This window comes from Pseudonocardia alaniniphila, from assembly GCF_022524485.1.
Lineage (GTDB): Bacteria > Actinomycetota > Actinomycetes > Mycobacteriales > Pseudonocardiaceae > Pseudonocardia > Pseudonocardia alaniniphila.
In genome coordinates this window covers 1-57,671 of sequence record NZ_JAKXMK010000038.1, presented here as the reverse complement: position 1 = coordinate 57,671, position 57,671 = coordinate 1, and the positions used below count along the sequence as shown (strand labels likewise).

The 57,671-nt window shown below is 68.7% G+C and carries 51 protein-coding genes (1 of these 51 running past the window's edge); 36 read left to right on the top strand and 15 right to left on the bottom strand.

Annotated elements, in window-relative coordinates; genetic code table 11:
* Window positions 1-84 carry the final stretch of a hypothetical protein gene (locus MMF94_RS35190; protein ID WP_241041785.1) on the top strand. The gene continues 1,275 nt to the left of window position 1, outside the view, so the window shows 84 of its 1,359 coding nt (coding positions 1,276-1,359); the start codon falls outside the window, past its left edge; it ends in the stop codon at window positions 82-84.
* A gap of 51 nt (window positions 85-135) precedes the next feature.
* Here MMF94_RS35190 and MMF94_RS35185 read toward each other — a convergent pair whose 3' ends face one another.
* The 3 genes from MMF94_RS35185 to sigJ form a co-directional block, all read right to left on the bottom strand.
* On the bottom strand, window positions 136-2,460 hold the full coding sequence (locus tag MMF94_RS35185) for a molybdopterin-dependent oxidoreductase (RefSeq protein WP_241041784.1): 2,325 nt from the start codon (window positions 2,458-2,460) through the stop codon (window positions 136-138).
* Window positions 2,461-2,890: 430 nt separating this feature from the next.
* The gene (locus tag MMF94_RS35180) at window positions 2,891-3,979 is read right to left on the bottom strand and encodes a lipocalin-like domain-containing protein (RefSeq protein ID WP_241041783.1); all 1,089 of its coding nucleotides are present in this window, start codon (window positions 3,977-3,979) and stop codon (window positions 2,891-2,893) included.
* Window positions 3,980-4,043: 64 nt separating this feature from the next.
* Window positions 4,044-4,931 (bottom strand): RNA polymerase sigma factor SigJ, encoded by an 888-nt coding sequence (gene sigJ / locus MMF94_RS35175; RefSeq protein WP_241041782.1) that lies wholly within the window; start codon window positions 4,929-4,931, stop codon window positions 4,044-4,046.
* A gap of 85 nt (window positions 4,932-5,016) precedes the next feature.
* On the opposite strand from sigJ, the gene MMF94_RS35170 reads away from it, so the two are divergent.
* The 11 genes from MMF94_RS35170 (at window position 5,017) to MMF94_RS35120 (ending at window position 14,272) form a co-directional block, all read left to right on the top strand.
* Window positions 5,017-5,847 (top strand): NAD-dependent epimerase/dehydratase family protein, encoded by an 831-nt coding sequence (locus MMF94_RS35170; RefSeq protein ID WP_241041781.1) that lies wholly within the window; start codon window positions 5,017-5,019, stop codon window positions 5,845-5,847.
* Window positions 5,848-5,974: 127 nt separating this feature from the next.
* Window positions 5,975-6,418 (top strand): cupin domain-containing protein, encoded by a 444-nt coding sequence (locus MMF94_RS35165; RefSeq protein WP_241041780.1) that lies wholly within the window; start codon window positions 5,975-5,977, stop codon window positions 6,416-6,418.
* A gap of 223 nt (window positions 6,419-6,641) precedes the next feature.
* On the top strand, window positions 6,642-7,073 hold the full coding sequence (locus MMF94_RS35160; protein WP_241041779.1) for a cupin domain-containing protein: 432 nt from the start codon (window positions 6,642-6,644) through the stop codon (window positions 7,071-7,073).
* A gap of 77 nt (window positions 7,074-7,150) precedes the next feature.
* On the top strand, window positions 7,151-7,693 hold the full coding sequence (locus MMF94_RS35155; protein WP_241041778.1) for a flavin reductase family protein: 543 nt from the start codon (window positions 7,151-7,153) through the stop codon (window positions 7,691-7,693).
* 84 nt (window positions 7,694-7,777) lie between these two features.
* Complete coding sequence (locus MMF94_RS35150) at window positions 7,778-9,361, top strand: 4-hydroxyphenylacetate 3-hydroxylase family protein (RefSeq protein WP_241041777.1); 1,584 nt, start codon at window positions 7,778-7,780, stop codon at window positions 9,359-9,361.
* Window positions 9,362-9,489: 128 nt separating this feature from the next.
* Window positions 9,490-10,347 carry a dioxygenase family protein gene (locus tag MMF94_RS35145; protein WP_241041776.1) on the top strand — a complete coding sequence of 286 codons (858 nt, stop codon included), beginning with the start codon at window positions 9,490-9,492 and terminating at the stop codon, window positions 10,345-10,347.
* Between the two features lie 69 nt (window positions 10,348-10,416).
* On the top strand, window positions 10,417-11,541 hold the full coding sequence (locus MMF94_RS35140; protein WP_241041775.1) for a muconate/chloromuconate family cycloisomerase: 1,125 nt from the start codon (window positions 10,417-10,419) through the stop codon (window positions 11,539-11,541).
* A gap of 4 nt (window positions 11,542-11,545) precedes the next feature.
* Complete coding sequence (catC, locus tag MMF94_RS35135; protein ID WP_241041774.1) at window positions 11,546-11,830, top strand: muconolactone Delta-isomerase; 285 nt, start codon at window positions 11,546-11,548, stop codon at window positions 11,828-11,830.
* Window positions 11,831-11,841: 11 nt separating this feature from the next.
* Window positions 11,842-12,645, top strand: a complete 804-nt coding sequence (locus MMF94_RS35130; protein WP_241041773.1) for an adenylyltransferase/cytidyltransferase family protein — start codon at window positions 11,842-11,844, stop codon at window positions 12,643-12,645.
* A gap of 191 nt (window positions 12,646-12,836) precedes the next feature.
* The gene (locus tag MMF94_RS35125; RefSeq protein WP_241041772.1) at window positions 12,837-13,292 is read left to right on the top strand and encodes a pyridoxamine 5'-phosphate oxidase family protein; all 456 of its coding nucleotides are present in this window, start codon (window positions 12,837-12,839) and stop codon (window positions 13,290-13,292) included.
* Window positions 13,293-13,345: 53 nt separating this feature from the next.
* Entirely contained in the window at window positions 13,346-14,272 is a 927-nt protein-coding gene (locus MMF94_RS35120; protein WP_241041771.1) for an NADP-dependent oxidoreductase, read from the top strand.
* 132 nt (window positions 14,273-14,404) lie between these two features.
* Here MMF94_RS35120 and MMF94_RS35115 read toward each other — a convergent pair whose 3' ends face one another.
* A complete protein-coding gene (locus tag MMF94_RS35115; RefSeq protein WP_241041770.1) occupies window positions 14,405-15,022 on the bottom strand; it encodes a hypothetical protein in 618 nt (205 codons plus the stop codon).
* On the bottom strand, window positions 15,022-16,905 hold the full coding sequence (locus MMF94_RS35110) for an ABC transporter ATP-binding protein (protein ID WP_241041769.1): 1,884 nt from the start codon (window positions 16,903-16,905) through the stop codon (window positions 15,022-15,024). The genes MMF94_RS35115 and MMF94_RS35110 overlap by 1 nt, the downstream gene beginning before the upstream one ends.
* A gap of 1,038 nt (window positions 16,906-17,943) precedes the next feature.
* Here MMF94_RS35110 and MMF94_RS35105 point away from each other — a divergent pair.
* Window positions 17,944-18,420 carry a GreA/GreB family elongation factor gene (locus MMF94_RS35105; RefSeq protein ID WP_241041768.1) on the top strand — a complete coding sequence of 159 codons (477 nt, stop codon included), beginning with the start codon at window positions 17,944-17,946 and terminating at the stop codon, window positions 18,418-18,420.
* Between the two features lie 84 nt (window positions 18,421-18,504).
* On the opposite strand, the gene MMF94_RS35100 is transcribed toward MMF94_RS35105, so the two are convergent.
* A complete protein-coding gene (locus MMF94_RS35100; RefSeq protein WP_241041767.1) occupies window positions 18,505-19,455 on the bottom strand; it encodes a metal ABC transporter solute-binding protein, Zn/Mn family in 951 nt (316 codons plus the stop codon).
* 541 nt (window positions 19,456-19,996) lie between these two features.
* On the opposite strand from MMF94_RS35100, the gene MMF94_RS35095 reads away from it, so the two are divergent.
* Window positions 19,997-20,821: an alpha/beta fold hydrolase gene (locus MMF94_RS35095; protein WP_241041766.1), complete on the top strand. Its 825-nt coding sequence runs from the start codon at window positions 19,997-19,999 to the stop codon at window positions 20,819-20,821.
* 2 nt (window positions 20,822-20,823) lie between these two features.
* Window positions 20,824-22,719 (top strand): transketolase, encoded by a 1,896-nt coding sequence (locus tag MMF94_RS35090; protein ID WP_241041765.1) that lies wholly within the window; start codon window positions 20,824-20,826, stop codon window positions 22,717-22,719.
* Here MMF94_RS35090 and MMF94_RS35085 read toward each other — a convergent pair.
* The 3 genes from MMF94_RS35085 to qcrB all read right to left on the bottom strand — a co-directional run bounded on the left by MMF94_RS35085 (window position 22,716) and on the right by qcrB (window position 27,578).
* Window positions 22,716-23,627 carry an LLM class flavin-dependent oxidoreductase gene (locus MMF94_RS35085; protein ID WP_241041764.1) on the bottom strand — a complete coding sequence of 304 codons (912 nt, stop codon included), beginning with the start codon at window positions 23,625-23,627 and terminating at the stop codon, window positions 22,716-22,718. The two genes, MMF94_RS35090 and MMF94_RS35085, sit on opposite strands and share 4 nt — an antisense overlap.
* 405 nt (window positions 23,628-24,032) lie before the next feature.
* A complete protein-coding gene (locus MMF94_RS35080) occupies window positions 24,033-25,409 on the bottom strand; it encodes an NAD-dependent succinate-semialdehyde dehydrogenase (RefSeq protein WP_241041763.1) in 1,377 nt (458 codons plus the stop codon).
* Between the two features lie 519 nt (window positions 25,410-25,928).
* Window positions 25,929-27,578 (bottom strand): cytochrome bc1 complex cytochrome b subunit, encoded by a 1,650-nt coding sequence (gene qcrB / locus MMF94_RS35075; RefSeq protein WP_277398886.1) that lies wholly within the window; start codon window positions 27,576-27,578, stop codon window positions 25,929-25,931.
* A 245-nt stretch (window positions 27,579-27,823) separates the two neighbouring features.
* Between qcrB and MMF94_RS35070 the strand changes: the two genes are divergently transcribed.
* From MMF94_RS35070 to MMF94_RS35025, 10 genes are all read left to right on the top strand, one after another.
* A complete protein-coding gene (locus tag MMF94_RS35070; protein WP_241041762.1) occupies window positions 27,824-28,087 on the top strand; it encodes a hypothetical protein in 264 nt (87 codons plus the stop codon).
* A gap of 42 nt (window positions 28,088-28,129) precedes the next feature.
* A complete protein-coding gene (locus MMF94_RS35065) occupies window positions 28,130-29,035 on the top strand; it encodes a LysR family transcriptional regulator (protein ID WP_241041761.1) in 906 nt (301 codons plus the stop codon).
* Window positions 29,036-29,198: 163 nt separating this feature from the next.
* Complete coding sequence (locus MMF94_RS35060; RefSeq protein ID WP_241041760.1) at window positions 29,199-30,452, top strand: cytochrome P450; 1,254 nt, start codon at window positions 29,199-29,201, stop codon at window positions 30,450-30,452.
* 304 nt (window positions 30,453-30,756) lie between these two features.
* Entirely contained in the window at window positions 30,757-31,530 is a 774-nt protein-coding gene (locus MMF94_RS35055; protein WP_241041759.1) for an SDR family NAD(P)-dependent oxidoreductase, read from the top strand.
* Between the two features lie 208 nt (window positions 31,531-31,738).
* Window positions 31,739-32,608, top strand: a complete 870-nt coding sequence (locus MMF94_RS35050; RefSeq protein WP_241041758.1) for an FAD binding domain-containing protein — start codon at window positions 31,739-31,741, stop codon at window positions 32,606-32,608.
* The gene (locus MMF94_RS35045) at window positions 32,605-33,171 is read left to right on the top strand and encodes a (2Fe-2S)-binding protein (protein ID WP_241041757.1); all 567 of its coding nucleotides are present in this window, start codon (window positions 32,605-32,607) and stop codon (window positions 33,169-33,171) included. The genes MMF94_RS35050 and MMF94_RS35045 overlap by 4 nt, the downstream gene beginning before the upstream one ends.
* Entirely contained in the window at window positions 33,168-35,618 is a 2,451-nt protein-coding gene (locus tag MMF94_RS35040) for a xanthine dehydrogenase family protein molybdopterin-binding subunit (protein WP_241041756.1), read from the top strand. The genes MMF94_RS35045 and MMF94_RS35040 overlap by 4 nt, the downstream gene beginning before the upstream one ends.
* Window positions 35,615-36,040, top strand: a complete 426-nt coding sequence (locus MMF94_RS35035; RefSeq protein WP_241041755.1) for an SRPBCC domain-containing protein — start codon at window positions 35,615-35,617, stop codon at window positions 36,038-36,040. The genes MMF94_RS35040 and MMF94_RS35035 overlap by 4 nt, the downstream gene beginning before the upstream one ends.
* A gap of 77 nt (window positions 36,041-36,117) precedes the next feature.
* On the top strand, window positions 36,118-36,363 hold the full coding sequence (locus tag MMF94_RS35030; RefSeq protein WP_241041754.1) for a hypothetical protein: 246 nt from the start codon (window positions 36,118-36,120) through the stop codon (window positions 36,361-36,363).
* A gap of 827 nt (window positions 36,364-37,190) precedes the next feature.
* On the top strand, window positions 37,191-42,164 hold the full coding sequence (locus tag MMF94_RS35025; RefSeq protein WP_241041753.1) for an AAA family ATPase: 4,974 nt from the start codon (window positions 37,191-37,193) through the stop codon (window positions 42,162-42,164).
* 33 nt (window positions 42,165-42,197) lie between these two features.
* On the opposite strand, the gene MMF94_RS35020 is transcribed toward MMF94_RS35025, so the two are convergent.
* On the bottom strand, window positions 42,198-43,193 hold the full coding sequence (locus MMF94_RS35020) for a helix-turn-helix transcriptional regulator (protein WP_241041752.1): 996 nt from the start codon (window positions 43,191-43,193) through the stop codon (window positions 42,198-42,200).
* 81 nt (window positions 43,194-43,274) lie between these two features.
* Between MMF94_RS35020 and MMF94_RS35015 the strand changes: the two genes are divergently transcribed.
* Window positions 43,275-43,736 (top strand): VOC family protein, encoded by a 462-nt coding sequence (locus MMF94_RS35015; protein ID WP_241041751.1) that lies wholly within the window; start codon window positions 43,275-43,277, stop codon window positions 43,734-43,736.
* A gap of 31 nt (window positions 43,737-43,767) precedes the next feature.
* Here the strand turns inward: MMF94_RS35015 and MMF94_RS35010 are convergent, their stop codons facing one another.
* On the bottom strand, window positions 43,768-44,190 hold the full coding sequence (locus MMF94_RS35010) for a hypothetical protein (RefSeq protein WP_241041750.1): 423 nt from the start codon (window positions 44,188-44,190) through the stop codon (window positions 43,768-43,770).
* Window positions 44,191-44,451: 261 nt separating this feature from the next.
* Between MMF94_RS35010 and MMF94_RS35005 the strand changes: the two genes are divergently transcribed.
* From MMF94_RS35005 to MMF94_RS34995, 3 genes are all read left to right on the top strand, one after another.
* Window positions 44,452-45,447, top strand: coding sequence for an acyl-CoA dehydrogenase family protein (locus MMF94_RS35005; protein ID WP_241041834.1), 996 nt, complete (start codon window positions 44,452-44,454; stop codon window positions 45,445-45,447).
* A gap of 92 nt (window positions 45,448-45,539) precedes the next feature.
* A complete protein-coding gene (locus tag MMF94_RS35000) occupies window positions 45,540-46,793 on the top strand; it encodes a bifunctional PIG-L family deacetylase/class I SAM-dependent methyltransferase (RefSeq protein WP_241041749.1) in 1,254 nt (417 codons plus the stop codon).
* Window positions 46,790-47,701, top strand: coding sequence for a glycosyltransferase family 2 protein (locus tag MMF94_RS34995; protein WP_241041748.1), 912 nt, complete (start codon window positions 46,790-46,792; stop codon window positions 47,699-47,701). The genes MMF94_RS35000 and MMF94_RS34995 overlap by 4 nt, the downstream gene beginning before the upstream one ends.
* A gap of 105 nt (window positions 47,702-47,806) precedes the next feature.
* Here MMF94_RS34995 and MMF94_RS34990 read toward each other — a convergent pair whose 3' ends face one another.
* Entirely contained in the window at window positions 47,807-48,463 is a 657-nt protein-coding gene (locus MMF94_RS34990) for a hypothetical protein (protein WP_241041747.1), read from the bottom strand.
* Complete coding sequence (locus MMF94_RS34985) at window positions 48,460-49,134, bottom strand: hypothetical protein (RefSeq protein WP_241041746.1); 675 nt, start codon at window positions 49,132-49,134, stop codon at window positions 48,460-48,462. The genes MMF94_RS34990 and MMF94_RS34985 overlap by 4 nt, the downstream gene beginning before the upstream one ends.
* A 445-nt stretch (window positions 49,135-49,579) precedes the next feature.
* Here MMF94_RS34985 and MMF94_RS34980 point away from each other — a divergent pair, with 445 nt between their 5' ends.
* From MMF94_RS34980 to MMF94_RS34960, 5 genes are all read left to right on the top strand, one after another.
* On the top strand, window positions 49,580-49,975 hold the full coding sequence (locus MMF94_RS34980) for a hypothetical protein (RefSeq protein ID WP_241041745.1): 396 nt from the start codon (window positions 49,580-49,582) through the stop codon (window positions 49,973-49,975).
* Window positions 49,976-50,060: 85 nt separating this feature from the next.
* On the top strand, window positions 50,061-50,774 hold the full coding sequence (locus tag MMF94_RS34975; RefSeq protein ID WP_241041744.1) for a DUF6766 family protein: 714 nt from the start codon (window positions 50,061-50,063) through the stop codon (window positions 50,772-50,774).
* 100 nt (window positions 50,775-50,874) lie between these two features.
* Entirely contained in the window at window positions 50,875-51,957 is a 1,083-nt protein-coding gene (locus tag MMF94_RS34970) for a carboxylate-amine ligase (protein WP_241041743.1), read from the top strand.
* 182 nt (window positions 51,958-52,139) lie between these two features.
* On the top strand, window positions 52,140-52,487 hold the full coding sequence (locus MMF94_RS34965; RefSeq protein ID WP_241041742.1) for a hypothetical protein: 348 nt from the start codon (window positions 52,140-52,142) through the stop codon (window positions 52,485-52,487).
* Window positions 52,488-52,605: 118 nt separating this feature from the next.
* A complete protein-coding gene (locus tag MMF94_RS34960) occupies window positions 52,606-54,399 on the top strand; it encodes a thiamine pyrophosphate-requiring protein (RefSeq protein ID WP_241041741.1) in 1,794 nt (597 codons plus the stop codon).
* A gap of 31 nt (window positions 54,400-54,430) precedes the next feature.
* Here MMF94_RS34960 and MMF94_RS34955 read toward each other — a convergent pair whose 3' ends face one another.
* On the bottom strand, window positions 54,431-56,074 hold the full coding sequence (locus tag MMF94_RS34955; protein WP_241041740.1) for a DHA2 family efflux MFS transporter permease subunit: 1,644 nt from the start codon (window positions 56,072-56,074) through the stop codon (window positions 54,431-54,433).
* A gap of 197 nt (window positions 56,075-56,271) precedes the next feature.
* On the bottom strand, window positions 56,272-57,165 hold the full coding sequence (locus MMF94_RS34950; RefSeq protein WP_241041739.1) for a helix-turn-helix transcriptional regulator: 894 nt from the start codon (window positions 57,163-57,165) through the stop codon (window positions 56,272-56,274).
* Between the two features lie 86 nt (window positions 57,166-57,251).
* Here MMF94_RS34950 and MMF94_RS43460 point away from each other — a divergent pair, with 86 nt between their 5' ends.
* Together MMF94_RS43460 and MMF94_RS34945 are read left to right on the top strand one after the other, a co-directional pair.
* A complete protein-coding gene (locus MMF94_RS43460; RefSeq protein WP_277398889.1) occupies window positions 57,252-57,452 on the top strand; it encodes a non-oxidative hydroxyarylic acid decarboxylases subunit D in 201 nt (66 codons plus the stop codon).
* A 34-nt stretch (window positions 57,453-57,486) separates the two neighbouring features.
* The coding region (locus tag MMF94_RS34945; protein WP_241041738.1) for a hypothetical protein at window positions 57,487-57,671 on the top strand (185 nt) is incomplete at its 3' end.

Below are 57,671 nucleotides of genomic sequence, written 5' to 3'. Positions count from 1 at the left end.
CTGGCTCCTGACGCCCCCAACCGGGACGTGGTGATCGACACACGCCTCGGCGCCCACCCCAACACGGTTCTGCTCGCTCCATAGCCGCCTGGGACGTCGATTCGACACATACGACGGCCAACTCAGCCTCGTCGGTCACGGCCGTTCGTCCACCATCTCGGGAAGGTCGAAGGCCGTGACCGGTGGCGGGCTGTCGCATCGTTCGATCTCGACCAGGCAGGTCTGCGCGGCCGGGCACTGAGTCAGCCTCGAGGTGCCCCGGTCGGACGTAACGACGTTCGGGTTGCCGTGCTTCTCCAGCGTGCCGACCACGCCGGGCTCCAACGGGTCGTACCAGGCGCCGGTGGGTATCTGTGCCACACCGGGCAGCAGCGTGTCGGACCCGACGATCCGCACGCCGGCGATGAACGCGCCGCGGTCGTTGAACACCCGCACGACGTCGCCGCCCCGCAGATCGCGGCGGGCGGCGTCCTCGGCGTTGATCAGGATCGCCTCGCGACCCGACACCTTGGCCGCGCGGGACAGCGTCGAGTTGTCCAACTGGCTGTGCAGCCGGTGCGTGGGCTGGTTGGTGAGCAGGTGCAGCGGGTAGCGGGCGGCCCGCGGACCGCCCAGCCACTCCGCCGGTTCCAGCCATGTCGGGTGCGGTGGGCAGTCGTCGTAGCCGAACGCCCGGATCACCTCACTGACCAGCTCGATCTTGCCGGACGGCGTGTTCAGCGCCCGTCCGGCGCGGAAGTCGGCGAGCAGCGTGGCCTGCTCGGCCGGCATCGGGAACTCATAGGAGCCGCTCGCCCAGAACTCGTCGAACTCCGGTGGGTCGAACCCCCGGTGATGGGCGGTGGCTCGCGCCTCGTCGTACATGTGCCGCAGCCACTGCATCTCGGTCCGGCCGCAGTGGTATTCCGCCCCGAACCCGAGACGGTCGGCGAGCTCGCCGAAGATGTCGATGTCGTTGCGCGCCTGCGCATACGGCGCCACCACCTGCTGCATGGCGATCCAATGGCGGCTGTGTTCGGCCGCCGCGATGTCGTTGCGTTCCATCGTGGTGGTGGACGGCAGCACGATGTCGGCGAACTTCGCCGGCGGGCTCCACCACGGCTCGTGCACGATCACCGTGCCGGGCTGCTGCCAGGCGGTGACGAACCGGTTGAGGTTCAGGTTGTGATGGAAGGGATTCCCACCTGCCGAGTAGATCAGCTCAGTGGGCGGCAGCCGAATCTCCGTGCCGTCGTGCTCCATGGTCTCGCCGGGCCGCAACAGCAGTTCGTGAACCCGCCCGACCGGGATCTTCGCCGTCACCGGGTTGGGCCCCAGCGGCAACGTCGGCCGGGGAATCCCTGGCGGACAGGGCAGTGCGATGCCGCTCATGGCGCCGTGCCCGAGGCTGAACCCGCCGCCGGGCAGGCCGATCTGGCCGAGCATCGCGGCCACAGCGACGGTCGCCCACACAGCCTGCTCGCCGTGGTGGGCGCGCTGCACGGCCCACGCCGTGTTCACCAGGGTCCTGGTGCCCGCCATCCGCCGGGCGAGCGTCTCGATCGTCGACGCCGGCAAGCCCGTCACGCCGGCCGCCCACCCGGCGTCCTTGGCGACGCCGTCCTCACCGCCGGTGAGATAACGCTCGAACTCGGCGTAGCCCGTGCAGTGTGTGTGCGTGAACTCCCGGTCCACCACGCCTTCGACGACCAGCGTGTGGGCCAGGCCGAGCATGAGCGCCACGTCGGTGTTGGGCCGGATCGGCAGCCACTCCGGCGCGACCTCGTCCGGGACGTCGTGCCGATACGGGCTGATGCACACCACATCGACCCCGGCCGCGTGCGCCTTTCGGAACCACTCGGCGTTGTCGTGGTTGACCGCGCCACCCGAATCGATCTGCGCATTCTTCAGCGATGCGCCACCGAACATCACGAACAGCCGCGTGTTGGCCACCACTTCCGGCCACGGCACGACCAGCCGGCTGACGTCGGAACGCCCGAGAATGTAGGGCATGACGCCCAGTGCCGCGCCGAAGCTGTGGTTTCCGATCTTGTCGGTGTAGCCGCCGAACAGCCCGAGGAACCGCTTCAGCACGCTGGGGGAATGGTGCAGCCGCCCTGCGCTGGCCCAACCGTACGAGCCGCCGTACAGCGACTCGTTTCCACCCGCCGCCCTGGCCGCCAACAGTGCGTCGATCACCAGGTCGAGCGCGGTGTCCCAGCTCACCGGAACGAACGGCTCAGCCCCCCGCCGCTCCCGGCCTGCGCCGCCCGAGCGCAGGTAGCCCTCTCGCACGTAGGGCCGGTCGATCCGCAACCGGTCCCTCACCACCTCGGGCAATGCGGCCTGGATGGGCGACGGGTCGGGGTCGAACGGCACTCCGCTGGTGGACATCACCTCGCCGGTGTCGCGGTCGGTCTCCACCCGGTACACGCCCCAGTGCGATGCGGTCTGAGCGCTGCGAGTGCGTCGTGCGGCCATCGTGCGAATCTCCTGTCCGGCGGGGAATGGGTCAGCGGTAATGCATTTCTGACGACAGTCCTGATTCCTCGCTGTGCTTCGGCGACCGGGAGTCCCGACGCCCTCGTGAAGACGGGACGGCGCTCCCCATCTGTGACAGCGTGCCGCGATCCGGTGCCCGGACATCAGTCACCTGCGTCACACGACGAGCGGGGCGAACGACCGGATGAACGCCCGGGCCGGCCCGGGATGCGACCGGAACTTCCACAGGGCCAACCACCACTTCGCCGGACGACGATGGTCGGCACCGCAGGCCGTCGGCTCGGGGGTGGCCGCCGCTGGTGACGGCGCGCGCGGGCTCGAGCTCGGCTGACCTCGGCCCGGACCTCGACGAACCACCGTGGAGCCGAGGGTGCCGAGCGGACGTAGTCCGTCAGCTCGCAGGACTCGATTACTTGAGCGTCCCGGTACGGGCGTGGCCGAAGTACATCAGCTCCCAGATCGCCTCCTCGGTGAACGTCTCGACGGTCTCGCCGTTCTTGTGGTGCTCGATCGTCAGGGAGCCGGTGAAGCGCAGGTAGGCGCCGTCGACGCCGCGGAGGCGCGCGGCGATCTTGCGCCAGCCCGTGATCTGCTCGACGAAGGTGTTGGCGACCAGGTCGCGCTGCTTCGTGAAGGTGACGACATAGCCCTCGTCGCCGTCGTCGTAGTGGTACCGGGTGGTGCGGGCCACGGGCTTGCCGGTCTTCTCGTCGAGGTAGGTGTCGAGCGCCTCGAAGCGGACCCGCGACGCGTCGTCGGCGACGACCCGACCGTCGCGGGCGAGCATGAAGATCGGGATCGGCTCGTAGCCGTACTTCTCGTGGGCGGTGACGTACGAGGCGATCACCGAGTAGGGACCGGCCTGGCCGCGGGCCCAGTACCAGTCGTTGATGATCGACATCATCCCGACGTTGCCCCAGTTGTGGTCGTGGTAACCGACGCCGGTGATCTCGGTGCGCACGCCCGCCACCTCGTAGGAGCCGCGAACCGTCCCCTGCGGGACGGCAGGGAGCCAGGAGAACTCGAGATCCTGCTCCTCCCCGAAGACCACGTAGCCGGTGTGCGGGCGCCACGGGCGGATCTCGGCGTCGAGGGTGACGTCGACTCGCACGCCGCCGACGTCGGCCCGGATCTCGTAGTGGGCGAGGTCGCCGGAGAAGACGTTGCCGGCGATCCGGACGTCGGCGCGGTCGGTCCCGGCCGAGAACGACGTCGCGGGGAAGTCCTGGATGACGTTGTACTGGGGCCCGCCGGGCACGTCGAGGTTCAGCCGGATCATCGGGCTCAGCGGCTTGCCCGGTGTGGACAGGTCCTTCGTCATGAAGATGACGACGAGCGTGGCGCCGTCGTCGAGGTGGGCGTCGAAATACCACCACTCGTAGGTGCCCCGGCGCCCGTCGGTGCGGGCGCCGTCCTCCCACTCCGCGACGACGTCCGGGCTGATGCCGATGCGTCGGTAGTCGGCGTCGGTGCGGGCGATGCCTGCCTGCTGGGTCATGCTGTCCGTCTCCTTCGGGTTCTGTTGCCGGAGAGGACGACGCAGCTGCCCGGATCGTGAGGAGTCAGTTCCAGAGAGTCAGCTTCTCGGGATTGACGACCATCCGGACGTCGGTGATCCGGTCCGTCGTGACCTCGAGCGTCACGACACCGACCACCCGGCTCTCGGCCCACAACGCGAAGCCGAGGCCGTCGGGGGTCTCCAGTTCGAGCACCTCTGCCGCAGGGCTCTTCCCCAGGGCGCCGAGCAGGAATCGGGCCACCTTGTCCGAGCCGCGGACCGGGTGCAGTGCCGCCCTCACGAGGCCGCCGCCGTCGGAGCGGAGAACGACGTCCGGGTCCAGCGTCGTGACGAGCGCGATGAGGTCGCCTGCCCGCGCCGCCGCGGCGAACGCGCGAACGGTCGCGTCGTGCGCTGCCCGGGAGACCCGGCCGCTCCGGGTGCCGTCCACGCGCCGCCGCGCCGAGGTGGCGAGCTGGCGGCAGGCGGCGGGCGTGCGCCCCACGACCTCGGCGATCTCACCGAACGGCATCGCGAAGACGTCGTGCAGCACGAACGCGACCCGCTCGGCCGGAGTCATCGACTCCAGCACCACGAGCAGGGCCGTGCTGATCGACTCGTCCAGGGTGGCCCGGTCGGCCGGGTCATCGAGCGCCGGGTCGGTGAAGGCCAGGGAGGGCACCGGTTCGGGCAGCCACGGGCCGACGTAGCGCTCCCGCCGCACACGGGCCGAGCCCAGCACGTCGAGGCACACCCGGCTCGCGACGCGGGTCAGCCAGGCGCGGGGGACCTCGACGGCATCGCGCTGGGCCTGGCTCAGCCGGTACCACCGGATGTAGGTCTCCTGGACGGCGTCCTCCGCCTCGGCCACGGTGCCGAGCATGCGGAACGCCAGCGACAGCAGACGCCGCCGCTCACCGATCACCTCGGCGTCGATCTCCTGCGCGGTCATGGTGATCTCCCCTCCGTCACTGTGACGAAGCACGGTCCGGACGTCGGGCGCCTCACGTCCGGGTCGGCTGCTCCGTCCTGTGGGCATGCGAATCTTGCTTGCTGGTGGAACCGGCGTCATCGGATCCCGGATCCTCCCCGAGCTCGTCGCCGCGGGGCACGAGGTGGTCGCGACGACCCGGCGTGAGGACCGGCTCGCGCTCCTGGAGAGCCTCGGTGCCTGCGGGGTACTCCTCGACGTCCATGACGCGGAACGGGTGGCCGCCACGCTCACCGAGGCGGCGCCTGATCTCCTCCTGCACCAGCTCACGGATCTGAGCGGCAACGACTGGGAAGCCAATGCCCGGGTCCGCCGCGAAGGCACGGCGAACCTCGTGGCAGGTGCCACAGCCGCGGGCGTCGACCGGATGATCGTGCAGAGCATCACCTGGGTCTTCCCGGACGGCGACACGCCGGCCACCGAGGACGACCCGATCGTGCCAGGCACGGCTGTCGGCGTCATGGAGGGTCTGGCTCGCCGCCTCCCGCGCAGCACCGTGCTGCGCTACGGAATGCTGTACGGGCCCGGGACCTGGTACGCGCCCGGCGGGCGGATCGCGGTCGCGGTGTCCGCCGGCCAGATGCAGGCGAACCCCGCGATCACGTCGTTCGTGCACGTCGACGATGTGGTCGCGGCGACCGTGCAGTCCCTCGACTGGCCCGACGGGATCTACCACGTCGTCGACGACGAGCCCGCGCCGGCGACCGAGTGGCTGCCGGTCTACGCGGCCGGCATCGGTGCGCCCGCCCCGCAGCCGGTGCCGCTCCCCGAGGGTGCCCCCGTCGGCCGCGCCGTCTCCAACGCGAAGGCCCGGGCAGCGGGCTGGACGCCTGCCCACCCGAGCTGGCGGACGGGTTTCCCCCGGCCGCGCGGGTGAGGGGCCCGTTCCCGGTCGATCACCACATCACTCGGCCGATTGCGGCCGTCTCCGAACACCGCGCCACCGGCGCGGTCTGCAGTTGCAGAGCAACAACACGAGAATGCGTCGAAAGTAGGTACCTGACATGAGTTCTGCTGAGCTCGAGACCCAGATCAAAGTGCTCGATGAGCACGACATGTCGGAGCTCCCGTCGGCCGGACACATGATGACCGCGGTCGTCGAGATTCCGCCGAACAACCCGGGATCGCGGCCGCACCGGCATTCCGGCCCGGTCTACGGCTACATGCTGGAAGGCGAGATGATCTTCGAGCTGGAAGGGGATGCACCGGTCCTCATCCGGCAGGGCGACACGATCTGGGAGCCCGGCGGCGACCGGATCCACTACCAGGCAGCGAACCCCGGTGACGTCTGGGCTCGGTTCGTGGTCGTCATGGCCTGCAAGCCCGATGAGCCGATGCTGACCTACGTCGAGCCCGAGGAACTCGAGGCGCGCAAGCACCTCCGCCACCCCGGACCGGTGGTCGACCAGCAGGCGAAGCCGCAGCAGTCCGGCGCCGGTGACCGGTAACCCCCGACGGGTTCGCGCATGATCCGGTGGGTCGGAGGAGCACCCGGTCGCTCCTCCGACCCACCGGCCGCCGAACACGTGCTCGGCGGCTGTCGTGTGGCGGAAGCCACTGCGGTCTGCGACCGCTGAACCGGGGCCGGATGTCACAGACGGGGGACGCCGTCTCGTCATAACCGGAAGCCCGGTGACGCCAGGTCGCCTCCAGGACCAGTGAGGAGTAGCCATGCCCGTTGACCACTCGCACCACATCGACGACCCGAACCGCACGACGCCCGCGCCGCGGTTCGAGGTCATCAGCTCCGTGCCGGCTCCGCCGGTGCCCGATGCGTCAGAGGTGATGACCCTCCTGGTCAAACTGCCGCCGGGCAGCGCAGGTAACCCGCCCCATCGCCACACCGGCCCTGCCTTCGGCTACGTGGTTCAGGGCGCGATGATCTTCGAGCTGGAGGGCGAGCCCGAGCGTGTCGTACGCGCCGGGGAGAGCTTCTGGGAACCGGGCGGCGACGTGATCCACTACCAAGACGGCAACAATCTCGCCGACGTCGAGACCCATTTCCTGGTCACCATGTTCTGCGTTGCCGGCCGGCCGATGCTGATCCCGGTGAGCGCGGACGAGCTCGACGAACGCCGGTCCCGCCGCGCTCCTCGACCGTGACGCGCCCGCGCACGTCAGGAGAACCGGTACGAACCGGGATCCCGTAACGGCGGCGTTCCTTTCAGGAGGGGCAAGCGATGGCGATTCATCCGCGAGAGCTCCGGAAATGTCTGGGGCATTTCACCACAGGCGTCACGGTGATCACCTGCCGCGGCGACGACGAGGCACCCCACGGGGCGACGGTGAACGCGTTCACCGCGGTGTCCCTCGAACCCCCGCTGGTACTGGTGTCGCTGGACCGGCGGTCGAAGGTCTGTGGCCTGGTCGATTCGCGACCGTTCACGGTCAACGTGCTCGAGGCGGCGCAGAAGGACCTCGCACTGCACTTCGCAGGCCGGCCCAACCAGGACGTGGCGTGGGCGGCGGACGACGACTGCGGCTCTCCACGACTGGACGGGACGCTGGCGCATATCTCGTGCGTACCGTGGCAGCACTACGACGGCGGCGACCACGTGCTGTACCTGGGCGAGGTGCAGGAGTTCCGGATCTACGACGGACGGCCCTTGCTGTTCCACACCGGAAAATTCCACCATCTCGGCGGCAATCACGACCCGCTGCTCTGGGACGACTCTGCCGACGGACCCGGCGGCATTTCCTGGTTCTCCTCCGTCGGCTTCTGACGCCCGATTCGTCAGCGTCGGCACCACATTTCGGTCGCCGGCTGCTGTCGACTGATGTCTGAATCACCATGGAATGAGGAACGCATGACCTTGCAGCAGGATTCGGTCCCAACCCCCACGAGTGGCGAGGGCCGGGCAACCCGACCGATGACCGGCGACGAGTACGTCGAGAGCCTGCGTGACGGGCGCGAGGTGTATCTCTACGGAGAGAAGGTCGCCGACGTCACCACTCACCCGGCGTTTCGCAATGCGGTGCGGATGACGGCCCGGCTCTACGACTCGATGCACGACCCGGCCAAGGCCGACGTGCTCACCACGGCGACCGACACCGGCAGCACCGGGGTCACGCACCCGTTCTTCCGGACCCCGCACTCGGTGGAGGACCTCAAGGCCGACCGGGACGCGATTGCCGAGTGGGCACGGATGACCTACGGGTACATGGGCCGTTCCCCTGACTACAAGGCTGCGTTCCTGGGCACGCTGGGCGCGAACTCCGAGTACTACGACCCGTACTCCCGAAATGCGCGGCGCTGGTACGAGGAGTCCCAGGAGAGGCTCCTGTACTGGAACCACGCGATCATCAATCCGCCGGTGGACCGGCACCGCAACCCGGACGAGGTCTCCGACGTGTTCATGCACGTGGAGGAGGAGAACGACAAGGGTGTTGTCGTCTCGGGGGCGAAGGTCGTCGCGACCGGGTCGGCGATCACCCACTACAACTTCCTCGGCCACTACGGTCTGCCGATCAAGAAGCGGGAGTACTCACTGGTCTGCACCGTGCCGATGGGCACGCCCGGCATGAAACTGATCTGCCGGCCCTCGTACGCCCAGCAGGCCAACACCATGGGCAGCCCGTTCGACTACCCGCTGTCCTCGCGGATGGATGAGAACGACACGATCTTCGTGCTCGACAAAGTGCTGATCCCGTGGGAGAACGTGTTCAGTTACGGAGACCCGGAGAAGGTCTCGTCGTTCTTCCCGGGTTCGGGGTTCCTGCAACGCTTCACGTTCCACGGCGTGACCCGTCTGGCGGTCAAGCTCGACTTCATCGGCGGGCTGTTGATGAAGGGCTTGGAGGTCACCGGCAGCAAGGACTTCCGCGGCGTGCAGACCCGCGTCGGTGAGGTCATCGCCTGGCGGAACATGTTCTGGGGGCTGTCGGACGCGATGTGCGCCAACCCGACCGAGTGGGTCAACGGCTCGAAGCTGCCCAACGCCGACTACGGGCTGGCCTACCGCTGGTTCATGACGCTCGGCTACCCGCGCGTTCGCGAGATCATCATGCAGGATCTCGGCGCCTCGCTGATCTACCTGCCGTCGCACAGTGCCGATTTCCTGTCGCCGGAGGTACGCCCCTATCTGGACAAATACGTGCGCGGCTCGAACGGCTACGACGCCGTGGACCGGGTCAAGCTGATGAAGCTGATCTGGGACTCGATCGGCTCCGAATTCGGCGGTCGCCACGAGCTCTACGAGCGCAACTACTCGGGCAATCACGAGGGTGTGCGTGCGGAACTGCTGTTCGCCGCCGAGCAGTCCGGCACCGCGAACGCGATGAAGGGCTTCGCCGAACGGTGCATGTCCGAGTACGACCTCGACGGCTGGACCGTCCCCGACCTCATCAACCCGGGTGACAGTCAGGTCGTCGGCCTGCTCGGGAGGAAGTGAAAGAGAGCGACCTGACCCGACCGGCGGCTCACGGGCCTGGCCGGACGAGACCACCGAACCCGACCTGATCGGCAACAACGACGTTGTGTCCCAGCTCTGCCGCTGACGCGTATCCACAAGGAGGACACATGACCACGACCAAGCCAGACGTCAGCCCAACGGCTGCCGGCTCCGGCGCGAACGCCTCGGAGGCGGCGCGTGCCAGTGCCGCCCGCCACGGCCAGGCCGCGTCGTCGCAGGAGCGGTTGAGCACGGTCGCCCACGACGTGATCGACGCGGTGAACGCCGTCATCCGCGAACACAAGATCACCTACCCGGAGTTCCAGACCGCCAAGCGCTGGCTCATGGAGGTCGGTGAGAACGGCGAGTGGCCCCTGTTCCTCGACGTCTTCGTCGAGCACGTGGTCGAGGAGGTCGCCGCCGAGTCGCAGCAGGGAACCGTGGGCTCGATCGAGGGGCCATACTACCTTCCTGACCAGCAGCACTTCCCGCCTGTCACCACCCTCCCGATGCGCGACGACGAGCCGGGCACCCTGCTGGTGCTCGCCGGGCAGGTCCGCGACCTCGCGGGGGCGCCGCTGCCGAATGCCGAGGTCGACATCTGGCAGAACGCGGCGGACGGGTTCTACTCCGGCTTCGCCCCACATCTTCCGGAGGGATTGCTCAGGGGCGTCGTCACCGTGGACGAGGACGGGCGTTTCGAGATCACCACGATCCTGCCCGCCCCGTACCAGATCCCGACGGACGGACCGACCGGGAAGCTGATCAAGACCGCCGGATGGCACGCGTGGCGCCCGGCGCACCTGCACCTCATGGTCCGGGCCGAGGGCTTCCGTCAGATCACCACACAGCTCTACTTCGCCGGTGGCGAGTACCTCGACGGCGATGTCGCCTCGGCCGTGAAGGACGACCTGGTTCTCGACCCGAAGCCGGGCCCCGACGGCCGCCTTCGCGTCGATTACGACTTCGTGCTCGAGCGCGCCTGACCTTCTTTCCCAGGGTCGGCCCCGCACCCAGGCCGGGGCCGGCCCGCCCCCTGAGAGGCATTCGACAACGTGAGCGACGATCTGCGGATCGACCGCGTCGAGACCGTCCTGGTGGACATCCCGCTGCGCAGGCCCCACCGGTTCGCACGGGTGAGCATGGACGCCCAGCCGGTGCTGTACGTGTTCGTCCGCACCGCGGGTGGCGTCACGGGAACGGGGGAAGGCGTCGTTCCCGCCGGTCCCTGGTGGGGCGGCGAGTCCGTCGAGACCATGCAGGTGATCATCGAGCGGTACGTCGCCCCGGTATTGCTGGGACGGCGGGTCGACGGCATCGCCCGGCTGTTGCGGGACGTCGCCGACGTCGTCGCGGCGAACCTGTTCGCTAAGGCGGCGGTGGAGGTCGCGCTGCACGACGCCTGGGCGCGATGCCTCGGTGTTCCCGTCCACACCCTGCTCGGCGGCCCGGCCCGCACCTCCGTTCCCGTCACATGGGCGCTCGGCGCCGAGGCCGCCCCGATCGTCGTCGAGGAGGCGCTCGGCAAGCTCGACGCCGGCCTGCACCACTCGTTCAAGCTCAAGATGGGCGCCCAGGAACCGGCCGCCGATGTCGCCCGGGTCGAGGCCGTCGCCGAGAAGCTGGTGGGCGTCGCGGGCGTCCGGGTGGATCTCAACGCGCGTTGGGACCGGCTCACCTCACTCACCCACCTGCCGCGGCTGGCGGAGGCAGGGGTCGAGATGGTCGAGCAGCCTGTTCCGGGACATGACGTCGAGACGCTCGCTGAGATCAACGCGGTGCTGCCCGTTCCGGTCATGGCCGACGAGTCGTTGCGGACGCCGTCCGACGCGCTGCGCATCGCCCGACTGCGTGCCGCGGACATCCTCGCGGTCAAGATCACCAAATGCGGGGGCCTGCGCGCGAGCGTGGAGATCGCCGCGATCGGAGCCGCGGGGGGGATTCCGTCGCACGGGGCGACGTCGATCGAGTCGCCCATCGGCACCGCCGCCGCACTGCACTTCGCCTGCGCCGCCCCGGGCGTGAGCTGGGGGAGCGAGCTCTTCGGACCCTTGCTGATGGCCGAGGAGATCGTCGTCGAGCCGCTGCGCTACGCGGACGGCCGGCTCCATCTGCCCGACGGCCCGGGCCTCGGCGTCGACCTCGATCCCGACAAGGTCCGCGCCTTCCGGAGGGCCTGAGTCCGTGCTCTTCCACGTCACGATGGACGTCGTCATCCCCCACGATCTCGCCGCCGGGGAGCGAGTCGATGTCCTGGCCAGGGAGAAGGCCTACTCCCGAGACCTCCAGGCGCAGGGTAAGTGGATACATCTCTGGCGGGTCGTCGGGCGGTACTCCAACGTCAGCGTTTTCGACGTGGAGTCCTCCGACGAGATGCACGACATCCTGTGGAACCTGCCGCTGTTCGAGTACATGACAATCCGGGTCACCCCGCTCTGCAGGCACCCCTCTGCTCTTAGTGTCCGGTGACACCTGATCCGATGGCTGAGAGACGACCGATGGCGGCCACGATGGTCCATCCCGCCCCGGCCACCACCACGTGTTGGTACGGAACCGACCAGATCCCGTCGCAGTGGGGCCGCTCCGTGGTGGTGCTCGGGGTGTTCGACGGGCTCCATCGTGGCCACGCCCGCCTCCTCGACCACGCGGCCGAGGTGGGTCGGCGCCGACGCCGGCCCGTCGTCCTCACCACGTTCGACCCGCATCCGGCAACGGTCGCCGGACCACCGCGCGACACCACCCCACTCGTGAGTCTGGACCGCCGGGTCGAGCTCGCCCACGAGCACGGAGCCGATGCCGTGCTCGTCCTACCCTTCGGCGCGGCGATGGCCCGTACCCCCGCCGTGGACTTCGTGCACGACGTGCTGGTCGGGTCGCTGCGCGCCATCGACGTCGTCGTCGGTGCGAACTTCCGCTTCGGACACCGGGGGGCGGGCGACGTTCGGCTCCTGACGCACCTCGGGCTGCGTCACGACTTCACCGCCCACGGCGTCGACCTCGTCCCGGGCTGCTCGTCCACCCGTGTCCGCGAGCTGCTCAGGGCCGGTGACCCGGCTCGGGCCGCGGAGGTGCTCGGCCGCCCGCACCGGGTGCGAGGCCGCTGTGTCGACGGGCTGCTGCGGACATCGACCATGCTGCCCGCCCCTGGCCGCTATCGGGTGCTGGTGCGTGGCCACGAGACCGCCGCCGAGGTCAGGGCGGACGGCGCCGTACTCCTGCACGTCCCGCTGCCGACGGGGGAGATCGACGTGACGTTCCTGGACAGGGTCGAACCTTCTTCGTGAGTTCCTGCGGCCGGTACCGAAAGCCGATCCCGCCATTTGCCGCCGCCGGTTGATTGGTCCGTGAAATCGCTGAGCAAGTGGACCCCGGCCGACCCGCTTCCGTCTCGTACCGTCGTAGTTGCGACAGCTGAGTCGCTCCCGCCGTCTGAGCTCGCTCGACCTCGGCGGAAATTGGATGATCGGGAGAAGTGATGGCATATGTCGACGAGGACGTCCGGAGCGTCGTGGAACAGGCACGGCTGTCGTTCGTGGCAACCATTGATCCGGACGGCTCGCCCAGTCTCTCACCGAAGGCCTCCGTGCGGGTGTACGACGATACGCACGTCGCCTTCATGGACATCAACTCGCCGGGCACGATCGCGAACCTCCAGCACGACAATCGTCTCGAGATCAATTCCGTCGACTTCCTTCGCCGGCGCGGCTACCGGATCAAGGGCCATGCCGAGTTCCGGGATCCGGGCGATGAAGTCTTCGATTGGCTGCACGATTGGCTGCTCGGCGTCAACGGGCCCGGATATCCCGCGAACCGTGCCGTGCTGGTGCACGTGGATCGGGTGCTGCCCGTGCTGTCACCGGCATATACCTTCGGGGGAAAGGTTGAACAGGAGGTGACGGAATCATCGGCCCGTGCCTATGGTCTCAGCTGAAGAGGAAAGGACTGCAGATTGTTCTACGCTCGCGATGAAATTGAGGATGCGTGATGCGTGCCGCTGGAGTGCGCGAGTTCGGTGGTCAGGTCGAGGTGTTCGACCTCCCCGAACCCCGTGATCCCGGTCCGGGCGAGGCCGTCATCGAGGTCGTCGCGGCCGGGGTCGGCAACTGGGACGAGTTGGTCCGCACCGGGGAGTGGAAAGTCGGCCGGGAGGCACCGATGGCGCTCGGCGTCGAGGCGGCCGGCAGGGTGGTCACTGTGGGTTCCGAGGTGCTGGGTCTGACACCCGGCGACGAGGTCCTCGGTCACCCCGTGCAGCTGCGTGAGCAGGGCTGCTGGGCCGAGCGCGTCCTCGTGGACGCCGGTCTGGTCGTGCGGAAGCCTCCGAGCGTGTCGTGGGAGGTCGCCGGCGCGTTCCCGGTGCCTGCGCTGACCGCGGAGCAGGTGCTGTCCGAGTCGCTCGAGCTCGCCGAGGGGGACACCGTCCTCGTCCACGGCGCGGGTGGGACGACCGGTGGGCTGATCGTGCAGCTCGCCGCCCTCCGCGGGGCGCGGGTCATCGCAACCGCCGGACCGTCCAGCGCCGCCCGGGTGGCGGAGGCGGGAGCGGCCGAGGTGCTCGATTATCACGACAGCCGGTGGCCCGAGCTCGTCCGGGAGCTGACCGGCGGCGTGGGCGTCGACGGCGCGGTCAACGCCGCCCGTGGTGGTAGCTCGCACGCCGTCCTGGCAGTGCGCGACTGCGGCCGGCTGGCGACCATCACCGGCGATCCTCCGGAGAGCGTCCGCGGCATCAGCGTCTCCGACGTCTACGTGCGCCCGGACGCCGCGCAGCTCGAGGAGCTGTGCACGCTGCTGGGCGACGGCAGGCTGCGCCTGTCGGTCGGCGCCGCGTTGGCGCTGGCCGACGCGGCGACCGCGCTGGAGCGGGCCATGGCGGGCGCCAACGGCGGTCCCGTGGTGCTGCTGGTGTAGTCCGGAATCCCTGGGGCCGAAACGTACCGGCACCGGCGCTGATGCGCGTGAGCGCTCAGAGCCGGTGCCGGTCCCGTCTGCCACGTTCGTGCCGACCCCGAGCTGAGGGGTGACCCGGGGCCGAACGACGTGTCAGGCGGCCGCTGCCACAAGGGCTGGATCGGTGATCGGGTAGGGCAGGTCGCCCGGTAGCAGCATCTGCGGGATCTGCGCGAACCGCCAGCCGCTCCCGTTGCGCGTGAAGGTCCACACCATGTCGAAGCGGGCGCCCGGCCAGCGCACGGGTGGGGTGGGCGTGACGTCGCCGAGGTGATCGGCGATCTTGATGATGGCGCTGTGTTTCCAGGCCACCAGGGTGGCGCCAGGGCGTGTTATGAGCTCGTCGACAAGATATGCCTCTTCGCCCGCGGCATAGCGCGTGACGACGTCGAGTCCGAGCCGGGCGGCCACGGGTGTCACGGTCTGGACCGATCGAACGCTGCGGCCTGGCTCGTAGGCCGGGCCGTAGACGGCGTCCGGCCGGTACAACCCGGCAGGCGGTTCCGCGCCGTGTGGGGCGAACAGCGCGGCCAACGCGCCCGCGCGCATCCACCCGGCGACGGTGAGGGAGTGCTTGGAGTGCTCCCCCTCAGGCGTGATGGCCTGCGCCGCTCTAGATCGTCTCGGCTTCTCGGCGTGCCGGATGATCATGATCACCTGGTTGTCCGCGGCCGGCCCGATCATGCGCGGCCACTCGCTGATTCCGCCCATCACGCGGCCGCCCCTACGGTTGCCGGCGCCTCGTCGAGGACACGGCCCCGCTGCAGGTGCACGGTGCGGGTGGCGAGCCGGGTCAGCGCCGGTTGGTGGGTGGTCATGATGACGGTGCGGCCTTCGACCAGCCGGGTCAGTGCGAGCACGACGAGTTCCTCGGCGGTGTTGTCGAGTCCGGCGGTGGGCTCGTCCAGCAGCACGACGGGAGCGTCGACGAGCAGGGCTCGTGCGATGCCGACCCGTTGGCGTTGTCCGCCGGACAGTCCGACTCCGCCGGCGGCGATGGTGGTGTTCAGCCCGTCGGGCAGCCGGTCGGCGAACTCGGTGACGAGCGCGTCCTCGGCCACCTGGGCGATCTGCTCGTCGGTGGCGTCGGGCCGGCCGTAGCGCAGGTTGTCGGCCAGGGTGCCGGAGAACAGGAACGTGTCCTGCAGGACCATGGCCACCTGCTGGTGCAGCCAGTGCTCGGCCACGTCGGGCACCGACAGCCCGTCGAGCAGCACACCCCCGGAGGTGGGTCGGTACAGCCCGCCGATCAGTGCGAGTGTGGTGGACTTGCCGGCGCCGTTGCCACCCAGCAACGCGATCCGCTCTCCCGCCTCGACGGTGAGGTCCAGTCTGTTGAGCACCGGGCCTCGCCCGTAGTCCAGGCAGACGTTGCGCAGCTCGATCTCTCCGGCGACTCGGGCGGGCAGGCCCGCGGGAGAGGCGACGTGTGCGCGGGGCTCGTCCAGGATGGCCGCGACGCGTTCGGCCGAGGCCGCGCCCTGGGTGAAGCTGGGCAGGAGCTTGGCCAGTTGCTTCATCGGCTTGAGGATGTTCTGCAGGTAGTTGGTGACCACGACCAGGAGTCCGACGGTCCACCAGCTGTGCAGCACGCCGAAACCGCCGACGAACAGCAACACGGCGGTGCCGATCGCGGCGACCGACTCCAGCGCCGGGGTGAACCGAGCGCTCAGATCCACTCCGCGCAGCCCGATGCTCAGCACCCGGTTGTTGGTCGAGCCGAAGCGCCGGTCCTCCAGGTCCTGGCTGCCGAATGCGTGCACGGTGCGGATGCCCTGCAGCGACTCGGTGACGAACCCGGTCAGCTCGCCCACCGCAGCACGTCGCTGGCGGGAGTTCACCCGGGTCAACCGCGCATAGCGGACGGCCGTGAAGAACACCAGCGGCGCCGCGCACAGCGTGATCAGCCCGAGTTGCCAATCCACCGCGATCAGTACGGCGGCGGTGCCGAGCAGGGCGAGCACGCCCGGAAGCAGGACGGAGAACAGGTCGGTGAGGCTGCCTTCGATGCGCTCGGTGTCGGTGACCACCCGGCTGGTCAACTCCCCGATGGCCTGCCGGTCGTGGTACTCCTGCGGTAACCGCTCCACATGGCCGAACACGTCCGACCGGATGCGCGAGCTGATTCGTTCACCCGCACCGTTCATGAACCTGTCGCCCAGGTAATCGAACACCCCGGACGCGACAGTGATCAGCAGGACCGCGACCGAGGCGACCGCGAGCATGGCCACCGCCGATCCGCCGAACCACGTGGCCACGTGGTTGAGCGGGCCGCTCTTGTGCTGACCCCGAAGCAGGTCGTCGATGACAAGGGCGAGCGGCCACGGGGTAGCCAGATCGGCGGCAAGTTCACACGCCCGCATCCCCACACCGAGCACCAGCCACCGCATCTCGGTCTGGCCGTAGCTGCGGAAGCGCCACAGCTGACGCAGCGTCCCGATATCTCCCGGCGCCCGACCGCTCGCTGTTTTCTCAGCCGCGGCCTTGACGGGCCCGTGATCCGGCAGTGTGGAGACCGTGGGGGTCTGCGCGTTCTTTCGCCATCTCCCCACATTCGGGCGCCGCTGTCGCACCTCTTCGCATTGGACAGACACGATATTCTCCCTCAGATATTGCGCTTGCTCGTTAGTCACGCTGTTGCTCGTCGCCCGCACTTTCCGGTGCGGGGCCGGGCGCGTCCGACACAGGCCGGCCGATCGACGAATGCACTCCACGGGGGACAGGCCGGGAGCTAGCCTGCCTACCGTTGCGGCATGAAGTGCTTCGACTACGGCGCGGTGGTGGACGTGTGGAACCGGTGGGTCACGCTGCGATGCGGGCCCGGGTCGTGCTTCCTGCGTGGCTGAGGCTTGCTCGGCAGGCCGTCAACAGCCTGGTGGTGGCAGTGCTGCTGCCCTGCTTGCAGCGCGGGCATCGCATGGTCACCGTTCGCGCGAGTTCGTCCACGGCAACGGTCAGTTCCGTCTCACAGTCACGACACCAACGGTGTCGCGTGACCGGGTTGACGTGGATTCGGGAAGACACGCACTGGTGGATCCACCGGCCGTGCACGTGGCATGTGAGCCGGTCGTCGGCGTCGAGCCTGCCGGCGTCCTCGGCCTGGTCCTCCGCGGCCAGCCAGTGCGCCAGGGCATGGCCGGCCAAGGTGCGCACCTGCCCTCGGGGTACCTGCTGCTTCATGCCACTGCCCTCCCGACCCTCACCGGCCGACTCCGCCCCGAAGGGTGAGTGGACGGTCTTTTCACAACAACAGGATCGCCGTGCCGCCACACTCAGCGCATCACTGCCAGCGGTCGTCATCTTCAGGTGCTGACGGGAGCCCTCGGAGTAATGCTGGCAGGTATCCGGTCGTCCTGTTCGATCCCGTATTTCCCAATCGCCGCGTTGTCCAGGTCGTGACCGGGAAATCTCCGACCCGGACAACGTGGCGTGGACCACAGCATTCGCCCCGCCGCAGGCCAAAACCCGCCACGCTCGCCCAGCTCCGTTCGAAGCAACGCCGCCAGCGCCGTTCAGGCGAATCCGGGAGTCACGATCGCGTGGTCGGGCAGAGGATGAATCCGGTCCCGAGGGCTACGTTCGTGAGGGCGAGCGGAGACCCGGGCGCAAGCAGTGCCGAGGAGGCGAGCACCATGAACGACCAGCCATCCGGCAGAGGGCCGCGGCTGACTGCCGAGATCCAGCGACGCCTTGAGCAGGAGCTCGCCGAGCTGAGCTCGCGACGCCACGAGCTCGTCGAGGCCATCGGCGAGAACGATGCCGTGGAGGACTACGGCGACCAGGCGCAGCGCCTCGAACGCGTCGACGACCTCGGCAGGGTGACCGACCGCATCCGGGAGATCACCGAGGTGCTCGCGGGCAGGACCGAGCGGCCGGCCGCGAACGCCCTACCCGACGGCACGGAGGTGACCGTGCGGTTCGGCGATGGCACCACCACCACGATGCTGGTCGTGGCAATCCCCGAGGAGGCTCCGGATCCGACGCAGGCCGTGACCCGCGACAGCCCGCTCGGTCGGGCACTCGTCGGCGCCCGCGCAGGCAACCGGATCACCTATCGCGGCCCGGACGGTGAGATCGCCGCAGAGGTCGTTGCGATCCGGTTGCCCTGACGAGGATGGCGGGTAGCAGGTCGGTCGCGGGAGAACCGAACTGCGATGATCGCCGACTGCTTCGACCGGCCGTCAGGTCGTGATCTAGTTACCGAGGTCCTTGGCGAGCGTGTCGATCTGCTGCGACTGCCAGGCCACATAGTCGTCGACACCCGCCGGCAGCGTCTCGGTGACGCCCTCGACCGGAATCCCCGCCGCGGTGGCGGCCTGTTCGACTTGCTGGGTGGCCGGGCTCTCGGTCTGCGAGTTCTCCAACAGCACCTTCACGGTCTTGTCGGTGAAGAGCCCGAGCGTCTCGTTCAGGACTGCGGCAGGCGGGTCGGTGCCTTCCTCGATGGCCTCGGAGAACTTCTCCGGCGTGGCGTTCTGCAGGCCTGCCGCCTCGGTCATGTACAGCGGCACCGGCTCGGTGATGGCGATCTTGTCCCCCGTGTGCTGGGTCTTGATCGCGTCCAGCTTCGCGGTCAGCGCGTCGATCTTGGCGTTGAACGCCGCCGCGTTGGCGGTGAAGGTCGACGCATCGGCCGAGTCGACGGCTCCGAGGTCCTTCGCCAGCTGGTCGGCCACCTTCTTGATCGTCGGGAGGTGGTACCAGACGTGCTCGTTGAACTCCTCACCCGCCGGTACCTGCGTCTCGAGGCCCGAGACATCGACCGCGTTGATCACGGCAGGCTTGGTGCTCGCCGTGTCGACGAGCCTCGCCGCAAAGTCGTCGTACCCCCCGCCGTTCATGATCACGACCTTGGCCTCACCCACCTTGACGGCGTCCGCAGGCGTCGTCTCGTACTCGTGCGGATCGGCATCCGGGCTGTCGATGATGGACGTCACTGCGACCCGATCACCTCCGACCGCCTTGGCGACGCTGCCGTAGACGTTGGTCGAGGCCACCACCGGGATCGCTCCGACGGGCGCCGCACCGCTCGTCGGCGGCGCCGATGACGACGTGTCCGCGGACGATCCGCAACCGGCCACGACAAGACCGACTACGGCGACACCAGCGATCGCGGCACCGCACCGCAGCCCGAGCAATGGCATGACTTGCACTCCCTCACATCAGCATGCGCGCATATCTGCATTGACAATCATTGTCGATTGACAGTACGCCTTGGCCTGCACCGGTCACGCGCCGCCATGCCAACCAAGATCGCGGACAGGTCTCGTGGCCGGGGCCGGGGGAGGATCCGGTGGCGGGCCAGACCCGCTGCGCGGGGTTGCATAGAGATGCTGGAGACGGCTGGTACCTCAGCCGAACGCGCACTCGGCCCAGGTCGTCGCGGACGAGCTGCTGTAGCGGACGGTCTGCGGGCAGCGGCAAAGCTGCACCCCAGCGCGGACGTCCGCCTCGCCGCCCTGGCACCCCGGTCGCCCGGAGAACGAGCGCCGGCTCGCCGGTTCCTTCACCACGAATCCTCCAACGGTTCTTGTGAATGAACCCCCAGGGCTGCACAGAATGCATACCACCGATGCCCACGACCCGCTGGCAGGCGGGCACCTCGGGAGACGTCGAGGCCTATGACAATCAAGGCCACGGCGGCTATGGTCGGCCACTATTCGGGCCTCAGGAAAGGATCAAGGAATGAGTACGATCATTGCTGACGACGGCACCGAGATCTACTACAAAGACTGGGGCGAAGGGCCTGTCGTGACCTTTTCGCACGGGTGGCCGCTCAGTTCCGCCGCCTGGGATGTGCAGATGCTCTTCCTCGCCCAGCACGGCTTCCGCGTCGTCGCGCACGACCGGCGCGGCCACGGACACTCCAGCCAGGCCTCGGCCCGCAACGACATGGACGGCTACGCCGACGATCTCGCGGCAGTGCTCAACACCCTTGACCTGAACGATGCCACGCTGGTCGGCCACTCGACCGGCGGTGGGGAAGTTGCGCGCTACATCGGCCGTCACGGGACGGGTCGAGTGGCCAAGGCGGTGCTCATCGCCGCCGTGCCGCCGTTGATGTTGCGGACCGCGGAAAACCCTGAAGGTCTGCCACTGGAGTTCTTCGACGACCTCCGGGCAGGTCTCGTGAAAGATCCATCGCAGTTCTATCAGGACCTGGCACCCCAGTTCTACGGAGCCAACAGGGCGGGTTCCACGGTCTCCCAAGGCATGCTGGACCAGTTCTGGCTGTGGAGCATGCAAGCCGGCCTCAAGAACTCCTACGAGAGCATCAAAGCATTTTCCGAGACGGACTTCACGGACGATCTCAAGAAGTTCGATATTCCGACGCTGGTCATGCACGGCGAGGACGACCAGATCGTGCCGGTCAAGGATTCGGCACCGAAATCGGCACGGCTGATCGCAGGCGCGCGGGAGATCTACTACCCAGGCGCCCCGCACGGCCTGACGGCCACGCATCAGGATCGGATCAATGCCGACCTCCTCGCCTTCATCCAAGGAGCCTGACGGTGACCGGACCACGTCAGCCGCTGACCACGATCGACCTCTCCACGGTGCGCGAACTCGCCCAGCAACTTCGTGTGGACTCCATCCGGTCGAGCACCAGCGCCGGTTCCGGGCATCCCACCTCGAGCATGTCTGCCGCTGACATCCTCGCCGTGCTGGTGGCTCGGCACCTCCGCTACGACTGGGACGAGCCGGGCGCTCGCGGCAACGACCACCTGATCTTCTCCAAGGGACATGCCTCGCCGCTGCTCTACTCGATATTCAAGGCGGTCGGTGTGGTGTCCGACGAGGAACTGGTGGGGGAGTACCGGCGCTTCGGCAGCCGTCTGCAAGGGCACCCCACCCCTGTGCTGCCGTGGGTGGATGTCGCCACGGGGTCGCTCGGCCAGGGGTTGCCCGACGGCGTCGGTGTCGCCCTGGCCGGCAAGTACCTGGATCGCCTGCCGTACCGGGTGTGGGTGCTGTGCGGCGACAGCGAGATGGCGGAAGGGTCCATCTGGGAGGCCCTGGACAAGGCCGCCTACTACGAGTTGAGGAACCTGACCGCCATCGTCGATGTCAACCGGCTCGGCCAGCGCGGGCCCACCGAGCTCGAATGGGACATCGACACCTACGTTCGGCGAGCCGAGGCCTTCGGCGCCCGCGTGCTGACCGTTGACGGCCACGACGTCGACGCGATCGACTCCGTGCTCACCCAAGCGGCGGACGGTGCGGCACGCCGGCCCACCGTGATCTTCGCGCGCACCATCAAGGGCCGTGGATTCTCCGAGGTCGAGGACCGGGAAGGCTGGCACGGCAGGACGTTCCCGAAGGACATGGCCGAGCGCGCCATCGCCGAACTGGGCGGCGAGCGCAACCTGTTGGTGCGCGGGCCGGTGCCGGACATCGACGCTGACACCGCCACCGCGGTCGACGGACCGGGTACCTCGGCGACTCTTCCGAGCTACTCGGTGGGTGACAGGGTCGCCACCAGGCAGGCGTACGGCGACGCTCTTGCCGCACTCGGCGGTCAGTACCCGAATCTCGTCGCCCTCGACGGTGAGGTGAGCAACTCGACCCACGCCGACCAGTTCGCGAAGGCCTACCCGGACCGCTACTTCGAGATGTTCATCGCCGAACAGCAACTCGTCGCCGCGGCGGTGGGTCTGAGCGTGCGGCACTACATCCCGTTCGCCTCCACGTTCGCCGCGTTCTTCACCCGCGCCTACGACTTCATCCGGATGGCGGCGATCTCCCGGGCCGACTTGCGTCTGGTCGGCTCGCATTGCGGTGTCGAGATCGGTGCCGACGGCCCATCGCAGATGGCCCTGGAGGACCTCGCGATGATGCGCGCCGTGCAGGGCTCGACGGTCCTGTATCCCAGCGATGCCACCAGCGCGGCGGCCCTGGTGGACGCCATGGTCGGCACACCCGGCATCAGCTTCATGCGTACGACGCGCGGCGCCTACCCCGTTCTCTACGAGACGGGTGCACGTTTCCCGGTCGGCGGCTCGAAGGTCCTGCGGTCCGACCCGTCCGACGCGGTGACCCTCGTCGGCGCGGGCGTCACGGTCCACGAATGCCTCGCCGCGGCCGACCGGCTCGCCGAGCGCGGGGTCCGAGCGCGGGTGATCGACCTGTACTCGGTCAAACCCGTCGACACCGCGACCCTCATCGCCGCGGCGGACGCGACGGGCGGCCGGTTCGTGGTGGCTGAAGACCACCATCCCGAGGGCGGCGTCGGGTCGGCAGTGACGGACGCACTGCTCGCACACGGGCCCAGGTCGTTGACCATCGTCCACCTCAGCGTCCACGAGATGCCTGGATCGGGCACGCCCGAGGAGTTGCTGAACGCGGCAGGCATCGATGCCGAACACATCGAGGCGGCCGTGCACAACCTGCTCGCCGAGAGCCGCTAGCTCAGTTGCGGGATCACCTCAGCCTTCAGCTGCTCCAGCTGCTCGTACTCGTCGAACATCGGGTTGAGCACGATGGTTTCCGCGCCCGCGTCGGCGACCTCGCGTAGTCCGCGGACCACATCGTGCGCGGGACCATAGACCGCGACTGAGGTGATGTCGCCACGGTTGTAGAAGGAGTCCAGTACCTCGCCGGTGCGGGTGCGGGCGCGATCGACGTTGTCGTCGAGGGCCACGTAGACCCGCTTGGCGATCGTGAAGTCGGGGCGGTCGAGTTCGTCTTTGGCCTCGCGAACTATCTTGACCAGATCCACGAACCGGGCTGTGGTCGAGGATCCGGCACCGATGAAACCGTCGCCCAGCTCGACCGCGCGTCGGACTGCCTTCGGGTGGTTGGCGCCGAACCAGATCGGCGGGTGCGGCCGCTGCACCGGCTTCGGCTCCATCGGCGCGTTGACGAGCTGCCAGAACTGGCTGTCGAAGGTGACCGCCGGCTCGGTCCACAACCGCTTCATCAGGTCCAGGCCCTCGGTGAAGCGGGTGACCAGATGCTCCGGACTCGAGTCGAAAGCCGCGAACGGCTGGTTCTGGCCGCCGATACCTACGCCGACGTCGATCCGGCCGCCGCTGAGCTGGTCCAGCGAGGTGATGCTCTTGGCCAGGTGCACCGGGTTGCGTAGCGGTGTCACGAACACGGCGCACCCCAGCCGGATCCGCTCCGTGCAGGCCGCGGCATAGGCGAGCAGCTCGAGCGGGCTGATCACAGGTTTGCTACCGATCGCCGACTTGCTGCCGATGATCTGCTCCTGCGTCCACGCGCCGTCGAAACCCAGCTCCTCGACACGACCCAGAAAGCGACGCACCTCTCGCGGGTCGGTGGCGAACTGCGGAATGGCGATGGCGAAGCGCATACCCTGCCTCTCTCTACGTTGTCTGCCGAGCCTCACGACCCGGCCATTACTCGCACAGAGACGTGGTTCCATCGGATGAGCGGGAGACGCTCGCGGCCCACCTTCCTGGCGTAGCCCGACACCCGGCCTCCCTGCAGGGCCGCGTGCCGTATCGGCACCTCAGAACGCCCGGCGAGGCGGTACGAGGGCCCTCACGACTATTGCACCCGGTCACGGTTCACAGCCTGTCCCTGCTGGTCGTAGCATCCTGACTCAAGTCGTTCGCCACGGTTTGATCGTGGACACCTCTTACCGGCTCGGGCCGCCGGAGCAAAGCGTCGTCCTGGCGACCCGAGCCCAGTCAGGGGTCAGTAGCTACGTGTCGACCTTCGCTGTCGGCGACCACTTTCACTGACGGATGGCTTCTCAGACCGGGTCGGAGACCCGCAGCAGCTTGCGGTTCACGAATTCGCCGATGCCCAATTTCGACAGCTCGCGCCCGAATCCGGAGTTCTTGACACCACCAAAAGGAAGGCGTGGCGAGTCGACGAAGCACGAATTGATGTAAACCATGCCGGACTCGATGTGAGAGGCGGCCTGCTTGGCGCGTTCGACATCTTCGTCGAAGACGTACGCGCCCAGGCCGTAACGCGTAGCATTGGCCAATTCGATCGCCTCTCGCTCGCTGTCCACGACGTAGAAGGACAGCACCGGGCCGAAGGCCTCTTGCTGGTAAAGCGGGTTGTCCTCGGCGATCTCCGTGATAATCGTTGGCTCGACGTAGAACCCGGGGCGGTCGACGCGCTTGCCGCCATACGCGATCTTCGCGCCTGCGGCCTTGGCGTCCTCGACCTGCCTGAGCAGTCCATCCAAGCCGCGTTCGCTGGCCATGGGGCCGAGCAGCGTGGTCTCGTCCGTGGGGTCGCCCACCTGGATCGCCGCGAATCGCTCCGTCAAGGCGGCTAGCATCTCCTTGCCCCGTTCCTTGCCCACCACGATCACACGCTTGATGTTGACGCAGCCCTGTCCCGAGTTGAAAGTGCGACCCATCACGGTTTGCTCGACCGCGTGCTCGAGAGACGCGCCTTCCAGGATGAGGGCGGGATCACTTCCCCCCAATTCGAGGACCACTTTCTTGAGATTGCGCCCGGCGCGTTCGCCGACAGAAGCCCCCGCCCTCTCGCTGCCGGTCAGCGCGACGCCGCGCACGCGGAAATCGTCGATCAGGTTGGCGATTTGCTCAATGCTGCAGAAGAGATTGGTGTAGACACCCTCCGGAGCCTCCGCTTCCACGAACAGTCGTGCGAAGGCGAGTGCGCACTGTGGCACGTTCTGGGCGTGCTTCAGCATGACCACGTTGCCCGCTACGAGCTGGGGTGCGACGACGCGGGCCAGCTGGTAATAGGGGAAGTTCCAGGGCTCGATGGCCAGAATGACGCCGATGGGTTCGGACACCACCGTCGCGCCAGGCTCTTCCGGCAGCGACTCCGCCGCAAGGAACCGTTCCCCGTGTTCGGCGTAATAATCGAGGATGTCTGCGACAAGATCGACCTCGATATAGGCGAAGCGGGTGACCTTACCCATTTCCAGGGTGAGGTATCCTGCATATTCATCCCGCTTCTCGCGCAGGATCTGGGCGGCACGGCCGACGATCCGGGCCCGATCCGCCACCGGCCTGAATTTCCAGTCCTCGCGATAACGCTCGTCCGCGGCGCCCAGCGCCGCAAAGATTTCCTCGTTCGACTGCAGCGGGAAGTCCTTCACGAATTTGCCGGTCGCGGGGTTGATCGTAGCAAAACTCACGGTCCAGTCCTTTTTCCGACCTTTTGAACACAGAGGGACGGCGGCCCGAAGGGTGGCGCGGGTCGTTGAGCCGCGAGCGGACGCACGGGCCGCCGTCCTGGTGCAGTCCGACGCCCATCCTTCGCTCAGCGCCCAGCGCCGGATGTGGATCCGCCATTGCCAGCAAGTCGGTGAGCGTGGCGTGGGCTATGTCTTCGAATATAGGGACGGGGCCCGATTCCAGCCTGTCCCTGCTGGTCGTAGGCACACGTCAGGTAGTCGATGGCAGCGGGGGAACGTCACACGGCTCGCTGGAACTGCTCACCCGCGCAGCAGATACTCGGGTACGCCCGTCCGCCGGGTCGGTGGTGGCGCCGGTGCGCGCCAGAAGCCTGCGCCCGAGGCGCTCGTTCACGGCATGGACTCACCCGGCACGGCCGTGAGGCGATCTTGCTCGATCGCCCCAGGAGCCAAGCCCGTTGAACGTGAGTTCTCTGTCGTTGACGTCCAGGCTCTCGGCGTCAGGGCGCGGTGATGACGTCAGGCATGAGGACGATCCCCATCGCTCGCGCGCGCAGCCGTCACCACCTCGCCGTTCGCGATAGCGATCCTCTTCGCCCGAGACTGTTCCAGGGCCGCGGTCTGCTCGGGCGGGTCGGGTGTGAGCAGTGACCCGGGCACGGGCGCGCCTCCCAGACCGAGTTGATTCACCCGCTTGGGCACCGGGGCGCCCTGGTAGGCCAGCGGGATCGGGTGGCCGTGCGCGTCGACCCCGTTGAGCGGCTGGTGGACCTCGATGAACTCGCCGTGTGGCAGGCGGCGGATGATGCCGGTCTCGATGCCGTGTTCGAGCACCGCGCGGTCGGAGCGTTGCAGCCCGATGCAGATCCGGTAGGTCACGTAGTAGGCGATCGGTGGGACGACCAGCACCCCGATCCGGCCTGCCCAGGTGGTGGCGTTGAGCGAGATGTCGAAGAAATAGGCGATCAGGTCGTTGCTGGCGCTGAGCACGAGAACGGCGTAGAACGAGATGCCCATGACGCCAAGCGACGTGCGCACGGGGACGTCCCTCGGGCGCTGCAGCAGGTTGTGCAGCGCGTCGTCCTTCGTGAATCGCCGCTCTACCCAGGGATAGATGGCGGCGATGATGAACAGCAGCGGCAGGAAGGCCGCCGTACCCCAGAACGCCGACGGGATCGTGTAGTTCCCGAGCGAGAGCTCCCACGGGGGGAAGATGCGGGCCATCCCTTCGGTGAAGAGGACGTACCAGTCGGGCTGCGAGCCGGCCGAGACGTGCGCCGGGTTGTAGGGGCCGAAGTTCCAGATCGGATTGATCTGGAAGACCCCGCCCATGATGGCGATCACGCCGACGGTGACCGCGAAGAACGCGCCCCCCTTCGCGGCGAACCCTGGCAGGATCCGCACGCCCACCACGTTGCGCTCGGTGCGGCCGGGGCCCGGGAAGTGGGTGTGCTTCTGGAACCACACCAGCCCGACGTGCAGCGCGATCAGGGCCAGCAGGATGCCCGGGATGAGCAGCACGTGCAGGATGTAGAACCGCGGGATCACTTCGTGGCCGGGGAACTCGCCACCGAACAGCAACCAGTGGGCCCATGTCCCGATCACCGGAACCGTCATCGTGATTCCCGAGACGATTCGCAGGCCGGTGCCGGACAGCAGGTCGTCGGGCAACGTGTAGCCGGTCAGCCCCTCGAAGAAGCCCAGCAGCATCAACAGCACGCCGATCACCCAGGTCGCCTCGCGCGGCTTGCGAAAGGCGCCGGTGAAGAAAATGCGGCACATGTGGGCGACCATCGCCGCCATGAACAGCAGGGCCGCCCAGTGGTGGACCTGCCGGATGAACAGCCCGCCGCGGACCTCGAACGAGATGTGCAAGGCGCTCTCGTATGCCCGCGACATGTGGACGCCGCGCAGGTTGTCCAGCGGACCGTCGTAGACGACCTCGGTCATCGACGGGTCGAAGAACAGCGCAAGGTAGGTGCCGGACAGCAGCAGCACGATGAAGCTGTACAAGGCGATCTCGCCGAGCATGAACGACCAGTGCGTCGGGAAGACCTTGTTGAATTGCCTCCGCAGCCCCGCGGCCGGGTGGTATCGCTGGTCGAGCCCGTCGAGAGTGCCCGCCGCCCGGCTACCGCCGCGGGACGCCGACGTTGACGTCGTACTCATTCCCCATGCCCCCTTCCCGAGCCGGCGCACCGTCGCTGCGCAACCCGCCCGTGCCGTCCTTCGGCAGCGCCGGCTTCGGCGCTGCCGATCGGGATCGATGCCCACCCCTAGGACTCCGCAGGCGGCCCGAATGTGACAGGCGGGACGTCACGGTCGGGGACCGACGCGAACTGATTGCAGCGATCTTGCGTTGACCTGCGGATATGGCCCCGTGGCGCCGCGGGCGATCGGCCGCGGGGCGGGGCATGGATGCTTCGAAGGAGGTGGCCGGCATCAGCCTGTGCGAGCCGATGCCGCGCTGGTCGGCCGTCACCACGGCGGCGGCCACAGCCTGCGCCGCATCGGCGGGAAGGCCACGCGATCCGGAACACCGCGCCGGTGGTGTCAATCGGCCAGGGAGCTGCCTCGCGGTCGTATTCGATATTCGAGTCGAGCCCATTCATCCGGCGAAATCGATCTCGCCGGACGTACCGGCGCTGGGTGATATCGTCGTGACTGATTTGTTCTAATGGCGGTCATCGATGACAATGATGTTTGGAGGTTTTGTCGGCATGGGTCTGTCGAGCGTTGATCTCAATCTCCTCATCGCGCTCGACGCGCTGCTTTCCGAACGCAACGTCACGCGCGCGGCCGAACGGACATCGGTCGGCCAGCCTGCGATGAGTGCGTCCTTGGCGCGGTTGCGCAAGCACTTCGACGACCAACTCCTGGTCCGGCAGGGACGGCAACTGATGCCTACCCCGCTCGCCGAGTCGTTGGTCGGGCCGGTGCGGGAGGCGCTGGCTGCTGCGGAGGCGGTGCTGGTTCGCTCACGTGCCTTCGACCCGAGAACGGACCGGGCCGCGTTCACGATCGTCGCTGCCGACTACGTCACGATGGTGCTGCTCCGGCCGCTGTTCGGCGCGATCACCGACGAGGCTCCGCACGTGCGCATCAGCGTCAAGCCGGTGGAGGCAGGCTTCGCCGACCAGCTCCGTCGAGGCGAGGTCGACATGATCATCGTCCCCACCGAGCTCACGGAGAACCGGTTGGCCTTCCCGCACACACCGCTGTTCACCGATCGGCACGTCCTGGTCGTCGACCGTGACAACCCTGAGGTCGGTGACGCGGTGACGGCGGACGAGCTCGCTGAGCTGCGCTACGTCGCCTTCAGTGGGGGGAGCGTCTTGCCGATCGCCGACACCGATCTCGAAAGGATGGGCGTGCACCTCTCGGTCGAGGTCACCACACAGGGCTTCGTCGTTGCGCCGTTCCTCGTCGCCGGCACCCGCCTCGCCAGCCTCACGTACGCAAGGCTCGCCGAGCCGCTCGCTGCGGCGGCCCGGCTGCGCATCGTCGAGTGCCCGTTACCACTGCGGACAATCCATGAGGCCTTGTACTGGAACCCACGCCATACGGGGGATCTTGCCCACAAATGGCTTCGCGACCGGATTACGTCGCTCGCCCATGAGCTGTGATCCCCGGTGCCATCGACGACCATGATGACGTCCATTGACGCCAATCATTTCCGGTGCTGATTCGATCGGCATAGTGTTGCCGAGGAAATGACGGTTGTCGTCGTAGCCTTTTTGTGGCGCAGTCAATCAATGTGAAAGTAAATTCTCGAAGGAGGCGACTGCTGTGAACGCCTGCCCGGTTCAGTTCGACCCGCTGGCGCCCGAGCAGCTGGCTGATCCTTATCCCGTCTACTCGCAGTTGCGAGCGGACAGACCCGTTTTCCACGACGCGGAGCACGACCTGTGGATCGTGAGCCGCTACGAGGACGTGATGATCGTCGTTCGGGAGCCGGAGACGTACTCGTCCGAGAACGCGGTGCGGGCGTCGACGCAGCCATGGCCTAGGCCTGTGCTCGACACCCTCGCCCGAGGTTGGCCGCTCTCACCGACCCTGACCGACAGCGACGGCGACGTCCATCGGCGGTTGCGGCTGCTCGTGAGCAGGGCGTTCACGCCCAAGCGGATCGCCGACATGGAGGACACCATCCGGCGCGCTGTCGACGAGCTGATCGACGCGTTCGTGAGTGATGGATGCGCCGACATCATCGAGCGGTTCGCGTGGCCCCTCCCGATGATGGCGATCACGGCCATTCTCGGCGTCCCCCGGGAGGACGTCCCCCGGCTGCACCGCTGGAGCTACAACTGGCTGCGCCTCATGCAGGCCACTGATCCGGTCGGGGAACTGGTGGCCTGCGCCGAGGACGTCGTGGCGATGCAGCGCTATTTCATGGACGCGCTGGAGCAGCGCGCGGGCGGTGAGGGCACGGACCTGATGTCCGGGCTCCTCGGCGCCGGTGTGGCCGGGAGTGAGGCTCTCACGATGATCGAGGCGATGCGGGTTCCGATGAACCTCATCATCGCGGGGCACGTGACGGTAACTCGCGCAATCGGCAATGGGCTCGTGACGCTGCTGTCCGCCTCGGACCAACTTGCCGCCGTGCAGCAGGATCCCGAGCGGATTCCGACCATGGTCGAGGAGATCCTGCGGTTCGAGTCCCCGGCACAGGGCTTGTTCCGGACGGTGCGCACCGACACCACCCTCGCCGGGGTGCACATCCCGGCCGGCGCGCGTGTGATGGTGCACTGGGCCTCGGGCAACCGCGACGAGAACGTCTTCGAGCGCGCGGATGTCTTCGATGTCACGCGCAACTCGGCGAACGCCCACCTCGCATTCGGCAAGGGAAGCCACGCCTGCCTCGGCGCCCCACTCGCGAGGCTGCAGCTGAAGGTGGCGATCCCACGGTTGTTCGAGCGGCTGCCTCGACTCCAGGTCGCCGCCGGGGAGGCCTCGGCCGTTCGCGACACCATCTTCTTCGCCCGGGGCTTCAAGAAGCTGGCAATGGAATGGGACGTGCCGGTTGCGGCGGCGCGGACGTGAGTGCTCCGCCTGCGTGTCGTCCACAGAACGGATCACGCCGAGCGCTTTCGCGGGGTACCGCTCGGCGATCCGAGATGTCGATCTGCGTGGACTGATGTGCGGGGAAGGGAGGGGAGCCGCACACGAGGTGGCGGCGCGCGACCACCGCGGCCGCAAGGTCGTGATGATCGACGTGGCGCTGTCGTCAGCGCGTGCCGACGCCACGCACGTTCGCTTCCATGGCCGAGACCACCGAGGCTGTACAGCCCGGTCCTGCTTGCTGGACGCGGAGCGTTCCTGACCTGACGGAAGTGCGGAGGGCACTGTGCAGCACCAAGCAACGGGGCAGTCGGCAACCGACGGCGTCGTCATCGTCACCGGCGGGTCGAAGGGAATCGGCCGCCAGTACTGCCTGGATCTGGCGAAGCGTGGTTACCGCGTCGTCGTCGCGGACATCGCAGGTCCTGGGGCCGTCGCCGCGGAGATCACGGAGAACGGCGGGAACGCGCTCGGCATCGAAGCGGACGTCACCAGCGAGAACGACTCGAGAATGATGGCAGAGACTGTGGTGGATGAGTGGGGTTCGATCACCGCGCTGGTCAACAACGCCGGGTACTTCACGAGCATCGCGAAGACGCCTTTCGACGAGCTCACCCCGAAGGACTGGCAGATGGCCTTCGACGTCAACGTCATGGGCACGTGGCTGTGCTGCAAGGCGGTGTATCCGTACATGAAGAAGCGCCGATACGGCAAGATCGTCAACACCTCGTCGATGACGGTGCCCACAGGCGTACCCGGCTTCCTTCACTATGTCTCGTCGAAGGCGGCGATCGTCGGCCTGACGCGCGCGTTGGCGCGCGAGCTCGGCGAGCACGGGATCGCCGTCAACACCATCTCACCGTGCTACATACCGCACGACGAGGGCTATTCGTCACGACAGGATCCCGCCATGGGCACGGCACTCATGAACGAACGGGCCTTCAAGCGTGAGATGGTGCCGCAGGACCTTGTCGGGACACTGCACTACCTGGTGAGCCGCGACTCGGACTTCGTCACCGGACAGAACCTATTCGTGAATGGCGGCCGGGTCTTCACCTGAGCCGGTTCGGAACGCGCCGCCGCCATGTCGACTTCAACACTATCGGCAACAATGATGGGTTGCATCGACGGCGATCGTTCCCTGTGTCGCCCGGGGGTCGAGTACCGTTCGTTGACCGGCACGAGCCGAGTGCTCCGCTCCGGACGGCGACGAAATTCGCGTCGGCTGAGGCGTTCGGGAAGAACCCCGGAAATGCGAGGTTGTGTCAATGATCCTTCCACCCTTCCGTTATCTCCGCCCCCAATCGATCGGCGATGCCGTGTCGATGCTCGCTGCCATCGAGGGCGCTGCGGTGCTTGCGGGTGGCCAGACGCTGGTGAACGCCATGAAGCTCGATCTGGTGGCGCCCACGGCTCTGGTGGACGTGCACCGGCTCGATGAGCTCGCGACGATCACGGCCTCCGCCGACGGGAGCATCGCCATCGGTGCGGCGGTGACCTACGCGCGGCTGGCCGCCGACCCCGTCGTGCGGCAACACGTACCCGCGGTCGCGTCGATGGCGGCCGGCCTGGTCGACCGGCAGGTCCGCAACCGGGGAACGATCGGCGGCAACTGCTGCCTCAACGATCCGACCAGCAACTTCCCGCCGTTGCTGACGGCGTTGGATGCGGTGTTCGTCGTGGCTGCGGTCGGCGGCGAGCGGAGACTGAGCGCTGCCGAGTTCTTCACGGGCACGCTCACGACCGCGCTGTGCCGCGGCGAGATCCTGGCGGCCGTCGAGATCCCGGCGGTGGCTGACGGGACCCGGGTCGTGCACCGCCACCTTCAGGTGGGGGCGGACTCATGGGCCATGGCCCGCGCCGTCGTTCGGCTCGACGTCCGCGAGCACACAGTGCAGACCGCGCGCGTGGTGCTCGGCGCGGTCCTGGGCTCGCCGCAACGTCTCGACGGCGTCGAAGCCGCGCTGGCCGGAAGCCCGGCCGGCTCCGAGCTGGCCGCAGTCGCCTGCGAGGCGTTCGACCGCGCCGACGTGCAGGTCGTCGACGACGTTCATTGCTCGGCCGAATACCGGCGCCGCATGTCCAAGGTCCAGGTGCGACGGGCCGTCGCCGCTGCAGTCGAAGCAGGCGCCTCGTGACGATCGAACAGGCGGGTCCACGGCAGGGTGCCGTGGTCGGATCATCAGGGCCCGACGTCCACCCCGTCACGGTCACGGTGGACGGCCGAACCGTGCGGGACACCGTTCCGTCGCGACGGCTGCTCGTGCACTGGCTGCGGGACGCGCTCGACGAGCGCGGACCCAAGATCGGATGCGACACGGGCAACTGCGGGGCGTGCACCATCCGGTGGGACGGTCAGCTGGTCAAGTCCTGCATGGTCCTGGCCGTGCAGGCCGACGGCACGAGCGTGGAGACGGCAGCCGGACTCGCCGCGGAGGACGGCACGCTCAACGAGCTGCAGGCCGCGTTCAAGCGCCACCACGCCCTGCAGTGCGGCTACTGCACCTCGGGCATGCTGATGACCTCGACCGACTTCATCGAGTCCGGCGAGGACGTCACCGAAGCGTCCACGCGCCGTGCGCTCAAGGGCAACATCTGCCGTTGCACCGGCTACGAGAACATCGTGCGAGCTGTCCGGGCGGCCGCAGGTCAGGTCGTCCCGCTCCCGCACGGCGCCGCTCACGAGGAGGCGGGGCAGTGACCGCCACGCAGCCCGCGACGAAGGCCGGCACCCGGCCGGTGACGGGCCGGGCGATGCCCCGCAAGGAGGACGACCGGCTCCTCAAGGCGCAGGGCGAGTTCGGCGACGACACCCCCATCGCCCACCTCGGGTACGTGGTCTTCGTCCGCTCGCCCTATGCGCACGCCCGCATCGTCGGGATCGATGTGTCGGCCACCGAGCAGGTGGAGGGCTACCTCGGCTGTCTGCTTCCGGAGGAGTCCGAGGAGCTCACCGACGGCTTCATGGAACTGCAGGGCCCGCCCGCCGACGCCGAGGTCGACCGATGCCTGACCTCCGGTGGCAAGGTGCGATTCGTCGGCGAGGCCGTGGTCGCCGTGGCGGGGGAGACGCGCGAGGCGGCCCGCGATGCCGCCGCGGCGGTGGTGGTCGACTACGAGCAGCTGCCGGTCGTCGTCGACGCCAGGGCCGCTGTGCAGGACGGAGCCCCACTGGTCCACGACCAGATCGGCTCGAACGTCGCCTGGGACGGCACCTACGACTGGGGCGACACCGAGTTCATGTTCGAGCACGCCGACCACGTGATCGAGGTCGACGAGCTGCACTTCCACCGCTTCTCGGCCACGCCGCTGGAGTGCAACGCCGTCACCGCGGCGCACGACCGCGGCACGGACACCTTCACCATCACCGGTGGCTGCGCACAGCCACAGGTCACCACGCTGATGATGGCGGCGGCGCTGCGTCACTCCGCGGAGAAGATCCGCATCGTCAGCAAGGACTTCGGCGGGTCGTTCGGCGTGAAGATCGGCATGTACGTCGCTGCCACCGCGGTGGCGCTGCTCGCGCGCAAGCTCGGCCGCCCGATGCGCTGGACCGAGACACGCACCGAGCACCACCTCACCGGCGGGCACGGCAACGAGCGGTGGTTCCACAACGTCAGGCTGGCCGTCCAGGACGACGGCACCGTTCTCGGGCTGAGTTACGACGCCGTGGACGACCTGGGCGCCTATACCCGTTACGAGCCGCTCGGCGCAGTCATCTGGACCCACGTTGCCAACGCCTGTTATCAGCTCAAGCACCTCAAGGTGCGGTTCCGGTCGGTGTACACCAACAAGGGGCCGGTGCTCCCGGTCCGTGGGTACTCGCGCATGCAGCACATGTGGCTGGTGGAACGCATGATGGACATCGCGGCCCACAAGTTGGGCTTCGATCCCGTGGAGTTCCGGCTGCAGAACTATGTGCAGCCTGATCAGTACCCCTACACCACCGTCAACGGATGCGTGTACGACTCCGGCGACCTCCCGCTCTCGCTGCGCAAGGCGCTCGACCTCATCGACTACGAGGACGCCCGGAAGCTGCAAGAGCAGGTGCGCGGATCCGGAAAGCGGATCGGCATCGGGATCGGTTCGACCCTGGACTCCGGCACCAACAACTTCGGCCAGGCCCGCATCATCTACGAGCACCTCCCCTTCGGCGGGAACAGCGAAGGCGGACTGGTCCGGATGGGCGCCGATGGCTCGATCTACGCGATCACCGGGGGCGTCGCGTTCGGCCAGGGGCACGAGACCACCGTGGCGCAGGTGGTGTCCGACATGCTCGGCGTCGCCTACGACGACGTGATCGTGCACCGCGGCGGCGACTCCTCGCTCTCGGCGCAGACCGGTTTCTCCGGCTCGTACGCCTCGCAGTTCGCCGTCACCGGGATCGGAGCCATCCTCAACGCCACGAGGAAGCTCGCCCGGGAGATCCGGCTGGTGGCCGCGGCGATCCTGGGTGCGTCTGCGGATGACATCGAGCTCGTCGGCGGCCAGGCGGTGGTGCGCGGAGAGCCGGAGCGTGCGCTGCCGTTCGCGGCGGTGGCGGGGATCGTGCACTTCTCCCCGTCGGATCTGCCCGCCGACATCGCCGACGAGGTGGGTCTCGTCGGCCGCGCCATCTATCGCGCCCCCTTCGAGAGCCTCGACCTCGACCGCAGGTACGGCAACCTCAGCCTCACCTACGCCTCCCAGATCCACGCGTGCGTGGTGGAGATCGACGAGGAGACGGGTCAGACGACGATCCTGCGCTACGGCATGGTCGATGACTGCGGCACGCCCATCAACCCGATGGTGATCGAGGGGCAGGTGCACGGTGCGGCCGCGCACGGAATCTCCGGCGCGCTGTACGAGCACTTCGGCTTCACCGCCGACGGGCAGCCGACAGCGGCGAACTTCTACGACTACCACGCCGCCACCGCGATGGACATGCCGTCGCTCCGCTACGACAACGTGATCAGCCCGTCGCCGTTCACCCCGATCGGGGCCAAGGGCATGGGCGAGGGCGGTGGCGCCCCGCTGCACGCCGTGTGCGCGGCCATCCAGGACGCCGTCGGTGACGCCGGCATGGTGCTCGACTCGTTCAACCCACCCGAGCGGGTCCTGGACGTGCTCAACGGTCTCGACGACGCGAAGGTGCGGGTGGCGCGGTGAAGGTCGGCGGGCAGTTCACGGCGGCCTCGAGCGTGGGAGCCCTGCGCGTCCTGGGGACGCAGCCGGAAAAGCTGGCCGGGGTGGAGGCACTCAGCGATGTCGCCTCCACGCCGGATGGCGGGTTCACCGCTCTCGTCACCCCGGCCACGCCGTTCGGCAGCCAGCCGATCGCCGCCCGCGTCGTGACCGAACGAGCGGACGAGAGCGGCGCTTCGCTGCGCGTCCACGGACGCCGCGGTCCGCACGTGATCGACGTGGAATTGGCGATCTCCTTCGTCGAGGCGCCCGAGGGCACGGTCGTCAGGTGGGAAGCCGACGTCTGGGTGCGTGGACCTGCGGCGAGCGTCGGGCAGCGGGTCGCGCTCGATGTGGCGCGTCGTGCGATCGGCGACCTGCTCGTCTCCTCCGCGGCGTGCGCCTAGCTCGTCACGCTCGACGTGCCCGGCGTCGGGCTCACGTCCGCCGGGGCGCTCCACGTCGACGATCACCCCGTACGCTGATGATCGACGTTTGGGGCCGCCCACCTGTGTCCAGCGCGGTTCCCGGTCCCGAACTGCCGATATGGAGGCCAACCCTGGCGGAGGTCGGCGCGCGGGACTCCGCGCGTGTCCCGGACCTGCAGGGTCATCGCCACGTCCTGCGGCTCGTTGTCGTGCCCGACGGTCATGAGGAGCCCGAGAACGCCCGGCGGTTCGTCGCGGGCCGAGACCTGATCAACGTCGTCGACAAGACTCGCTGGTTCTGAGGAGAGGACCTCGTCGCGGCCACCCGGCTCAGCAGCGTCTGGACCACCAGGGCAGAGACGGGTTCGCCAGCGGATCGTTTAGGGTCTTCTGTTCGAACAGGACGTCCAGCGGCGCGACCTCACGACGGAGCGCTGCACGCTGACGCCGGTTCAGAGCGAGCATCGCCTCTTCGAGCGTGGTGCGGGCGAGCGGCCCGACGAACCGGACCCAATCGTTGTTGGCTCTGCAGAGGGCCGATCGCGGCATACGCGCGACCCTGCGCCAGGTGGCCAGATCGCTGCTGATGCTTCTCGATGTGAGCGGGCGTCGCCCGAGCCTGTCGAGAGCGCGGCTCGTCGAGATCGGAAGGCCCGGGATCGCGGTGGGCCGCTGTCGCCGGGGGAGGGCGCGTACGCGGGCGGGGTGCCTACGCGGCATGGACCTTTCGGATCGACGTCATGTGTGCAGGTTGTCAGATCGAGGCTGGGGCCGGAAGCGAACACCGTGGGCTCTGGTGAAGGCCGGCGTCGCTCGCCGCGGACCTTTTCGTCCTGACGGGATCCGTGTCAGTTGCGCGGCCGGCCGTCGCGCCATCGGCTCGAGCCTGGTCTCCCGGTAGAGTCGCACCGCAGGCTCGCGCAGCTCAGCGGGTATTTCCCCGGTGCTGCTGCAGAGACTCCGTTCACGGCCCCGCAGCCGTGATCGTCGGTCTCCGAGCTACCCGGGGGATGCTCGCCTGCGTCAGGTTCATCGAGACCGAGCACGGCGTTGGACCTGGCGGTACCGCAACAGCGAGCGTTGTCGGGCTGGAGGCGGTCAAGCGTAGAAGCGCCCGCGGAGGTGTCGGATGGGGACGGACAGCGTGCTGCCGGGCCGGGATCCGCCCGCTCCGGCTGCGGCACCGCTGCGGGTGAGTGCACGTACGCGGGTGACCCGGCTGTCCCTGCCGGGGGGCGCCGTTGTCCGCAAGGAGCCGCTGGGGCCGGACGCGCAGCGGCGGCTGCGACACGAGGTGGCGATCCTGGAGCGGCTCCGTGGCGCCGACGGGGTCGCGCAGCTGCTGGATGCGCCGCGGTACCCGGGGTCGATCGTGCTCGCCGACGCCGGTGAGATCACCCTGGCCGACCTGGCCACACCGCTGGCCGTCGACGAGCTGATCCGGCTGGCGACGGCACTGGCTCGGGCGGTGGCAGGAATGCACCGCCGGGGGGTGATGCACCGCGACATCACTCCGGCCAACATCGTCGTCTCCCGTGACGGCGCTCCGTGCCTGGTCGGTTTCGCGTTGGCGACCTCGATCGCCGAGCTGCGTCCGGCGTTCACGCACCACACCGAGATCGTCGGGTCGCTTGCCTATCTCGCCCCCGAGCAGACCGGCCGCACCGGCCGGTCGGTGGACCAGCGGGCCGATCTGTACGCGTTGGGCGCGACGCTGTACGAGCTGGCAACGGGCGATCCGCCGTTCGGCTCGGGCGACCCGTTGCGCCTCACACACGATCACCTGGCTCGCGTTCCGGTGCCGCCTGCCCAGGTGAACCCGGCTCTGCCGAGGCCGTTGTCCGAGATCGTCATGCGACTGCTGGAGAAGGAACCCGACCACCGCTACCAGACCGCGGAAGGCCTGGCCTACGACCTGGAGCAGGTGTGCGAGGCACAGGCACATCCGGTGGCCGCTCCGGTGCGTATCGGCGAGCACGACGTTTCGGCGCGGCTGCTACCGCCCTCCCGGCTCGTGGGACGCGAGGCCGAGATGGCCGCGCTGGAGGCCGCTTTCGAGGAGGCGCTGACGGGCCGCTGCCAGGGAGTGCTGGTCAGCGGCTCGACCGGGGTGGGCAAGAGCGCACTGGTGGATCAGCTGCGACCGATGGTGACGGGCCGGGACGGCTGGTTCGTCGCCGGCAAGTTCGACCAGTACCGGCGGGATTTGGAGTGCAGCGCGGGTTTCCAGTCGTTCCGGGCGTTGGGCAGGCTGCTCCTGGCCGAGCCGGAGGACAAGCTCAGCGTGGTGCGCGGACGGATCGTCGAGGCGGTTGGGGCCAACGCGGGTCTGTTGAGTGCGGTGCTCCCGGAGTTCGCCGCGCTGTTGGGGGTGGCGCCCGACGCGGGGGATCCGCTGACCGCTCAGGTGCGCATGCAGCGGGCGGCTGTGCAGGTGTTGCGGGCGGTTGCATCGCGGGAACGGCCGGTGGTCGTGTTCGTCGACGATATGCAGTGGGGCGGGCGCACCCCGCTCGGATTCGTCGATCTCGTGCTGAGCGAGGAGCCGGTCGAGGGCCTGTTGCTGGTGGGGGCCTACCGAGAAGACGAGGTGGACCCGGCACATCCGCGGGCCGCGCTGCTGGCCCGGTGGCGCGAGCAGGACGGCGTGCGACTGCTGGAGCTGGGCAACTTGCCGGTGCCGAGCCTGGTCACCATGGTCGCCGAGATGCTGCACGTCGAGCGCGCCGCGGCAGCGGGCCTGGTCGAGGTGATCAACGAGCGCACGTCCGGCAACCCGTACGAGACGGTGGAGTTGCTCAACGCCCTGCGACACGAGGGCGTGCTGACGGTGACAGGCGCCGGGTGGCGGTGGGACGACGCGGCCGCGCGGGCTCACCTGGGCAAACCCCAGGTGGCCGAGCTGCTGGCGGCGCGGGTCGCGGCGATGCCGCCGACCTCCCGCGAGCTGGTCGAGGCGATGGCGTGCTTGGGTGGACGCATCGAGGTGAGCCTGTTGCCGATAGCCACCGCCGCTCCGGCGGGTGTCGTGGAGCTGCAGCTGGCGCCGCTCCTCGCTGAGGGCGTCCTGGTGGTGGAGACCGGGCTTCGTGACGCCGTGCGCTTCCGCCATGACCGCACCCGCGAGGTCATCCTCGAAGGGCTGGACTCGCAGCGGTGGCGCGCGCTGCAGCTGGCCATGGCCCGGCGCCTGGCCGAGGTGCCGCAGCTGTTCGCGGTCGCGGCCGAGCAGTACCTGGCGGTGATCGACGACGTCACCGACGCGGGGGAGCGACAGCGTGCGGTGCGGCTGCTGCGCCGCGCCGCCGACCAAGCGGCGCTGGTCGGGGAATGCGCCCTGGTGAACGGGCTGCTGGTCGCTGCGCAACAGCTGATCGAGCCGGAGGAGACCGCCGCGCTCATGGAGGTGCACACCCGCCGCCACGCGGCCCTGTACAGCCTGGGACGGCTGGAGGAGGCGGACGAGGAGTACCGCACGATCGAGGGGATGTGCCCCGACGCGATCCGACGTGCCGACGCGACGGCGGTGCAGGTGCGCAGCCTGACCCACCGCGAACGATTCAGGGAAGCGTTCGATCTGGGCCTGGAGTCGCTCAGCGAGTGCGGCATCATCCCGCCGGCGGCAGACCAGCTCGACCAGGAACTCGCCCAGCGGTTCGAGTATCTGCACCGGTGGCTGGCCACCGACGCCGCGGAGGATCTGGCTCGCCCGGAGATCACCGACCCGAGGCTGCTCGCAGCGATCCGCCTCCTCGACGCGATCCTGCCGACCGCGTACTTCGCCGACCACTCCATGCTCGCCTGGCTGAGCCTCGAAGGTCTGCGGATCTGGATCGAGCACGGACCGGGCCGCACCCTGTTCGGCGCAGGCTGCTTCGCCTCCCTCCACGCCGTGGCACAGCGCGGCGACAGCGCCGCCGGATACCAGGCGTTGCGGCGGCTCCTGGAGGTCGGCGAAGCTCGCGGGTACGAGCCCGAGACCTCGCACGCGCGCTGGATGTTCGCCGTGCTGAGCTGCTGGTTCGAGCCCATCGAGAACAGTGTTCACGCCGCTCAGCGCGCCCGCGACGGGTTGATAGCCGGGGGCGACCACGCGTACGCCGGCTACGCCTACTACGCGACCGTCTACCTCCTGCAGGACTGCACACCAACCCTCGACCACCTCATCGACCAGGTGGAGGCGGCGCTGGCCTTCGTCCGCCGTACCGGCAACGAACAGACCGGTCAGGCACTCGCCGGGCACCGGTGGCTGGCCGACGTGCTGCGCGGTGAGCTCCTCGTCGGAGCCGGTGACGCGGTTCCCGCCGATCGATACGCCGACAACCCGCTCGCGTTGTTCCGGGCGCATCTCACCCGCGCGATCGTCGCCGCCATCTTCGGCAATTCGGCAGCCCTGATAGAGCACACCGCAGCGGCGGCGATGCCGCTACCGGCCACCCTGGGCACCTACCCGAGTGCCGTGGCCCACCTGCTGCGCGGGCTCGCCCTCGCCGAGCAGGCCCGCGTCTGCCACGGTGACGAGTCCACCGCTCTGCTGTCCGAACTGGACGAGACGATGCGCTGGCTGGCGGCTCGCGCCGCCGATGCCCCGGACAACTTCGTACACCTGCTGCGGCTGCTCGAAGCCGAGCGGGCCTGGGCGGCGGGCGACTACCGGGTGGCCGGGCTGGCCTTCGACGCGGCCCGCCGCGAGGTCGCCGGCCGCGCGCGGCCCTGGCACCGGGCTCTGATCTCCGAACGCGCCGCCCGCTTCTACCTGGCCCGCGGCCTCGAACACGCCGGCCGCGACCTGCTCGCCCAGGCCCGCCAGCTCTACGCGGCCTGGGGCGCGAGCGCCAAGGTCGACCAACTCGACTGGGCCTACCCGACCCTGCGGCCACACGCCGACGCGACCGCAGGGCAGGACGGTGACCAGCCCGCTGATCTGCTGCATCACCACGGCACCGTCACCACGGGCACGCTCGACCTGCTGGGCATCCTGTCCGCCTCACAAGCCTTGAGCTCCGAGACCACCATCGACCGCCTGCACGCCCGCGTCGTCGAGGTGCTCAGCGAGATGACCGGTGCCACCGGCGTGCAGCTGCTGCTGTGGAACACCGAGCGCAACGACTGGCTGCTCCCCGCACCCGACAGCAAGGCCGCCCAGGTCACGGGCACTGCCGAGGACCATGTGGTGCCGTTGTCGGTGCTGCGTTACGTCCAGCGCACCGGGGAACCGCTGGTGGTCCCCGACGCCGCAGGCGACGACCGCTTCGCCCGTGACCCCTACTTCGCCGACCTGGATTGCTGCTCGCTGCTGGCCGTGCCGATCCTCAGCCGGGGCAGGTTGCGTGCCGTGCTGCTGCTGGAGAACCGGCTCATCCGCGCCGCGTTCACCGCCGAACGACTCGACGCGGTCATACTCATTGCAGGCCAGCTGGCCGTCTCCCTGGACAACACCCAGCTCTACGCCGAGCTCACCACCTCGCGCGCCCGCATCGTCACCACTGCCGACAAGACCCGGCGCCGCATCGAACGTGACCTGCACGACGGCGCCCAGCAGGAACTGGTCGCCCTCGCTCTGCAAGCCCGCGCCGCACAGGCGCTGGTGCCACCCGACGCTGACGAGCTGGCCGCCCAGCTCGACGACCTGGCCACCCGCGCCGGCAGCGCACTCGACGAGTTGCGCGAACTCGCTCGCGGCATCCACCCCGCCCTCCTCGCCGAAGGCGGCCTACCTCCCGCACTCCACACACTCGCCGGCCGCTGCCCGGTCCCGGTCGAAATGGACATCCACACCGACGGCCGGCTCCCGGAACAGATCGAGACCGCCGCTTACTACCTGGTCGCCGAAGCCCTGACCAACGTCGCCAAACACGCGCACGCCACCAGCGTCCACGTCACCATCGACACCACCGAAGGCGACACGGGCACCGTGCTGCGGGTCTGTGTGCGCGACGACGGCCGAGGCGGCGCCGACCCCACCCGCGGAACCGGCTTGGTCGGACTCACCGACCGGGCCGAGGCACTCGGTGGACACCTCTCGATTCACACCACGCCCGGCGCAGGAACCACCCTGAGCGCCGAACTCCCGCTGCCTCCTGCCCACCCGAACTCCGGCTGACCGGCCGGGAAGCGCCGGCGCGGTGGCGGCTCATCACTCCTCCACGTCCGGCACCGGCGAGCCCGCGGCACCGGCCGCCAGCAGTCTCTCCGCCAGCGCGCGACAGCGTCCCCGGAGCTCCGGAGGGTCGAGCACCTCGAAGTCGTGCCCCAGCAGGACCACGTGCATGAGCACGAAATCGAGGCTGCCCGCGCCACTGAGCACCTCGCAGAGCTCGCTGTCTCGCCGCCGGACGACGGCCGCCGACGCCGGAATCTGCGCGCGCACCGTGTCGGCCGACGCGTGCACGAGGAAGCGCGCCTGGTGCCGGTAGACCCGACTCGCCACTCCCTCCTGCACGTACGTCGCCGCGTCGGGCGCCGCGCGCCGGCGGAAGGACCAGGTCCGCGGCGACACATCAGTCATCCGGTCGACGCGGAAGCTGCGCCAGTCCGCGCGATCGAGGTCGTAGGCGAAGAGGTACCAGCGACGGTCGGAAGCGACCAGGCGGTAGGGCTCGACCTGCCGCCGTCGCACCTCGCTCCCGGACGGGTAGTCGAAGCCGGCCTCGACCTCGTCGTGGCAGGCTCTGGCCAGCGTCATGAGCACCTCGGGGTCGACCGGCGTGCGGCCTCCGCCGAAGGATTCCACCGAGCGGGAGAGCGTGCGCACCTCGTGCCGCAGCCGGACGGGCAGCACCCGGTCGAGCTTGGTCAGCGCCCGGAGCGCGGCGTCGTCGGCACCGGCGACCGCGCCACCCGCGCCGGCGAGCAGCGACACCGCGGTGGCGATCGCCTCCTCGTCGTCGAGAAGCAGCGGCGGCAGGTCCTGACCTGGGCCGAGCTGGTAGCCGCCGCCGACACCCTGGCTGGCATGCACCGGATAGCCGAGCGTGCGCAGCCGCTCGACGTCACGCCGGACCGTGCGCGGCGTGACCCCGAGCCGGCCGGCGAGTTCGGGGCCGGTCCAGACCGGGCGCTGCTGCAGCAGCCCGAGCAGGGTGAGCACTCGCTCCGTCGTACCCCGCTCGTCACCGCCTGCCACGGCCATGTCGCAAGCCTGCCAGAGATAGCGGACCGATCCTGTCCGCTAGGCGTGTCAGGGTGGCTCCATGCGAAGCGAGAAGACGCGATGAGCCGTCACATCCAGGTCACCTTCGACGCCCACGACCCGCGGGCGCTGTCGTCCTTCTGGCGCGACGCGCTGGGCTACGTCCACCCCGGCCCGCCCGGAGCCGACCTGCCCGAGGGCGCCGACCCCCTGGCCGCCTGGGACGACTTCCTCGCGCGGATCGGCGTACCGGTGGAGCAGCGCAACACGAGATCGGCCGTCGAGGACCCGGACGGGCACGGTCCACGGCTGTTCTTCCAGCAGGTGCCGGAGGACAAGACCGCCAAGAACCGCCTCCACCTCGACGTCCGTGCGGCCCCCGGACTGCAGGGAGACGAGCGGATGGCGGCGCTGGAGGTCGAGTGCGACCGGCTCGTCGCGCTGGGAGCGACGCGGGTGCGTCGCGACGAGCCTGCTCCCCCGATGAGCGCCGGCTTCATCGTGATGACCGACCCCGAGGGCAACGAGTTCTGCCTGGACTGATCGGCTGAACAGGTCGAGGGCTGCGCTCGGCTCAGCCCACGTCCGCCGGCTCAGGAGAGGCGATGACGTGCGTGACAGGGACGTCGGCGGCTTTCCTGATCCGGTGGGGCAGGTCGACGCGAAGCCATCTCGACAGGTATCTCGGGAGGGTGGAGACGACGATCTCGTCGTAGCGGCCGGCTTGCCATTCGCGCTCGAACGCGGTCATCGGGTCCGGATCGCCGATCTTGCAGCAGACCTCTATCCCGTCGGCTTGCAGAAGTTTCTGGGCCGCTCGCAGCCGCCGCCACGCAGACTCCGTGCCTCCGTGTGGGTCCTGGATCTCCCACGCTGCGGGAGCAAGCAGCGTCACGGCGATCGGGCCCCGGGTGTGGCGGGCGAGAAGCTGCGCGACCAGCCGGGGGGAATCCGCCGTCCGATTGGCCAGGACGAGCACGCGCGTCGCCGCGTCCATGCAGGGGGACTCTACGCCGCCGAGCCCGAGCCACCCCCGAAACGAACGGCCCGCCCACCCGACAGATCTGCACGAACGCACGCTCGCTCGGTTTCCCGAAGCCCGTTCCCACCGCACGAACGGCACGCCCATCCAATCGATCCGGACCGACGCGCCCTCTCGTCCCGCTGGAGCTGCGACAGGCCTCGCTCCAACAGGACGGGGCGCGGTCCGCTGAGGATTGGGCTGCCTGAGCTGGGGTAAGAGATCGTCGTGCGAGCGATGGTGAATGCGCGACGGCGGGAAGGCCATCTCGGCGACGTCGCACTTGTGGAGGGCGAGCTGCGCGGGCTGCTGTCCGCCGGAGAACTCGAGCTGCCGCTTCCGTCGGGAGGGCGTACGGCCGCGCGGTGGTTGGGTCTTGCCGGATGGGGCAGGCGCGATCTCGGGTTGGCCCGGCTCGTGGAAGGCCACACCGACGCCGTGGCGATCCTGGCCGAAGCGGCGCGGCAGGCTCGCTCCGAGGCGCTCTACGGCGTGTGGGCCTCGCGATCCGGCGGCACCGGCGCCCGCCTCGTCCGGTCCGACGACGGATTGGCGCTGCACGGCACCGTCCGGTTCTGCTCGGGGGCGCACACGATCGACCGCGCGCTCGTCGTGGCCGACGCACCCGAGCCGGCCGACGGCCGCGTGCTCGTCGAGATCGCCGTCGATCAGCCCGGGCTCGTACCCGAGCCGGACACGTGGGCCACTGCGGCGATGGCCGCGGCCGACACCGTCGACGTCCGGTTCGACAGTGTCCCGGTGTCGCTCGACGCGCTGATCGGCCCGGCAGGCTGGTACACCACCCGGCCGGGGTTCGCCGCGGGCGGTGGAGGCGTGGCAGCGGTGTGGTGGGGTGGTGCGGCCGGCCTGCTCGACCGTGCCATCGCCTGTCTGCGCTCGTCCGCCGATCCCCACCAGCTCGCCCATCTCGGCGAGCTGCACGCCCTGATGGAGGCCGCATCCGCTTTGCTGCTGCGCACGGCCGACGCACTCGACGCCGCACCGGACGCTGATCACACGGGCAGCCTCGCCGTAGTGCGCTGCGCGGTCGAGCGGGCCGCGCGCGAGGTCGTCGAGCGTGTTCCACGGATGGTCGGCGCGGCGGCACTCAGCCGCGACGGGGATCTCGCTCAGGCGCTGGCGGATCTGTCGCTCTACATCCGGCAGCATCACGGCGAGCGCGACCATGCGGCGCTCGGCGCGAGCGTGCTGGCGATGCGGGGCGCCCGATGAGCGCCGCGCATCAGTCGTCTCCGGCCGTTCGCGACCGGTCGACGGCGGCGGCACAGGTGCGACCGATTACCGCGCTGTCCGCGTGGAGTCGGATGATCGAGAAGCGCCGTCCGCCACCCTTCGATGCCGCCGCGCACGGGCGTGTGGTGGTCGTGGCCGCGCATCCGGACGACGAGACCCTCGGTGCCGGTGGCGCGCTGCGTGCCCTGCACAGGGCAGGCGCGGTGATCACACTTGTCGTGGCCACCGACGGCGAGGCCGCCTACCCGGGGCTCGGTGACGTGGCCCGGCGCGAGCTCGGGGTGATCCGCCGGGCAGAGCTGGCCGCGGCGCTGCAGGCGCAGGCGTTGGGCGAGATCACGGTGCAGTGGCTCGGGTTGCCGGACTCCGCTCTGGATGCGCACGGCGACGACCTGCGGGAGGCGCTCCAACGCGTGCTGGCGGATGCCGATGCCTATCTGGCGCCGTGGCCCGCCGACCCGCACCCCGACCATCGAGCGGTAGGCAACGCCGCTGCTGCCGTGGCGCCGGTCTCGGCGCACGGGTGGTCCTATCCGATCTGGACCTGGGCGTGGACCGATCCGGCCGACCCGTCCGTGCCATGGGAGCGAGCGCGAGTCGTGCCGCTCGACGAGGCGGCACGCACGGCGCGCCGACGGGCCGTCCGGTGCTTCGCGTCGCAGGTGGAGCCGGGGCCGGACGGCTCGCCACCGGTTCTCGCCGCCGGACTGCTCGATCATGTCGATCGCGACACCGACCTGCTGTTCCGGGAGCCGCGTGTCGAGTCGGCTCCGATCGAACGGTTCGCCGCTCTCTACGCCGAGGGCAAGGATCCATGGCGCGCGGATTCCTGGTACGAGCGGCGCAAGCGTTCTGTCGTGCTCGCGAGCCTGCCTCGGGATCGTTACCGCCTCGCCTTCGAGCCGGGCTGCGGCACGGGTGAGCTCACCCTGGAGATCGCCGGCCGGTGTGATCAGGTGCTCGCGTCCGATCCCGTTCCGGCGGCCGCCGAGCGCGCTCGGGAGCTGTGCCGCTCCGCACAGGGGGTTCAGGTCACGTCCGCCGCGTTGCCCGAGGCGGTGCCGGCACAGGCCCTGGATCTCGCCGTGTTCAGCGAGGTCCTCTACTACCTCGACGACTCCACGTTGGCAGCCACTGTGGATCGCACGCTGGTGGCACTGGAACCCGGTGCGGACATCGTCGTGGTCCACTGGCGCGGCTGGCCGCCCGAAGCTCCGCGGGATGCCGGTGCCACCCATCGGCTGCTGTCCGCGCGTCCCGAGCTCGACGTCCTGGTGGAGCACACCGACGAGGAGTTCCTTCTGCACGTTCTGCGGCGCAGGTGAACAGGTGGTGCCGGATCGCCGCGGTCGGGGTGGTCGTTCCTGCGCGTGACGAGCAGGAACGGATCGGCGCGTGCCTGCGCAGCGTCCGCGCAGCGATCGACAAACTGGCGAACGGCATCACGACGGCGGTCACCGTGGTGCTCGACCGTTGCACGGACGAGACGCCCGCACTCGTCGACGAGTTGGTGCGGCACTGGCCCGCAGCAGCGGCCGTGAGCATCGCGGCGTCCGGCGTCCGGCGGGCGGTCGACGCACCCGGGCCCGGGCATGGCGGGCGCACGATCCCCTCAGCCGGCCGGATCGTGGTGCCGGGCACCAGGTCGGTGCCGACGGATCTGCGCTCGGGGCGCTGGTCTGGTGCAGGTGGTGCCCCGTCTGTACGACAGCCGCACGTCGTGGCGGGTTCGGGCGTGGGCGCCGTCCGCGACCTGGGCGTTCGGCTGACTCTCGAGCGGCTTCGTCCCCACCGGCTCGACGCCACATGGCTCCTGCACACCGATGCCGACACCACGGTGCCGCCGGACTGGGCCCTCGCGCACCTGCGGCACGCCGGGGCCGGGGTGTGTGGCGTTGCCGGGCTGGCGGATCTCAGCGGGGGAAACCGTCTCTCGATCGCGGCGCAGCAGCAGTACCACGCGCTCGTCGGCGACCGTCTGGACGGCGATCGGCACATGCACGTCTACGGCGCCAACCTGGGGATGCGGGCCGACGCCTATGTCGCCGTCGGGGGATTTCCGAAGGACGGGCCCGGCGAGGACCACGGCTTGTGGCGGCGACTCGACGAGGCCGGATACCGGCTCACGTGTCCCACCACCGAGCCTGTGCGCACGAGCGCCAGGCTGCATGGCCGGGCTGCCGGCGGTCTTGCCGATTTGTTGCGGTCGTTGGATTCAGCACGACAGGAGTGAATCATCAGAGGCGGGATCGCATAAATTCATGCGAAACCGACGGTGGTGGCCAGTACAGTTCCTGGTCACCACCGTCGGTTCGTGCGAGTGGGCGATCCCTGTAGGTCAGACCGAGAGCAGCCGCGCGAAGAAGCTGCTGTATCGGCGCAGGGCCATTCGCAGGTCCTCGGTCGACGTGGATTCTGCTTCGATACCGTGCTCGATGTCGCGGCGCTGGTCGTGGAACAACTTCTGCAGTTCCTCGAGCAGTTCGGCCACGATCTGATCGGCTTCGGCGACGGCATGTCGCGGTTCGTCGACGAATCCGCCCTTCACCGCGTCCCAGCGGCGGCCGTACTCGGTGGCTCGCTGCTGCGGGACGAGGGGCTCGCGATCGGATTCGCCGGGGCCATCGGCGTGGGGAGACGATTGCGCCTGCGGGTGATCGACCTGTCGGTGCGTAGCGACCTGGCCGGTCCCGCGGTGCGTGTCGTGGCCGAGGTCGTGAGCCGCCATGTCCTGGTCGCCACGGGTGCCGGGGACGGAAGTCGCGCGGCCAGTGCCGATCGTGCCGTCATGGTCCGCGCCGCGGTCGGCGTCGTACCCACCGCGCGGGTCGGCCCCGGCTGCCGTGCGGTCGGCGCCCAGGTCGCTGTCGTGGGCCGTACCGCGGCGGGTGCCGTCGACTGCCATGTCGTGGCCTGAGCGCGGATCGGCGACGTTCTCCGGGTGGTCGGCGCCGGTGTAGCCGTCGTGGTCGGTGCGCGAGACGTGCTGCGTCATCGTGTGGGCTCCTGGGTCTGTCGGTGGGCATCGGTCTTGGTGGCGTGCACGGGGGTGCCGGCGTCGGTGCGGTCGGCGTTCCTGTCGGTGCTGTGGCCGGCGTGTTCCGCCGAACGCGTGCCCAGCAGCGCCTCCACGAGCGAGCGGTAGGACGTGAGTGCGTGGCGCTGCTGCTCGGTGTCGACCCCACCGCCGTTGTCGCGGGCCCCGCCTCGTGCTGAGGCGTCGCGGACGGCGCGAGCATCGCGGTAGTGACGCACGACGTCGGCGTGATCCACCGAGAGGTCCTCGGTGCGCCGGTCGAAGTCCCCGACCGGATATCCGCGCGCCTTCATCACACTCACGACGAGCGCGTCGGCTCCATCCAGCGCGCGTTCCGGGCTGTCGACGAAGCCACGTTGCACCGTGTCCCACTCGTGCTGGAACCGGGATCGCTCCTCGTTGTCCAGATCGCGGATATCGAGCTTTTCGCGGCGCTGCCGGCGAGCCTGCAGGTCCGTCTCGGCGGCCTTGCGGTCGCCGGTCTCCATGACCTGTCGCTCGTATTCCGGTCCGAACTGTTTCTGCAGTTGTTCGGACCGCCTGCGCTTCGCGAGCATGGCACCCATCGCGACGACGGCGACGAGTAACACCACCGCGAGGATGATTAGGGCAAGGACGGTGGCGTCCACCGTGGGCCTCCTCGAGGAACGAATGACTCGGGTGAGTGATCTGGTCCCAGAGCTTCCCGTTCGGTGCCCCGGACGAAACGCCGTCTTGGGGGGCAGGTGTTTTTTCGCCGATACGGGTGGGGTCCGCCGGCACGTGGAGGTGCACTGTGGACGGTGCACGGAAGCGGCCCGAACCTCGCCTTTTGTCCGGCCAGGGGCCAGGGACGGTCCAGTCGATCAGCCGCCGCTCGGGTTTCGTAGAGGATCATTACGAGCCTCCGATCGCGATCATTCGATCAAGCGCGTGTGATCGGCGGCGTCCGGTGGTAGTCCCCCGCGGAGCGTGAGACCCACAGAGTCTCCGGAAGCCGACGGCACCACGAGTTGGTTGTCGGCCACGGCACCGCGGTGTGGTCCATCGGTTCTGGACGGTTTGCTGACCAAGGGGAGAGGGGAAGGCGCTTCCATGCATCGTCGGTCAGCGGTGCAGGTGCGGGCTGCGGTGGTGGTCGCTGCGGCCCTGGTGCTGTGCGGGTGCGCCGATCTGGAGCAGCAGCAGGTGGAGCAGGTGGCCTCGGCGTTCGCGGCAGCCGACCCATCGGCCCGATGCCAGATGCTCGCACCAGCCACCGTCGCGACGGTGGAGGCGCAGTCGGGCCGTCCGTGCGCCCAGGCGACGGCTCAGCTGGAGCTTCTGCACGGGCCGGTGCAGTCCTCGACGGTATGGGGCGACCAGGCGCAGGTGCACCTCGTCGGTGACACCGTGTTCCTGACGAAGACCGGCAGCGGGTGGAAGGTCACTGCCGCGGGCTGCCGTTCCCGCGGCGACGCGCCATATGCCTGCCGCGTGGAGGGCCCATGACATCGACACGCGCGTTGTTCGTGATCTACCTGGCCGTGATCGGAGTCGGCCTCGCGTACTTCATCGCGATCGGACTGCTGGGACGATGAGCACCTCGGCCGGGACATCCGAGAAGCGCGGTGGTGTGTGGCGGGTGCTGCACGACAACGGGCTCGGCATCGTCTTCGGTGTGCTGTTCCTCGTCATGCTGGCCGGGCAGGCGTTCTCGGGACATGCCAACTTCAACGACCAGCAGGTCAGTGACGGGAGCGAACCCGTCTCGCTAGCGCAGTACCTCACCTCCTCGTCGTTCGCCGTAGATGTCGTGGAGAACTGGCAGTCGGAGTACCTGCAGTTCTTCCTCTACATCTTCGCCACTGTGTGGTTGGTGCAGCGGGGCTCGTCCGAGTCGAAGCCGGTGGACCAGGTCGGCCTGGAGTCGGACGAGGAGCAGCGCATCGGCCGTCACACCACGGCCGACTCACCTCGCTGGGCACGTGCGGGCGACTGGCGCGTTCCGGTGTTCTCCCGCTCCCTCGGCTTTGTGATGGGCGGGATCTTCCTGCTGTCGTGGGGTGCCCAGTCCGTGGCCGGCTGGGCGGCGTACAACGCCGAGGAGCTGCGTGGCCGCCAGGACCCGGTGAGCTGGCTCGGCTATCTTGGCGAGCCGGATTTCTGGAACCGGACCACGCAGAACTGGCAGTCGGAGATGCTGGCTGTGGGTTCGATGGCCGTGCTGGCCGTATATCTGCGCCAGCGCGGCTCACCGGAGTCCAAGCCGGTAGGGGCACCCCACAGCGACACGGGCGATACCGGCTGAGTATCTCGCCGGTGTCACGCACAGGACCTCCACGCCGGGACCAGGGTCGGTTACCGTTTGTTCTCGCATCACCGGCCGGCCGGGTAGTCGGGACAGGGCATTGCGCACTTTCGGTGTCGAGGAGGAGTTCCTGCTCGTCGATGGCAGGGACGGACGGCCCCGCGCGTCGGCGTCGGCGGTGCTGGGAGTTGCCGGGGAGCGGTCGGGCGGCCGGGTTGCGGCGGAGCTGAAACTCGAGCAGGTCGAGGTCGAGACGGATCCGTGCAAGTCGCTGGACGAACTGGCGGCGCAGATCAGGGCGGCGCGCTGCCGGATGGCGGCATCGGCCCACGCCATGGGTGTCGAGATCGCAGCACTGGGGACATCACCGCTGCCCGTGGACGCGTCGCTCACGCCGTCGCGTCGCTACGAGCGGATGGCCGAGCGGTTCGGCCTGACCATCCATGAGCAGCTGACCTGCGGCTGCCACGTGCACGTCGCGGTGGACTCCGACGAAGAGGGTGTAGCCGTGCTGGACAGGATTCGACCCTGGCTCGCTCCGCTCCTCGCGATGTCGGCCAACTCGCCGTTCTGGCAGGGCCGCGACTCGAAATATGCGAGCTTCCGCTCGCAGGTGTGGGCGCGTCAGCCCTCGGCGGGACCCACCGAACCATTCGGCTCGGCTCGGGCTTACCAGGAGACGGTACGCGCGATGATCGATTCCGACGTTTTGTTGGACCCGGGAATGATCTATTTCGACGCGCGATTGTCGGATCGGTATCCGACCGTGGAGGTTCGCGTGTCCGACGTTTGCTTGCATGCCGACGACGCGGTGTTGGTGGCGGCTGTGTGCAGGGCATTGGTGGAGACGGCGGTTCGGGAGTGGCGGGTCGGCCGACCTGTCTGGCAGATCCGCACCGAACTGCTCCGGCTCGCGATGTGGCGGGCCGGGCGGTCAGGGTTGGAGACGGAGTTGATCGATCCGCGGAGATTTCGGCCTGCGCCTGCCGTTGCCGTGCTGGACGCCTTACTTGCTCACGTACGCCCCGCGCTCGAGGACGCAGGCGAGCAGGCGGTGGTGGGTGACCTGCGCGCCGAGCTGGTGCGGCGGGGTACCGGCTCGCGGATACAACGAGCGGCGTACGCGCGGGCGGGTCGACTCGAAGATGTGGTGGCCGACGTCGTACGCCGAACCGTCGCCTGACGGATTCAACGGGCTGTAGGCCCGGCATCTCATCGTCGTATGACATGGTAGGAGCCGCTGAGCAGCCAGCGGTCACTATCGGCGCTCACTCGATCTCCGGGGGACTGATGGGCAAGAAACAGTTGCAGCGCACCAAGACCCTGTATGCGGGGACGGCCAATCCGGTAATGGCTGTCGTTCGAGTGAAGGCTCCGGCTGAGACCGATCCGCATGTCATCGAGGCCGCGCTGGTCCGCGCGGTATGCGCCGACAGCGAACCGCCGATGAGCGCCGAGATCCTCTGGTTGCCGGCGTGGCGAAAGAAGGTCCGGAGCGGGCAGCGGCGCTTCGGTTTCATCGCCGTGTTGTGCTCGCGAGCCCCCGTCCGAACCAGCGAGCTCATTCGCGGAGCGGAGCGCGCGGCTGCCCGCGCGCTGCGTGGACGGTTCGGCGAGCAGACATCCACGCGGATGCGGCAGGCCTCGGATCCTCGGGAGCTGAGTGCGTTCTGGTGCACCGTCCGTGGCGCCCCACGCCGCCCGTCGGCCTGAATCACGCACCACACCCCAGGGCCGGTGAGATCCCGAGCCCGCTTCGGGATATCAGCAGCGGCACATCGGGTAGTCGATCGGGAGGAGCTCTCACGGGTCGACGACGCAAGGGGTGAACGTGACGGATTCAGTGGGTGACTATGTTCTGCGGCGGCTGCGGGAGTGGGGGGTCGAGGAGGTCTTCGCTTACCCCGGGGACGGGATCAACGGGATCATCGTGGCCTTCGGGAAGGCTGATGACCGGCCTCGGTTCGTCCAGTCGCGGCATGAGGAGATGTCGGCGTTCGAGGCGGTGGGTTATGCGAAGTTCTCCGGGCGGGTCGGGGTGTGTATGGCGACCTCGGGTCCGGGTGCGATCCATCTGCTGAACGGGTTGTATGACGCGAAGCTGGATCACGTGCCGGTGGTGGCGATCGTCGGGCAGACCGAGCGCAGCGCGATGGGTGGATCCTATCAGCAGGAGGTGGATCTGCAGGCCTTGTTCAAGGACGTTGCGAGTGACTACCTGGTCGAGGTCAACGTTGCTGAGCAGTTGCCGAATGCGATCGACCGCGCGTTTCGTACGGCGCTGACCCGGCGCGCCCCGACGGCGATCATCATCCCGAGCGACCTGCAGACGGAGGACTACTCCCCGCCTGCCCACGCGTTCAAGCAGGTGCCTTCCAGCGGGCCGGGCCTGAAGCCGCCGATGCTGCTTCCGTCTCAGCCGGAGATTGTGCGCGCCGCGGAGGTGCTCAATGCGGGGCAGCGGGTGGCGGTCCTGGTCGGGCAGGGCGCGCGGGGTGCGGCGGTGGAGGTCGAACAGGTGGCCGATGTCCTCGGCGCAGGCGTCGCGAAGGCGCTCCTGGGCAAGGACGTGCTCTCCGACGAGCTGCCGTTCGTCACCGGGTCGATCGGATTGCTGGGCACCCGGCCGAGTTATGAGCTGATGCGCGACTGCGACACGTTGCTGATCGTTGGATCGAACTTTCCGTACTCGCAGTTCCTGCCCGAGTTCGGTCAGGCGCGGGCAGTGCAGATCGATCTGGACGGCACGTTGATCGGGATGCGCTACCCGACGGAGGTCAACCTCGTCGGCGACGCGCGGGCGACGTTGCAGGCGCTGCTGCCGATGCTGTCCGGGCCGACGGACCGGGCGTGGCGGGAGAAGATCGAGAAGAACGTCGCCGGGTGGTGGAACACCATGAAGCGCGAAGCGATGGTCGACGCGGAGCCGGTGAATCCGATGCGGATCGTGTGGGAGCTGTCCGAGCGGCTGCCGTCGAACGCGATCGTCACCTCGGATTCGGGGTCGGCGGCCAACTGGTATGCGCGTCACCTGCGTATCCGTGGTGAGGTTCGCTCGTCGCTGTCGGGCACCCTGGCCACGATGGGGGCTGCGGTTCCGTACGCGATCGGGGCCAAGTTCGCCCACCCCGATCGACCGGCGATCGCCATCACGGGAGATGGCGCGATGCAGATGAACGGAATGGCCGAGCTGCTGACCATCGCCCGCTACGCCGAGCGGTGGACGGATCGTCGTCTGGTGGTCTGCGTGCTGCATAACAACGACCTCAACCAGGTGACGTGGGAGCTGCGGGCGATGGGCGGGGCCCCGAAGTTCGAGGAGTCGCAGGTGTTGCCCGATGTCTCTTACGCCGACTTCGCCCGGGGGCTTGGGCTGGAGGCGATCACCGTGAGGTCCCCGGACGAGCTCGGCCCGGCATGGGACCGCGTTCTGTCCGCCGGCCGCCCCGCCGTGCTTGACGTCCATTGCGACCCCGAGGTGCCGCCGATCCCGCCGCACGCCACGTTCGAACAGGCCGAATCGATGCTCGCAGCCGTGCTGAAGGGTGACCCTGAGGCCTTCCACCTGGTCAGGCAGGGCGTGAAGACCAAACTTCAGGAAGCTCTGCCGGGCCGCCACCGGTGACGCCATGTGCCTCCGGTCCCGATGGGCCGCATCACTGGCACGCGTGCTGTACGTCCCGGCCGGGACGGAGGATCGTCCGCAGATCGGTCACCGCACGGACTGCAGCAGCCGCGAGCGGGCAGGCCGGCGCTGTCCCGGTCCGCCGGGGCCGCCGCAGTGCGGCATCGCCCGAGCGGACGGGCTCGCGTTCCGCAACGGATCGTTCCTGCCTTGCCCTGACGCTCGCGGTGGCCCTCGGCACGAAGAAGGCGCAGGCAACCATGATCAGTGACAGACATGCGGCGACGACGAACGCTGCATGCACCCCGCCCGCCGTCTGCTCGACGACAGGTGCGCGCCCGGCGGCGAGGTCTGCCGACCGCAGGCCGAGAACGCTGACCAGGAGGGCCACCCCCGCCGCGCCCGCGAGCTGCTGGGTGGTGCCGAAGATGGCGCTGCCGTAGGAGTACAGGCGTGGGGGCACCGCGCCGAGACCGGCGGTGAAGAGCGGCGTGGTCACGAACGCCAACCCGACGCTGAGCAGCAGGTGGAAGCCCACCACCAGCATGATCGGGCTCTCGGGGCTGAACAGGGTGGTGGTCCAGAGGGCGCCACTGGTCGCGATGGCGCCCGGCACGACGAGGGCTCGCGCGCCGAAGCGGCTGTACAGGCGACCCACCACCGGCCCGAGCAGGCCCATGAGCAGGCCTCCCGGGAGCAGGAGCAGGCCGGTGGACAGCGGCGGGAGCATCAGCACCTTCTGCATGTAGATCGGCAGCAGGACGACGGTGCCGAGAAAGATCGCCATCATCAGCATCATCAACGCCGTGGCGACGGTGAACGTCCGCGATCGGAACGTGCGCAGATCGAGGAGCGCGCTGTCGGTGCGCTGGAGCACCAGCTGCCGGGCGATGAAGATCACCAGGCAGGCGACGCCGACGGCGAACGACATCCACACGATGACAGGCGATGTGCGTCCCGACTCTCCACCGATGATGCTCAGCCCGTACACGAGACCGCCGAAGCCGAGCGCGGAGAGCACGACCGACGGCGCGTCGATCGGTGTGCGGCCGGGCTCGCGGATGTCGAAGATCCGGCGCAGGCCCAGCACCAGGGCGATGATCGCGATCGGGAGCACGAGCCAGAACATGAACCGCCAGTCCAACAGGCTCAACACAACGCCGGAGACGGTCGGTCCGACGGCCGTTGCGACCGAGACGACGATCGAGATGTAGCCCATCACGGTGCCTCGACGTGCCGGCGGCACGAGCTTCATGACGATGGTCGTCAGCAGCGGGAACAGGATCGCGGTGCCGCTGGCCTGCACCACGCGCGCGATGAGCAGGACAGGGAAGTCCGGCGCCAACGCGGCGATGAGGGTGCCTGCGCTGAACAGCGTCATCGCGATGCCGTACAGCAACCGCGTCGGCACCCGGCGGATGAGGAAACCGGTGATCGGGATGACGACCGACATCGTGAGCAGGAAGCCTGCGGTGAGCCACTGGCCAACGCTCGCGTCCACGTGCAGGTCCGTCAGGAGCACCGGCAGGGCCACGCCCATGATCGTCTCGTTCAGGATGACGACGAACGTCGAGACGAGCAGCACTGTGATCACCGCGCAGCCGCGTGAGCTCACCGCCACAGGCTCGTCGGAAGGCGACGATTCGCGGATGAGAACGTCGGATGGGCTGGTCACGGTCTTCCTCTTGGTTTCAGCTGAATGCGTATCGGCATCCCCACCTGCAGCAGGGGATAGCTGAACCATGCGCGATCGAATCTCCGGGAGCGATGGAGCGAGCCCCACCGTCCGGAGCTACGACACCCCAGCTCGAGTAGGGTTTTCCACCCGGCTGACCCGCCGAGGAGAGTCGTCGGCGGCCTTCCGACCGCCGGTCAGCGGAGGTTGCCGCGCGCGCGGGAGCGGAACGCGGTGGGGGTGTCCCCGGTGCGCTGGCGGAAGAAGCGGGTGAAGACGGTGGACCCCGGGAAGCCGAGCCGTTCAGCGACCGCGGTGCTCGACAGGTCGGTGTGTACGAGCAGTCGCTTGGCCTCCAGAAGCACGCGGTCGTCGATCATCTGCTTGGCTCCGGATCCGGTCGCGGCTCGGGTTGCGCGGGTGAGGGTGCGCACGCTGTAGCCCAACTGTTTGGCGTAGTCCTCCACCCGGTGGGTGCGCGCGAAGTCCCGTTCCACCGCCTGCTGGAGGCGTCGGTACGCCTCGTTGCCCGGGACGTCGCCGGGCAGAGGGCCGTTGAGGTGAGCCAGGCGCAGCACGAGCGCGGCGAGCAAGTGGCGGACCACCTCGATGTGCACGTCGGGCGGGAGGTCGTCATGCCGCTGGTGTTCGCGCTCCAGGAGATCCAGCATGTGTCGCAGGGTTTGCCGCTCGTAGTCGGTCTGAGGAATGAGTGGCTGACCGGCTGCCAGTTGATCGGTACGTGTGGCCTCAGCGGTCGGGGTGCTGAGGAAACCGGGTTGGAAGAGCACCACGGTGCCGTGAGCCTCGGTGAGTTCAGGGCCGTACTGGAGGATCTGGCCTGGGCGCGCCCACAACCAGGCCCCCTCGGACAGGGTGTGCTCGGTGAAGTCCAAGGCGTAGCGCAGCGTGCCGGAGCGCACAGTGACCAGATGGTGAAATGCCGGGCGCAGCGGGCCGGAGGGGTCGATGCCATGACCGTGGGCGCGGGCGAGTAGCCCGGCGAAGTCCATCACCTCGACCCCGTGCGGGGCTCCGATGGAGGCCCGGAACGGGACCGCGGTGACCTCGGTGTGTCTGTTTTTGCTCATATCCTGTCTCCAGGATACAGATTTCGGTCCAGCATCCGCGTCTAGCTTGATGGCTACGGAGCCGGTCGGTGACCGAAAAAGTTGATATGCGGTCATCCTCCTGTCGAGGAACCACCGATTCCCCGTGCACCGAGCCCGCTCGCCGCACCCGGCGTGAGGCCTACCCCGAGCAGTTCAGGATGACCGTCGAGGACATCACGAACGCGCCCGAAGTCCCCACCATCCCACCGTTACGAAGAGGGCGTAGCGCCCATGCAGGAAAGGAAGAAAGTGGCTCCAACCGATGACTCCAGCCCGTACGACACCAGGAGAACAGACACGATGACCATCACACTCAACCCGTCCTTCGACTTCCACGTCACCCAGCACGGAACGCGCACTCATTCCACGACTGCCACGCTCAATCCGGCGTTCCCGATCGCACTGAGGCGGTCGCGTCCCGTCGAGTGGTGTAGCTCGGTCCGGGTGAGGCTCTGCGGTTCAGATCATGCCGTGATCAGCTCTGA

What these genes read in the sequence shown, in the direction of transcription:
- MMF94_RS34980 (WP_241041745.1), top strand. Translation starts at nt 49,580, where the DNA reads ATGCATCGTCGGTCAGCGGTGCAGGTGCGGGCTGCGGTGGTGGTCGCT.
- sigJ (WP_241041782.1), bottom strand. Translation starts at nt 4,931, where the DNA reads ATGACCGCGCAGGAGATCGACGCCGAGGTGATCGGTGAGCGGCGGCGT.
- MMF94_RS35010 (WP_241041750.1), bottom strand. Translation starts at nt 44,190, where the DNA reads ATGGACGCGGCGACGCGCGTGCTCGTCCTGGCCAATCGGACGGCGGAT.
- MMF94_RS35115 (WP_241041770.1), bottom strand. Translation starts at nt 15,022, where the DNA reads ATGGGCGGAATCAGCGAGTGGCCGCGCATGATCGGGCCGGCCGCGGAC.
- MMF94_RS35085 (WP_241041764.1), bottom strand. Translation starts at nt 23,627, where the DNA reads ATGCGCTTCGCCATCGCCATTCCGCAGTTCGCCACCGACCCGCGAGAG.
- MMF94_RS35070 (WP_241041762.1), top strand. Translation starts at nt 27,824, where the DNA reads ATGGATGCTTCGAAGGAGGTGGCCGGCATCAGCCTGTGCGAGCCGATG.
- MMF94_RS35020 (WP_241041752.1), bottom strand. Translation starts at nt 43,193, where the DNA reads ATGGCCGTGGCAGGCGGTGACGAGCGGGGTACGACGGAGCGAGTGCTC.
- MMF94_RS35000 (WP_241041749.1), top strand. Translation starts at nt 45,540, where the DNA reads ATGATCGAGAAGCGCCGTCCGCCACCCTTCGATGCCGCCGCGCACGGG.
- MMF94_RS35185 (WP_241041784.1), bottom strand. Translation starts at nt 2,460, where the DNA reads ATGGCCGCACGACGCACTCGCAGCGCTCAGACCGCATCGCACTGGGGC.
- MMF94_RS35155 (WP_241041778.1), top strand. Translation starts at nt 7,151, where the DNA reads ATGGCGATTCATCCGCGAGAGCTCCGGAAATGTCTGGGGCATTTCACC.
- MMF94_RS35005 (WP_241041834.1), top strand. Translation starts at nt 44,452, where the DNA reads ATGGTGAATGCGCGACGGCGGGAAGGCCATCTCGGCGACGTCGCACTT.
- MMF94_RS34975 (WP_241041744.1), top strand. Translation starts at nt 50,061, where the DNA reads ATGAGCACCTCGGCCGGGACATCCGAGAAGCGCGGTGGTGTGTGGCGG.
- MMF94_RS35180 (WP_241041783.1), bottom strand. Translation starts at nt 3,979, where the DNA reads ATGACCCAGCAGGCAGGCATCGCCCGCACCGACGCCGACTACCGACGC.
- MMF94_RS35165 (WP_241041780.1), top strand. Translation starts at nt 5,975, where the DNA reads ATGAGTTCTGCTGAGCTCGAGACCCAGATCAAAGTGCTCGATGAGCAC.
- MMF94_RS35030 (WP_241041754.1), top strand. Translation starts at nt 36,118, where the DNA reads ATGATCGACGTTTGGGGCCGCCCACCTGTGTCCAGCGCGGTTCCCGGT.
- MMF94_RS35120 (WP_241041771.1), top strand. Translation starts at nt 13,346, where the DNA reads ATGCGTGCCGCTGGAGTGCGCGAGTTCGGTGGTCAGGTCGAGGTGTTC.
- MMF94_RS35145 (WP_241041776.1), top strand. Translation starts at nt 9,490, where the DNA reads ATGACCACGACCAAGCCAGACGTCAGCCCAACGGCTGCCGGCTCCGGC.
- MMF94_RS35065 (WP_241041761.1), top strand. Translation starts at nt 28,130, where the DNA reads ATGGGTCTGTCGAGCGTTGATCTCAATCTCCTCATCGCGCTCGACGCG.
- MMF94_RS35170 (WP_241041781.1), top strand. Translation starts at nt 5,017, where the DNA reads ATGCGAATCTTGCTTGCTGGTGGAACCGGCGTCATCGGATCCCGGATC.
- MMF94_RS34990 (WP_241041747.1), bottom strand. Translation starts at nt 48,463, where the DNA reads ATGACGCAGCACGTCTCGCGCACCGACCACGACGGCTACACCGGCGCC.
- MMF94_RS43460 (WP_277398889.1), top strand. Translation starts at nt 57,252, where the DNA reads ATGCGGTCATCCTCCTGTCGAGGAACCACCGATTCCCCGTGCACCGAG.
- MMF94_RS35105 (WP_241041768.1), top strand. Translation starts at nt 17,944, where the DNA reads ATGAACGACCAGCCATCCGGCAGAGGGCCGCGGCTGACTGCCGAGATC.
- MMF94_RS35130 (WP_241041773.1), top strand. Translation starts at nt 11,842, where the DNA reads ATGGCTGAGAGACGACCGATGGCGGCCACGATGGTCCATCCCGCCCCG.
- MMF94_RS35150 (WP_241041777.1), top strand. Translation starts at nt 7,778, where the DNA reads ATGACCTTGCAGCAGGATTCGGTCCCAACCCCCACGAGTGGCGAGGGC.
- qcrB (WP_277398886.1), bottom strand. Translation starts at nt 27,578, where the DNA reads ATGAGTACGACGTCAACGTCGGCGTCCCGCGGCGGTAGCCGGGCGGCG.
- MMF94_RS34950 (WP_241041739.1), bottom strand. Translation starts at nt 57,165, where the DNA reads ATGAGCAAAAACAGACACACCGAGGTCACCGCGGTCCCGTTCCGGGCC.
- MMF94_RS35095 (WP_241041766.1), top strand. Translation starts at nt 19,997, where the DNA reads ATGAGTACGATCATTGCTGACGACGGCACCGAGATCTACTACAAAGAC.
- MMF94_RS35100 (WP_241041767.1), bottom strand. Translation starts at nt 19,455, where the DNA reads ATGCCATTGCTCGGGCTGCGGTGCGGTGCCGCGATCGCTGGTGTCGCC.
- MMF94_RS35125 (WP_241041772.1), top strand. Translation starts at nt 12,837, where the DNA reads ATGGCATATGTCGACGAGGACGTCCGGAGCGTCGTGGAACAGGCACGG.
- MMF94_RS35025 (WP_241041753.1), top strand. Translation starts at nt 37,191, where the DNA reads ATGGGGACGGACAGCGTGCTGCCGGGCCGGGATCCGCCCGCTCCGGCT.
- MMF94_RS35015 (WP_241041751.1), top strand. Translation starts at nt 43,275, where the DNA reads ATGAGCCGTCACATCCAGGTCACCTTCGACGCCCACGACCCGCGGGCG.
- MMF94_RS35050 (WP_241041758.1), top strand. Translation starts at nt 31,739, where the DNA reads ATGATCCTTCCACCCTTCCGTTATCTCCGCCCCCAATCGATCGGCGAT.
- MMF94_RS35160 (WP_241041779.1), top strand. Translation starts at nt 6,642, where the DNA reads ATGCCCGTTGACCACTCGCACCACATCGACGACCCGAACCGCACGACG.